This window comes from Streptomyces sp. NPDC039462 (assembly GCF_055639375.1).
The window spans coordinates 285,074-342,744 of the sequence record NZ_JBVKAO010000002.1 but is presented as its reverse complement, the minus strand read 5'-3'; the positions used below and the strand labels follow the sequence as shown (position 1 = coordinate 342,744).

At 71.2% G+C, this 57,671-nt stretch carries 43 protein-coding genes and 2 riboswitches (2 of these 45 running past the window's edge); of the genes, 23 read left to right on the top strand and 20 right to left on the bottom strand.

Annotation, left to right across the window (positions count from 1 at the left end; translation table 11 throughout):
* Together ACZ7LU_RS12270 and ACZ7LU_RS12265 are read left to right on the top strand one after the other, a co-directional pair.
* Positions 1–386: the end of an RHS repeat-associated core domain-containing protein gene (locus ACZ7LU_RS12270; RefSeq protein ID WP_471916656.1), read on the top strand. 4,096 nt of this gene lie to the left of the window's left edge; the window shows 386 of its 4,482 coding nt (coding positions 4,097–4,482); its start codon lies off the left edge, out of view; its stop codon occupies positions 384–386.
* 10 nt (positions 387–396) lie between these two features.
* Positions 397–951 carry a hypothetical protein gene (locus tag ACZ7LU_RS12265; RefSeq protein WP_471916655.1) on the top strand — a complete coding sequence of 185 codons (555 nt, stop codon included), beginning with the start codon at positions 397–399 and terminating at the stop codon, positions 949–951.
* A 73-nt stretch (positions 952–1,024) separates the two neighbouring features.
* Here ACZ7LU_RS12265 and ACZ7LU_RS12260 read toward each other — a convergent pair whose 3' ends face one another.
* From ACZ7LU_RS12260 to glgX, 7 genes are all read right to left on the bottom strand, one after another.
* A complete protein-coding gene (locus tag ACZ7LU_RS12260; protein WP_471916654.1) occupies positions 1,025–2,656 on the bottom strand; it encodes a M4 family metallopeptidase in 1,632 nt (543 codons plus the stop codon).
* A gap of 279 nt (positions 2,657–2,935) precedes the next feature.
* A complete protein-coding gene (locus tag ACZ7LU_RS12255) occupies positions 2,936–5,008 on the bottom strand; it encodes a M4 family metallopeptidase (protein ID WP_398308991.1) in 2,073 nt (690 codons plus the stop codon).
* Positions 5,009–5,495: 487 nt separating this feature from the next.
* Positions 5,496–7,382 (bottom strand): ABC transporter ATP-binding protein, encoded by a 1,887-nt coding sequence (locus tag ACZ7LU_RS12250; protein WP_471916653.1) that lies wholly within the window; start codon positions 7,380–7,382, stop codon positions 5,496–5,498.
* Positions 7,379–9,262, bottom strand: a complete 1,884-nt coding sequence (locus tag ACZ7LU_RS12245; RefSeq protein WP_471916652.1) for an ABC transporter ATP-binding protein — start codon at positions 9,260–9,262, stop codon at positions 7,379–7,381. The genes ACZ7LU_RS12250 and ACZ7LU_RS12245 overlap by 4 nt, the downstream gene beginning before the upstream one ends.
* A 142-nt stretch (positions 9,263–9,404) precedes the next feature.
* The gene (locus ACZ7LU_RS12240) at positions 9,405–10,766 is read right to left on the bottom strand and encodes a carbohydrate-binding protein (RefSeq protein WP_471916651.1); all 1,362 of its coding nucleotides are present in this window, start codon (positions 10,764–10,766) and stop codon (positions 9,405–9,407) included.
* Positions 10,767–10,918: 152 nt separating this feature from the next.
* Entirely contained in the window at positions 10,919–11,872 is a 954-nt protein-coding gene (locus ACZ7LU_RS12235) for a LysR family transcriptional regulator (protein WP_468313469.1), read from the bottom strand.
* 70 nt (positions 11,873–11,942) lie between these two features.
* Positions 11,943–14,261: a glycogen debranching protein GlgX gene (glgX, locus tag ACZ7LU_RS12230; RefSeq protein ID WP_471916650.1), complete on the bottom strand. Its 2,319-nt coding sequence runs from the start codon at positions 14,259–14,261 to the stop codon at positions 11,943–11,945.
* Between the two features lie 197 nt (positions 14,262–14,458).
* Between glgX and ACZ7LU_RS12225 the strand changes: the two genes are divergently transcribed.
* The 7 genes from ACZ7LU_RS12225 (at position 14,459) to ACZ7LU_RS12195 (ending at position 21,737) form a co-directional block, all read left to right on the top strand.
* Entirely contained in the window at positions 14,459–15,628 is a 1,170-nt protein-coding gene (locus tag ACZ7LU_RS12225) for a L,D-transpeptidase (protein WP_470985405.1), read from the top strand.
* Positions 15,629–15,849: 221 nt separating this feature from the next.
* The gene (locus tag ACZ7LU_RS12220; protein WP_398308970.1) at positions 15,850–17,088 is read left to right on the top strand and encodes a L,D-transpeptidase; all 1,239 of its coding nucleotides are present in this window, start codon (positions 15,850–15,852) and stop codon (positions 17,086–17,088) included.
* Positions 17,089–17,178: 90 nt separating this feature from the next.
* Positions 17,179–17,946 (top strand): enoyl-CoA hydratase/isomerase family protein, encoded by a 768-nt coding sequence (locus ACZ7LU_RS12215; protein WP_468337784.1) that lies wholly within the window; start codon positions 17,179–17,181, stop codon positions 17,944–17,946.
* 274 nt (positions 17,947–18,220) lie between these two features.
* On the top strand, positions 18,221–18,724 hold the full coding sequence (locus tag ACZ7LU_RS12210) for an ATP-binding protein (protein WP_398308964.1): 504 nt from the start codon (positions 18,221–18,223) through the stop codon (positions 18,722–18,724).
* 375 nt (positions 18,725–19,099) lie between these two features.
* Positions 19,100–19,867 (top strand): polysaccharide deacetylase family protein, encoded by a 768-nt coding sequence (locus tag ACZ7LU_RS12205; RefSeq protein ID WP_471916649.1) that lies wholly within the window; start codon positions 19,100–19,102, stop codon positions 19,865–19,867.
* Complete coding sequence (locus tag ACZ7LU_RS12200; RefSeq protein WP_471916648.1) at positions 19,867–21,090, top strand: YVTN family beta-propeller repeat protein; 1,224 nt, start codon at positions 19,867–19,869, stop codon at positions 21,088–21,090. The genes ACZ7LU_RS12205 and ACZ7LU_RS12200 overlap by 1 nt, the downstream gene beginning before the upstream one ends.
* A 92-nt stretch (positions 21,091–21,182) precedes the next feature.
* Positions 21,183–21,737, top strand: coding sequence for a glycoside hydrolase family 25 protein (locus ACZ7LU_RS12195; protein ID WP_468089558.1), 555 nt, complete (start codon positions 21,183–21,185; stop codon positions 21,735–21,737).
* Between the two features lie 32 nt (positions 21,738–21,769).
* On the opposite strand, the gene ACZ7LU_RS12190 is transcribed toward ACZ7LU_RS12195, so the two are convergent.
* From ACZ7LU_RS12190 to ACZ7LU_RS12180, 3 genes are all read right to left on the bottom strand, one after another.
* Entirely contained in the window at positions 21,770–22,429 is a 660-nt protein-coding gene (locus ACZ7LU_RS12190; protein WP_398308952.1) for an NADPH-dependent F420 reductase, read from the bottom strand.
* Positions 22,430–22,535: 106 nt separating this feature from the next.
* Entirely contained in the window at positions 22,536–22,742 is a 207-nt protein-coding gene (locus ACZ7LU_RS12185; protein ID WP_468717995.1) for a hypothetical protein, read from the bottom strand.
* Between the two features lie 88 nt (positions 22,743–22,830).
* Positions 22,831–23,520 (bottom strand): FadR/GntR family transcriptional regulator, encoded by a 690-nt coding sequence (locus ACZ7LU_RS12180; RefSeq protein WP_398308946.1) that lies wholly within the window; start codon positions 23,518–23,520, stop codon positions 22,831–22,833.
* Between the two features lie 296 nt (positions 23,521–23,816).
* Here ACZ7LU_RS12180 and leuA point away from each other — a divergent pair, with 296 nt between their 5' ends.
* Both leuA and ACZ7LU_RS12170 read left to right on the top strand, forming a co-directional pair.
* Positions 23,817–25,526 carry a 2-isopropylmalate synthase gene (leuA, locus tag ACZ7LU_RS12175; protein ID WP_471917062.1) on the top strand — a complete coding sequence of 570 codons (1,710 nt, stop codon included), beginning with the start codon at positions 23,817–23,819 and terminating at the stop codon, positions 25,524–25,526.
* A gap of 38 nt (positions 25,527–25,564) precedes the next feature.
* Positions 25,565–26,314 carry an ABC transporter ATP-binding protein gene (locus tag ACZ7LU_RS12170; RefSeq protein ID WP_471916647.1) on the top strand — a complete coding sequence of 250 codons (750 nt, stop codon included), beginning with the start codon at positions 25,565–25,567 and terminating at the stop codon, positions 26,312–26,314.
* Between the two features lie 73 nt (positions 26,315–26,387).
* Here the strand turns inward: ACZ7LU_RS12170 and ACZ7LU_RS12165 are convergent, their stop codons facing one another.
* Positions 26,388–26,603, bottom strand: a complete 216-nt coding sequence (locus tag ACZ7LU_RS12165) for an EF-hand domain-containing protein (protein ID WP_468089552.1) — start codon at positions 26,601–26,603, stop codon at positions 26,388–26,390.
* Positions 26,604–26,685: 82 nt separating this feature from the next.
* Here ACZ7LU_RS12165 and ACZ7LU_RS12160 point away from each other — a divergent pair, with 82 nt between their 5' ends.
* The gene (locus ACZ7LU_RS12160) at positions 26,686–27,345 is read left to right on the top strand and encodes a GNAT family protein (RefSeq protein ID WP_471916646.1); all 660 of its coding nucleotides are present in this window, start codon (positions 26,686–26,688) and stop codon (positions 27,343–27,345) included.
* 145 nt (positions 27,346–27,490) lie between these two features.
* Entirely contained in the window at positions 27,491–30,475 is a 2,985-nt protein-coding gene (locus ACZ7LU_RS12155) for a helix-turn-helix transcriptional regulator (protein WP_471916645.1), read from the top strand.
* On the opposite strand, the gene ACZ7LU_RS12150 is transcribed toward ACZ7LU_RS12155, so the two are convergent.
* Positions 30,457–32,742, bottom strand: coding sequence for a tetratricopeptide repeat protein (locus ACZ7LU_RS12150; RefSeq protein ID WP_471916644.1), 2,286 nt, complete (start codon positions 32,740–32,742; stop codon positions 30,457–30,459). The genes ACZ7LU_RS12155 and ACZ7LU_RS12150 overlap by 19 nt on opposite strands.
* A gap of 220 nt (positions 32,743–32,962) precedes the next feature.
* Here ACZ7LU_RS12150 and ACZ7LU_RS12145 point away from each other — a divergent pair, with 220 nt between their 5' ends.
* On the top strand, positions 32,963–34,573 hold the full coding sequence (locus tag ACZ7LU_RS12145; RefSeq protein ID WP_471916643.1) for an alpha/beta hydrolase: 1,611 nt from the start codon (positions 32,963–32,965) through the stop codon (positions 34,571–34,573).
* 21 nt (positions 34,574–34,594) lie between these two features.
* Here ACZ7LU_RS12145 and ACZ7LU_RS12140 read toward each other — a convergent pair whose 3' ends face one another.
* Genes ACZ7LU_RS12140 through ACZ7LU_RS12125 form a run of 4 tightly spaced genes read right to left on the bottom strand, consistent with a single transcriptional unit; the run spans position 34,595 to position 39,418 of the window.
* A complete protein-coding gene (locus tag ACZ7LU_RS12140) occupies positions 34,595–36,157 on the bottom strand; it encodes a glycoside hydrolase family 13 protein (protein WP_471916642.1) in 1,563 nt (520 codons plus the stop codon).
* A 37-nt stretch (positions 36,158–36,194) separates the two neighbouring features.
* Entirely contained in the window at positions 36,195–37,076 is an 882-nt protein-coding gene (locus ACZ7LU_RS12135; RefSeq protein WP_471149358.1) for a carbohydrate ABC transporter permease, read from the bottom strand.
* Between the two features lie 6 nt (positions 37,077–37,082).
* Positions 37,083–38,021: a carbohydrate ABC transporter permease gene (locus ACZ7LU_RS12130; RefSeq protein ID WP_470985400.1), complete on the bottom strand. Its 939-nt coding sequence runs from the start codon at positions 38,019–38,021 to the stop codon at positions 37,083–37,085.
* A 29-nt stretch (positions 38,022–38,050) separates the two neighbouring features.
* Positions 38,051–39,418 carry an ABC transporter substrate-binding protein gene (locus ACZ7LU_RS12125; RefSeq protein ID WP_471916641.1) on the bottom strand — a complete coding sequence of 456 codons (1,368 nt, stop codon included), beginning with the start codon at positions 39,416–39,418 and terminating at the stop codon, positions 38,051–38,053.
* A 267-nt stretch (positions 39,419–39,685) separates the two neighbouring features.
* Here ACZ7LU_RS12125 and ACZ7LU_RS12120 point away from each other — a divergent pair, with 267 nt between their 5' ends.
* Entirely contained in the window at positions 39,686–43,969 is a 4,284-nt protein-coding gene (locus ACZ7LU_RS12120) for a discoidin domain-containing protein (RefSeq protein WP_471916640.1), read from the top strand.
* Between the two features lie 112 nt (positions 43,970–44,081).
* The gene (locus ACZ7LU_RS12115; RefSeq protein WP_398308911.1) at positions 44,082–45,095 is read left to right on the top strand and encodes a LacI family DNA-binding transcriptional regulator; all 1,014 of its coding nucleotides are present in this window, start codon (positions 44,082–44,084) and stop codon (positions 45,093–45,095) included.
* On the opposite strand, the gene ACZ7LU_RS12110 is transcribed toward ACZ7LU_RS12115, so the two are convergent.
* From ACZ7LU_RS12110 to gcvT, 4 genes are all read right to left on the bottom strand, one after another.
* Positions 45,082–46,467 carry an L-serine ammonia-lyase gene (locus ACZ7LU_RS12110; RefSeq protein ID WP_468089533.1) on the bottom strand — a complete coding sequence of 462 codons (1,386 nt, stop codon included), beginning with the start codon at positions 46,465–46,467 and terminating at the stop codon, positions 45,082–45,084. The two genes, ACZ7LU_RS12115 and ACZ7LU_RS12110, sit on opposite strands and share 14 nt — an antisense overlap.
* A 159-nt stretch (positions 46,468–46,626) precedes the next feature.
* On the bottom strand, positions 46,627–47,886 hold the full coding sequence (gene glyA, locus ACZ7LU_RS12105) for a serine hydroxymethyltransferase (RefSeq protein WP_468089530.1): 1,260 nt from the start codon (positions 47,884–47,886) through the stop codon (positions 46,627–46,629).
* Between the two features lie 23 nt (positions 47,887–47,909).
* Positions 47,910–48,287, bottom strand: coding sequence for a glycine cleavage system protein GcvH (gene gcvH, locus ACZ7LU_RS12100; protein WP_398308904.1), 378 nt, complete (start codon positions 48,285–48,287; stop codon positions 47,910–47,912).
* Between the two features lie 58 nt (positions 48,288–48,345).
* Positions 48,346–49,470: a glycine cleavage system aminomethyltransferase GcvT gene (gene gcvT / locus ACZ7LU_RS12095; protein WP_398308902.1), complete on the bottom strand. Its 1,125-nt coding sequence runs from the start codon at positions 49,468–49,470 to the stop codon at positions 48,346–48,348.
* 35 nt (positions 49,471–49,505) lie between these two features.
* A riboswitch (glycine riboswitch) is annotated at positions 49,506–49,619 on the bottom strand.
* Positions 49,620–49,726, bottom strand: a riboswitch (glycine riboswitch). It lies immediately after the preceding riboswitch.
* A 161-nt stretch (positions 49,727–49,887) separates the two neighbouring features.
* On the opposite strand from gcvT, the gene ACZ7LU_RS12090 reads away from it, so the two are divergent.
* The 7 genes from ACZ7LU_RS12090 to ACZ7LU_RS12060 form a co-directional block, all read left to right on the top strand.
* A complete protein-coding gene (locus tag ACZ7LU_RS12090) occupies positions 49,888–50,565 on the top strand; it encodes an AAA family ATPase (protein ID WP_471917061.1) in 678 nt (225 codons plus the stop codon).
* 59 nt (positions 50,566–50,624) lie between these two features.
* A complete protein-coding gene (locus tag ACZ7LU_RS12085; RefSeq protein WP_468089524.1) occupies positions 50,625–51,407 on the top strand; it encodes an enhanced serine sensitivity protein SseB in 783 nt (260 codons plus the stop codon).
* 73 nt (positions 51,408–51,480) lie between these two features.
* A complete protein-coding gene (locus tag ACZ7LU_RS12080) occupies positions 51,481–52,248 on the top strand; it encodes an enhanced serine sensitivity protein SseB C-terminal domain-containing protein (protein WP_398308896.1) in 768 nt (255 codons plus the stop codon).
* Between the two features lie 352 nt (positions 52,249–52,600).
* Positions 52,601–53,605 (top strand): ABC transporter permease, encoded by a 1,005-nt coding sequence (locus ACZ7LU_RS12075; protein ID WP_365362329.1) that lies wholly within the window; start codon positions 52,601–52,603, stop codon positions 53,603–53,605.
* A 102-nt stretch (positions 53,606–53,707) separates the two neighbouring features.
* Positions 53,708–55,462, top strand: coding sequence for an ABC transporter substrate-binding protein (locus ACZ7LU_RS12070; protein WP_398308894.1), 1,755 nt, complete (start codon positions 53,708–53,710; stop codon positions 55,460–55,462).
* A gap of 132 nt (positions 55,463–55,594) precedes the next feature.
* Positions 55,595–56,596: an ABC transporter permease gene (locus ACZ7LU_RS12065; RefSeq protein WP_398309039.1), complete on the top strand. Its 1,002-nt coding sequence runs from the start codon at positions 55,595–55,597 to the stop codon at positions 56,594–56,596.
* A protein-coding gene (locus tag ACZ7LU_RS12060) for an ABC transporter ATP-binding protein (protein ID WP_398308892.1) crosses the window boundary here: on the top strand, positions 56,593–57,671 show its 5' portion. Its footprint extends 19 nt past the window's final position; the window shows 1,079 of its 1,098 coding nt (coding positions 1–1,079); the start codon lies at positions 56,593–56,595; the stop codon falls past the right edge of the window. The genes ACZ7LU_RS12065 and ACZ7LU_RS12060 overlap by 4 nt, the downstream gene beginning before the upstream one ends.

The window sequence follows — 57,671 nt, the reverse complement described above, 5'->3', positions numbered from 1 at the left end:
TCACGCCGGACCCGATCGGTCTCGCCGGTGGCTTCGGGCCGCACAGCTACGTCCCCAACCCGTTCATGTGGATCGACCCCCTCGGGCTTTCCCTCCTCGACGTCAGCAAGAACGGGGTGAAGATCGTCGTGCACGAGTACGACGTGGACAAGCCGGCGCACGCTCATGTCACCGGTGGCGGGGGCCGCGAGGTCAGAATCGGCGCGAACGGCAAACCCCTCCACAACCAGCCGGAGCTTTCGAGCAAGCAGCGACAGGCGGTGGAGCACTTCAAGCCGCAGATCAGGACCGCCGTCAGGAAGCTCGGCAGGCGGAGTCAGGCGGAGGAGCGGGCTGCGAAGGAGCAGCGCGAGGCCGCCGAGGCCGCCAAGAAACCCTGCAAGTAGGGAAGAAACGATGACATTGCATTCCGATGTGGCCGCGCTGCTGGCGGAGGCCGGCATCGAGGACGTGGACGTGGACGAGGCCGTCACGGACGATCACCTGCGCTCGTCCGCGTACCAACGCGTCGTCTCGGTGATCGCTGACTCGCCCGGCCGCGACCGGGACCGTGCGATCGTGGCCACGATCCTGCGCGACCCCGACGAGATGGCGGCCAAGACGGCGGTGGTCGCCCTCGTGGACGAGATCGCGATGCGGGCGGCCGGTCCTGCCGAGTTCCGGGAGTGGGCGGACGGACTGCTGCCGGAGGTCGACCGGTTCGAGGCAGAGGGGCACCGCGAGTTCGTCCGCCGCCGCGTCCACGACTGGCTGTTCCACCTGTCCGTCAAGGACGGTCACGTGCCGACAGCCGACGAGTTGGCGGAGGTCACGGACTGGATGCAGCGCCACATCGCCGAGTTCTCGAAATCGCCGGACGTACTCACCGTGGTCGCCGAGTCGGCCCGTACCAAGAAGACGCGGAACATCGCGAAGAACCGGGCCGGAAGCCGCGAGCTGAGAACGGAGTAGGCAAAAGGCGGCACCCGGAGGGAGAGAGAGTAACTTCCCTTCGGGTGCCGCCCGTCGAGCCGGTTGTGAGGGCCTACTTGACCGCGACACCCGTCCAGGCAGCGCCCACTGCCTTGACCTCGGCCGAGTCCGCCCCGTACAGGTCCGTGGCCGCCTTCAGCGTGCCCTCGCGGGCCGCCTTGTAGTCGGTCGTCGAGGTGAAGTACGCCGTCAGGGCCTTGAACCAGATCTTCTCGGCCTTGTCGCGTCCGATGCCCTCGACCTTGGAGCCGTCGGCGGTCGGCGAGTCGTACTTGACGCCGTTGATCTCCTTCGCGCCGCTGCCCTCGGACAGCAGGTAGAAGAAGTGGTTGGCGATGCCCGAGGAGTGGTGGACGTCGGCGTTGCCCGCGTCCGCGCTCCAGCTGTCCAGGGACGAGCCGTCCTTGCTGGGCTTGTCCATGTGGCGCAGCGGGGAGCCGTCGCCGTTGATGTCGATCTCCTCGCCGATGAGGTAGTCGCCGACGTCCTCGGGGTTCTTGGCGTTGAACTCGACGGCGGTGGCGAAGATGTCGGAGGTGGCTTCGTTGAGGCCGCCGGACTCGCCGCTGTACTCCATGTTGCCGGTCGCCGAGGTGACGCCGTGGGTCATCTCGTGGGCCGCGACGTCGATCGAGGTGAGGGGCTTCTTGTTGCCCTCGCCGTCGCCGTAGGTCATGCAGAAGCAGCTGTCGTCCCAGAACGCGTTGACGTAGTTGTTGCCGTAGTGGACCCGCGAGGTCGCGCCCTTGCCGTCGCCGTTGATGCCGCTGCGGCCGTGCACGGACTTGTAGTAGTCCCAGGTGAGCTGAGCGCCGTAGGCGGCGTCGACGGCGGCGGTCTGGACGTCGTCCGGCTTGCCCGTGCCCCATGTGTCGTCGTCGTCCGTGACGAGCTTGCCGTTGCCGCCCTGGGCGTGGTTCAGGTCGTACGTGCCGTGGCCGCCGCGCGAGTCGTCGGTCAGCTCGAACCCGCTGCCGCCCTTCTTCGTGCCGAGCTCGACCTTGCCGCTGTACTGGCTGTTGCCGGTGCCGTTCTCGATGGCCTGGTGCTGGTACAGCTTCTTGCCGGTCGCGGCGTCCGTGATGACGTGCAGTCTGCTGGGGGTGCCGTCCTTCTGCACGCCGGTGACGACGGTCTCGTACGCGAGGACGGGCTTGCCGGACGCGGCCCAGATGACCTTGCGCGGCGCCTGTGCGTCGGCCTCGGCGGTCTTCGCCTTGGCGGCGGTCGACTCGGCGGACTTCGCGACGGAGGACTTGGGGAGCTTCGCGTCGGTGGAGGCGACCTTCACGGTGGCCTTCGTTGCCTTCGTGACACCCTCCACCTTGCCGCTCTTGGCGGCGTGCACGACGAGGTCGCCGCCGAGGACGGGCAGGCCGTCGTAGGTGCGCTCGTAGCGGGTGTGGGTGGTGCCGTCGGCGTCCTTGACGACGTCGCGGACGACCAGCTTCTCCTTGGCGCCCAGGCCGATCTTGTCGGCGGTGGCGGCCTTGTCGGCGTTCGCGTCCTGGAGGAGGCCCGCGCGGGCCGTGGCCGACAGGCTGACGGGGGAGCCGGACGACGTGGCGTCCTTGGCCGGCTCGGCGGAGGCGCCGGTGGTCAGTCCGGCGGTGAGCAGCGCCCCGGCGGCGACGGCGGTGGCGATGGCGAGCGTCGAACGCTTACGGGATATGTGGGGGGTCACGCAGGCTCCTTCTGTGGGGGGAGAGAACCGGGTGGCGTGGGGGGCTACCCGGACGCGTGGGGAAGCGTGTCACCGGGAGCAGGTACATGTCAGGACCCCGGCTGGATGTTGGCCGGAATTCGTCCGTTGAGCGATGGTCAACATACGCAATGCGAACGGGCGGTGAAGGCAGAGGACCACAACGCGCGCGCCGCCCCGGGGAGTTGATCACCCGGAGCGGCGGCGTGTCTGTGCGGTACCGCGGAACTGTGGAGCTGTAGGACTACGGAACTGCCCGGCTTACGGGAAGGTGACCTTCCAGCTGTTGATGTAGCCGGTGTCCTGCCGGGCCACGTCCTGGACGCGCAGCTTCCAGGTGCCGTTGGCCACCTCGGAGGAGGCGTTGACCGTGTAGGTCTCCTTGACGTTGTCCGCCGAGTCCGAGGAGCTGGCGGGCTTCAGGGGGTAGACCGTCCCGTCGGGGGCGAGCAGGTCGACCTTCAGGTCACCGCGCCAGGTGTGCACGATGTCGACGCCGACCTTCAGGGCGCTGGGCGCGTTGCCGGTGCGGCCGGTGACGTTGACCGAGGAGGTGACCGCGGCGCCGTTGTCCGGAATGGCGACGTCCGTGGTGTTCTCGAAGTCGGTGCCGGGCGTCTCGCCACCGGGGCGGGCGCCGACGTTCACGGCGGCCCAGGCGTGGGCCACGGCCGCGTACTCGGCGCTGCTGGTGCCGTACAGCTCGCCGGCCACCGCGAGCGTCCCGGTGCGGGCCGCCGCGTAGTTGGTGGTCGTGGTGAACTTCGTGGTGAGCGCCTTGAACCAGATCAGCGACGCCTTGTCACGGCCGATGCCCGTGACCGGCAGGCCGTCGGAGGTCGGCGAGTCGTACTGGACGCCGTTGATCTCCTTCTTGCCGCTGCCCTCGCTCAGCAGGTAGTAGAAGTGGTTGGCGACACCCGACGAGTAGTGCACGTCGATGTTGCCGATGCCCGAGTACCACGAGTCCTTGGACGAGCCGTCCTTGCTCGGCTTGTCCATGTAGCGCAGCGGGGTGCCGTCGCCGTTGATGTCGATCTTCTCGCCGACGTAGTAGTCGCCCTTGTCCTGGGCGTTGTTGGCGTTGAACTCGACGGCGGCCGCGAAGATGTCGGAGGTGGCCTCGTTCAGGCCGCCGGACTCGCCGCTGTAGGTCATGTTGCCGGTCGCGGCCGTCACGCCGTGCGTCATCTCGTGCGCCGCGACGTCGATCGAGGTGAGCGGCTTGGCGTTGCCCGCACCGTCGCCGTACGTCATGCAGAAGCAGGCGTCCGACCAGAAGGCGTTGACGTAGTTGTTGCCGTAGTGGACGCGCGAGTACGCGCCGACGCCGTCGCCGCGGATGCCGCTGCGGCCGTGCACGTTCTTGTAGTAGTCCCAGGTGAGCGCCGCGCCGTAGTGCGCGTCGGCACCCGCGGTCTCCAGGTTGGAGGGCAGTCCGTTGCCCCACACGTCGTCGGGGCCCGAGAAGAGGGTGCCGGTGCCGGAGGTGCCGCGGTTCAGGTTGTACGTCTTGTGGCTGCCGCGGGCGGTGTCGGTCAGGGTGTAGTTGGACCCGGACTGCGCCGTTCCCAGCGTCACCTGCCCGCTGTACTGCGTGTTGCCGGTGCCGTTCTCGATGCCCTGCCACTGGAAGAGCTTCTTGCCGGTGGCGGCGTCCGTGATGACGTGCAGCTCGTTCGGCGTGCCGTCGTGCTGCAGGCCGCCGACCACGGTCTCGTACGCGAGGACCGGCTCGCCCTTGGCCAGCCACACGACCTTGCGCGGCGCACGGTCCGCATCGGTCTTCTTCGAGCCCTCGGCCTTCGCGGCGCCGAGCGCCTGCTTCTCCGCGGCCGACGCCTTGACCTCGGCGCTCATGTCGACGCCCTTGAGCTGCGCCTTCACGGCCTTGGTGACGCCCTCGGTCTTCCCGGACTTCGCGGTGTCGACCACCATGTCGCCGCCGAGGACGGGCAGGCCGTCGTAGGTGCGCTCGTAGCGGGTGTGGACGGTGCCGTCGCGGTCCTTCGTGACGTCGCGGACGACGAGCTTCTCCTTGGCGCCGAGGCCCAGGTCCTTGGCGGTGTCCGCCTTGGTGGCGTTGGCGTCACGTATGAGCTCGGCGCGCTGGGCGGGCGAGAGCTTGACGGCGAGCGCGCCCGGGTCGACCTTGCCGAGCTTCTGGGCCGCCGCGGGGCTCGCCTTGGCGGCCGGGTCATCGGCCGAGGCGGGGCCTGCCTGAACGGCGACGGCAAGGAGCGCGGCGACGGCGGAGAGGGCGCCGGCGGCGGTCGCACGCGTGCGGACGGAACGGGTGCGGGGGGTGTGTCTGTGGGAGGTGCTTCTCAACACGGACTCCTTCTGCGCGGCCGCGGCGGGTGCGCGGCCAGAGCTACCGGACGGCTGGGTCGCCGTCCGGGCAGAACAAGGCGGAACGCAGAACTGGGCGGTGCACAACGGGTGTTGCGTGAAGAGAAACCGTCGCCTTGTTGAAAGGCGTGCGACGGTCGAGGGAAGAGTGACACCGGAGCGCCATCCCTGTCAGGACCGCGTCAATAGTTGGCCGGAAATAGTCCGTTGGCCGGTTGGAGAGGTTCGGTATGCGGTGCGGCGCCCTGGCCTCCGACGCCGGCGACCGACTCGCCTACGCGCCCATCTCGGTCGCGGCGCGGGCGTCCGGACCGTCACCCGGCTCCACGAGCCAGTAGCGGTACTCCCCGCTCCCGGTAATCCGCGGGCAGGGTGACCCCCAGAGCGGTCTCCGCCGTGTCCCAGGCGGGGGCGGGACTCGTGGTGGCGGGCGTCGGCAGCAGCCGGGTGAGGCGACTCAGGTCGGGGGTCACGGGCTCACCACGCTCTCCCGCCACGCTCGATGGAGTTCCGCGAACGAGCCCGTGCCCGCGATGAGGTCGTCGGGGCTGCCGTCCTCCACCACCCGGCCGTGTTCCATGACCAGCACCCGGTCCGCGATCTCCACCGTGGAGAGGCGGTGGGCGATCACCACGGCCGTGCGGCCGCGCAGCACCGTGTGCATGGCGTGCTGCACGGCCCGCTCGCCCGGGATGTCGAGCGAGCTGGTCGCCTCGTCGAGGATCAGCACCGCGGGGTCGGCGAGGAGCGCTCGCGCGAAGGCGACCAGTTGGCGCTGGCCCGCCGAGATGCGGCCGCCCCGCTTGCGTACGTCCGTGTCGTAGCCGTCGGGGAGCGAGGTGATGAAGTCATGGGCGCCGATGGCCTTCGCGGCGCGTTCGATGTCCGCGCGGGTGGCGTCCGGGCGGCCGATCGCGATGTTCTCCGCGACCGTCCCGGAGAACAGGAACGCCTCCTGGGTCACCATCACCACCCCGCGCCGCAGCTCGACGCCCGACAGCTCCCGCAGGTCGACGCCGTCGAGAAGGACGCGGCCCTCCGTCGGGTCGTAGAAGCGGGCGAGCAGCTTCGCCAGCGTGGACTTGCCCGCGCCGGTGGTGCCGACCACCGCGACGGTCTGCCCGGCGGGCAGCGTCAGGTCGAAGCGCGGCAGCACCTCGCCGCCCGTGCGGTACGCGAACCGCACCCCGTCGAACCGGACTTCGCGGCCCGGCTGGTCCGACTCCAGGACGGGCAGGGGACAGGTCGCCGAGGCCTCCGGTTCGGGCACCGTCGGCGTCTGGGCGAGCAGCCCCGCGATCTTCTCCAGGGAGGCGGCCGCCGACTGGTAGGAGTTCAGGAACATGCCGAGCCGGTCGATCGGGTCGTACAGGCGCCGCAGGTACAGTACGGCGGCTGCCAGCACGCCGAGCGCGAGCCCGCCGTCCGCGACGCGTTGGGCGCCCCACAGGACGATGCCGGCCACGGCCGTGTTCGCGACCAGCCGGGAGCCGACCACATAGCGGGCCATCTCCAGGATCGCGGCGCCGTTGGTCCGCTCGTGCCGCTGGTTGAGCACGGCGAACTCCGCGTCGTTGGCCCGCTCCCTGCGGAAGGCCCGCACCGGCCGGATGCCGTTCATCGTCTCCGCGAACTTCACGATGACGGCGGCGATGGCCGTCGAACGGTCGCGGAACAGTACCGCTGCACGCCGCTGGTACAGGCGTATGAGGAGGTACAGCGGCACGAACGACGCCACGGCCACCGCGCCGAGACCGAGATCCAGCCAGAGCAGCATCGCCGAGATGTAGACGAAGGACAGCAGGACCGTGAGCAGCTCCTGGAGGCCCTCGCTGAGCAGCTCGCGCAGTGACTCGACGTCGGTGGTGGAGCGGGAGATGAGCCTGCCCGAGGTGTACCGCTCGTGGAAGTCGACGCTGAGCGCCTGCGCGTGCCGGAAGATGCGGCCGCGCAGGTCGAGCAGTACGTCCTGGTTCACGCGCGCGGAGGCGACGATGAACGCGTACTGGAGGGCGCCGGAGGCGGCCGCGCAGCACAGATAGCCGACGCCCACCGCGATCAGCGGGCCGTAGTCGTCGGCACGCACGGCGGGCACGCCCCGGTCGATGGCGTACGCGACGAGCAGCGGCCCCGCCTGCACCACGGCCTGCTGGACGAGGAGCAGCACGGCGGCCAGCGTGACGCGGGCGCGCAGCGGTGACAGCAGGGAGAGGAGCAGGGTGCGGGTGGCGCCCGGCGGTGCGGGCAGCTCGTCCTTGTCGAAGGGGTCGTCCGCTCCGGCCGGGCCCGTCGCGAGATCCGGCTCCTCGGGGTCGGGACCCGCGGCCTTCTCCCGGACGGGCGTCGACGAGGTCATCGGGAAGCCTCCTGGGAGGGGTGGGGAGCGGTGGGGGTGGAGCAGGGGCCGGCGGTGGAGTCGGGGGCTTCGGCAATGGGGTCGGGGGCGTCGGCTCCCGACATCAGCCACGCGTACTCCGCGCTCTCCCGCAGCAGCTCCTGGTGCGTGCCGACGGCGGCGACGCGGCCGCCCGACAGCAGGGCGACCCGGTCGGCGAGCAGCACCGTGGAAGGGCGGTGGGCGACGATCAGCGCGGTCGTGTCCGCGAGGACCCGCCGCAGCGCCGCCTCCACCAGCGCCTCGGTGTGGACGTCGAGGGCGGAGAGCGGGTCGTCGAGGACCAGGAAGCGGGGGCGGCCCACCACCGCGCGGGCCAGGGCGAGGCGTTGGCGTTGGCCGCCGGAGAGGCTCAGGCCCTGCTCGCCGACCTGCGTGTCGGTGCCGTGCGGCAGCGCGTACGCGAAGTCGGCCTGCGCCACGTCCAGCGCGCGGACCAACTCGGCCTCACCGGCGGTCTTTTCGGCGCCCATGAGGACGTTCTCGCCGACCGTCGCGGAGAACAGTGTGGGCTCCTCGAAGGCGACGGCGACGAGCGTACGAAGGCGTTCGCGGTCCATCGCCGTGATGTCCTCGCCGTCCAGGGTGATGCGGCCGCCGGTCACCTCGTGCAGCCGGGGCACCAGCGCGGTCAGCGTCGTCTTGCCGCTGCCGGTCGCGCCGACGAGCGCCATCGTCTCGCCGGAGCGGATGTGCAGGTCGATACGGGCGAGGACGGGGGGCGCGTCCGGCGCCGCGTCGGGATAACGGAACTCCACACCGTGGAACCGCAGACCGTCTCCGTCCGCGGCAAGCACGTCGTGACCACCGTCGCCCGGCCCCAACGCCCCCTGAGGGGCCCCCGCCCCCTCCGGCTCCGCGTCCAGCACCTCGAAGTACCGCTGCGTGGCCGTCGCCGACTCCTGGCTCATCGCGAGCAGGAAACCGATCGACTCCACCGGCCACCGCAGCGCCAGCGCCGTCGACAGGAACGCGACCAGCGTGCCCGCCGACAGGCCGCCGTCCGCGACCCGCACCGTGCCGATCACCAGCGCCGCCCCGATCGCGACCTCCGGCAGCGTCATGATCACCGCGTAGATCGCGGCGAGGATCCGCGCCTTGGCCAGCTCCGTGCCGCGCAGCGTGTGCGAGAGCTCGCGGAACGCCCGCGCCTGGCTGCGGTGGCGGCCGAAGCCCTTGATGATGCGGATGCCGAGCACGCTCTCCTCGACGACCGTCGTCAGGTCACCGACCTGGTCCTGCGCGCGCCGCGCCACGGCGGTGTACCGCCCCTCGTAGTACGCGAGGGCGATCACCATCGGGGCCACGGGCGCGAGCAGCACAAGCCCGAGCGTGAAGTCCTGCCCGAGCAGGATGATCACGCCGACCACAATGGTCGCGCCGTTGACCAGCAGGAACGTCAGCGGGAAGGCGAGGAACATGCGCAGCAGCATCAGATCCGTCGTCCCGCGCGACAGGAGCTGGCCGGACGCCCACCGGTCGTGGAAGGCCACCGGCAGCCGCTGCAGATGGCGGTAGAGGTCGGCCCGCATGGCCGCCTCGACGCCCGCGAGGGGCCGGGCCACCAGCCACCTCCGCAGGCCGAACAGCAGCGCCTCCGTGACACCGAGCAGCAGGAGCAGCAGCGCCCCGAGCCACACCCCCGCCGAGTCCCGGTCGGCCACCGGACCGTCCACCATCCACTTCAGTACGAGGGGGAACACGAGCCCCGTACAGGAGGCGACGATCGCGACGACCGCCGCGACGGCGAGGCGAGTTCGCACCGGTCGCACGTACGGCCAGAGGCGCAACAGTGTCCGTACGGTGGACCGATCCTTGGCAGGGGCAGCTGATTTCGGCATCAGGAGCGAGCCTACGGATCGCCACTGACACAGCCCACCGAGTTTCGGACCGCGAAGGTGGACACACCGAGGCCATGGCCCCGGACGCACCGATGCCGCCGAACCCCTCAGGGCCCGGCGGCATCCTCTGTGGAGCAGGGGCCTACGCCTGCTGCCAGAGCGCCGGGGTGTTCGGCGGCTCCCAGCCGGGCTGGGCCTGGTGCGGCTGGAGGCAGCGGTACGTCGACCCGCCGTAGGTGACCGTGTCACCCGCCGCGTACACCTTGCCCGCGGCCCACGTGCCGCCCGGCTCGGGGTCGCCCGGGCCCGGGTCGCCGCCGCCGGTGGTCTTCAGCGTCAGGCCGAACTGCTGCAGCAGCGGGTTGATCGGCTGGTGGTACGTCGTGCCGCCGCTGCGGCAGTTGCCCGAGCCGCCCGAAGTGACCCCCTGCGCCTGGCTTCCCGATATGTAGGAGCCGCCCGAGTCGCCGGGCTCCGCGCAGACCGTCGTCCTGGTCACACCGCTGATGGTGCCCTCGGGGTAGGTGACACTGGTGTTGTGCTGCGAGATCGTGCCGCAGTGCCACCCCGTAGTGGAGCCGGACCGGCAGATCGACGCACCCACCGGGGACTGTGTGGAGCCCCCGACGCCGACCCGCTGGCCGCCTTGGCCCTTCACGTACGGGGTGGCGGTCCACTGGGCGTTCGTGGCGACCCAGGCCATGTCCCTGCCGGGGAAGATGGACGCCTGGAACGTGCCCTGGGCCACCCGGTTGTAGCCGGTGGTCGCCGTGCCCGCGCGCCCGCAGTGGCCCGCCGTGGCGAAGCCCTGCTGGGTGCCCTTGGTGATGGAGAAGCCGATGGAGCAGCGGCCGCCCATGTAGTACGGGTCGCCGCCCACGAGGTCGTACAGCGGCCGCGGCCGCTCCGCCGTCCTCGTCGTGCGTACGAGGGAGGGGTCGACGTCCGCGGCGGAGACGAGGGCCTTCGCGGCACGGGTCTTCACGGCACCCACCACGACGGCGTTGGACCGCACGTCGACGTACCAGACGGGGGCGTCGCGCGTCGCGACCTTCTTCGCCGCGCGGTCCAGCCTGGCCTTCGCCGCGTCCAGTTGGGCCAGCGAGTGCTCGACGACGCGGGCCTGCGCGCCCCGGGCCTCGATCACGGGGACGTCGGCGGCGTCCGTGGTGGCCACGGTGAGCTTCGCGGAGGTGGCGCCGTGCACCCAGGCGCCCGCGAAGTCACGGCCGAGCGCGTTCCGCAGACGTCCCGCGTCGGCGCCGGCCTCGGCCTCGTTGACCAGACGGGCTTCGGCCTGCGCCGACGTGAGGCCGAGGTCGCGCTGCATGGCCTTCAAGACTCCGGGAGAGGTCTTGTCGACGGCGGCGCTCTCGGCGGGGGAGAGCGTGGGGGCGGCGGGGGAGGCGGCCGCGGCGCCGGGCAGGCCGGCGAAGACGAGCGCACCGGCCGCGGTGACCGCGGCACAGGCGGCGGCGAGACGTCTGTGAGGGGTGGGGAGCATGCGGGGGACTCCTCGGTGTGCGAGGGATGAGCGGGGATCGCCCACACCGTAGAAGCCTCAACAGCCCGCCAATAGCTGTCACTCGACCCCCGTACCCGACGTTATGGAAGCGGCACGGACGGCCCTGGCCTCGGCGGCAGCGGCTCGGCGCGTCACTGCTGCGGCGGCGAAGGGGCCGCGAGCCACGCCGTGTAGCTGTCGCTGCGGGCGGCGGCCTCCGCGTGGGCCGCGCGGGCCAGGGCGAACACCGCCGCCGCCGTGTCGTGGGCCGGGGCCGCGGGGTGCCAGCCGAGCAGATGGCGCCAGTACAGCGGCGCCCCCGACAGCGGCCTCGTCACCAGCCCCGGGGTGGGCGGGAACGTCGCCCGGCACAGCCCCACCGCCCGCCCCACCTGCACCAGATGGACGCAGGACGCGACATCCGTCTCGTACACCCGCGACGGCGTGAACCCCGCCCGCGCGCACGCCGCGGAGAAGCAGTCCGCGAAACAGCCGTCGCCCGGCACGTCCGTCCACGCCTCGTCGGCGAGCCGCGCCAGGTCGATCTCCTGGTGGCCGGCCAGCGGGTGGCCGGTCGGCAGCATGACGAAGACCGGGTCGCGGGCCACCTCGCGCCACACAAGGAGGTCGCTCTGTGGCGGGGCGCTCGCCCCGCACGTGCCGACCAGCGCGAAGTCGAGTCGTCCTGCCGCCGTGCGCGACGCGATCTCGCGCTCCGACCAGGAGGTGTGGGTGGTCACCCGCACCCCCGGATACGCGGCGGCGAGCCGGTCCACCAGCGCGCCGAGCAGCGGCCCGTGGATGCCGCCGAGCCGGAACCCCGCCCCGCCCTCCCAGTCCCGCGCGAACCGCTGCGCCTCCTCCCGCAGCCCGGTCACCGCGGGCAGCACCACCCGGGCCCGCGCCAGCACGAACTCGCCGAGCGCGGTGGCCCGCACCCCGTGCCGCCCCCTCTCGAAGAGCTCACCGCCGAGGGCGCGCTCGATCCGCTTCAGCTGCGCGCTCAGAGCGGGCTGCGCGAGCCCCAGCGCGGTGGCGGCCTTGGTCAGGCTGCCCGCGTCGGCGATCGCCCGGATCGTCTTCAGGTGCCGCAACTCCAGGTCCATAAGCCGAGCTTGGGGTCCCCCGTGGGCCGGGGCAATACTCAGGTACGGACCAGAACTGACCATGTGCCCGTCAGCTGTCGGACACCCTCAGGAGCACCACCGACCGCTCCGCCACCGTCATCGCGTCCCCCGCCCGGTGCACGGTCCCGGGCGCGGCGGCCTGGTCCTCCAGGGACGTGTCCACCACGACCTCGTACGCCTCGGCCCACGGCGGCCCCGGCAGCACGAAGGGCGCCGGCTCCTGCGCCGCGTGCAGGACCGCGAGGAAACTGTCGTCGACGACCGGCGCGCCCCGGGCGTCGCGGCCGGGGATGTCGCGCCCCGACAGATACATGCCGAGCGTCGCCGTCGGCGCGTACCAGTCGGCCTCCGTCATCTCCGTGCCGCCCGCCGTGAACCACGCCAGGTCCCGCAGCCCGTCCGCCGAGTGGGCGCGCCCCGAGAAGAACGACCTGCGCCGCAGCACCGGATGGCGCAGCCGCAACTCGATCAGGCGCGCCGTCAGCGCGCACAGCTCCCGCCACCCCGGCTCCTCCCTCAGCCCCCAGTCGACCCAGCTGACCTCGTTGTCCTGGCAGTACGCGTTGTTCGAGCCGCGCTGCGTACGCCCCATCTCGTCCCCCGCGACCAGCATCGGCACCCCGGTCGAAAGGAGCAGCGTCGTCATCAGGTTGCGCAGCTGGCGCCGCCGCAGCGCCGTGATGTCCGCGTCGTCCGTCTCGCCCTCGGTGCCGCAGTTCCAGGAGCGGTTGTCGTCGGAGCCGTCCCGGTTCCCCTCGCCGTTGGCCTCGTTGTGCTTCCTCTCGTACGTCACGAGGTCCCGCAGCGTGAAACCGTCGTGCGCCGTCACGAAGTTCACCGACGCGTACGGCCTGCGCCCGCCCCACGCGTACAGATCGCTCGACCCCGATAGCCGGTACCCCAGATCGCGTACGTCCGGCAGCGCGCCCCGCCAGAAGTCCCGCACCGCGCCCCGGTAGCGGTCGTTCCACTCCGTCCACAGCGGGGGGAACGCCCCCACCTGATAGCCGCCCGAGCCCACGTCCCACGGCTCGGCGATCAGCTTCACGCGCCGGAGCACCGGATCCTGCGCGATCACCGCGAGGAACGGCGACAGCATGTCGACGTCGTGGAAGGAGCGCGCGAGCGCCGCCGCCAGATCGAAGCGGAAGCCGTCCACGCCCATCTCCGTCACCCAGTACCGCAGCGAGTCCGTGATGAGGCGCAGCACGTGCGGCTGGACGACCTGCAGCGTGTTCCCGCAGCCCGTGTAGTCCGCGTACCGCCGCGCGTCGCCCGGCTGCAGCCGGTAGTAGCCGCGGTTGTCGATGCCCTTCAGGGACAGCATCGGACCGAGCTCGCCCGCCTCCGCCGTGTGGTTGTAGACCACGTCCAGGATCACCTCGATCCCGGCCTCGTGCAGCGCCCGCACCATCCGCTTGAACTCGCCGACCTGCTGACCCGTCGTCCCCGACGCCGCGTACGCCGCGTGCGGGGCGAAGTAGCCGATCGAGTTGTAGCCCCAGTAGTTGCGAAGGCCCCGCCGCAGCAGATGGTCCTCGTGCGCGAACTGGTGCACCGGAAGGAGCTCGACGGCCGTCACCCCGAGACGTACGAGATGGTCGAGCGCGGCGGGGTGCGCGAGGCCCGCGTACGTACCCCGCAGCTCCTGCGGAACCCCCGGGTGCAGCTTCGTGAAGCCGCGCACGTGCAGTTCATAGATGACCGAGTCCGCCCACGGCGTCTTCGGGCGCCGGTCGTCCGCCCACTCGTCGTCCGGCGCGTCGTCGTGCACGACCACCCCCTTCGGGACGTACGGCGCCGAGTCCCTGTCGTCGCGGACCGTGTCCGCCACATGCTGCTGGGGCCAGTCCCGCACATGCCCGTACACCTCGGCGGGCAGCCGGCCGTAGTCGTTGCCCGGGCCGCCGTCCACCGCACGCGCGTACGGATCGAGAAGCAGCTTCGCCGGGTTCCAGCGGGCGCCCGTCCAGGGGTCCCAGCGGCCGTGCACGCGGTACCCGTACCGCTGACCGGGGCGTACGCCCGGCACGAAACCGTGCCAGATCTCGTGCGTCAGCTCGGTCAGCGGGCAGCGCGTCTCGACGGCCCTGCCGCCCTCCGAGTCGAACAGACACAGCTCCACCGCCTCCGCCCCGCCCGCCCACAGCGCGAAGTTGGTGCCCGCGACCCCGTCGGGGCCGACCCGGAAGCGGGCCCCGAGCGGCGTCGGCGCCCCCGGCCACACCGGCCGTGTGGGTGCGGCACGCGGCGTCGCCCGGCTGCTCCCGTTCACCGAGGGGGCGGGCCGCCCGGTCGTGCCGCGCCCCGTCGCCCGCCCCGCCCGCACTGCCTCCTGCACTGCCTCTTGCTCGGCTGCGCTCGACACCTGTCGGCCTCCCGGCGGCTCCGTCGGTCGACGCGCGAAGAAGGGCGTGCGGCGTCCCGGCCGCGGCTCCCCCCGCGTCGTCCCTTCCATGGTTCTGCCCACCGTGCGCGTCGCACTCACGTTTCCCCGGCAGGGGGACGGTCGTTGGGACCCACGTGAGACAGGATGCGAGGCGCGCACGGCGCGCAGGGGCCGTGCTGGCCGCGGTACTGACATGGGCGGGCCTGCTGGCCGGGGCGACGGGCTGCGCCACCGGGGGAGCCGACGGATTCATGGGGAAGCCGCGCTCGCCCGCGGACGCGATCCGGGTGTCACCGGGCGACAACAGCAAGGGGATCAAGCCGGACGAACGCATCGAGGTCACGGTGCCCAGCGGCCGCCTGGAGTCGGTGAAGGTGGTCCGGACGCAGGACGCGCAGAAGTTCGACGTGCCGGGCCGCATCGACGAGGACGGCATGACCTGGCGCCCCCTCGACGACGGCCCGCTCGCGCTCGCCGCCACGTACCAGGTCGACGCCGTCGCCCTGGACGGCCACGGCCGCCGCTCCGCCCGGCACACCACCTTCAGGACGTACGTCCCCGACGAGCGCTTCACCGGATACGTCGCGCCGGAGAACCGCTCCACCGTCGGCACCGGAATGATCGTCTCCCTGGAGTTCAACCGGGAGATCGAGAACCGCGCGGCCGTCCAGCGCGCCATCCACGTCACCGCGCGGCCGGCCGTCGAGATCCGCCCGCACTGGTTCGGCAAGACCCGCGTGGACTTCCGCCCCGAGAAGTACTGGAAGCCCGGCACCAAGGTCACCGTCGGCCTGCACCTGCGGGACGTCGAGGCCGCCCCCGGCGTCTACGGCCTCCAGGACAAGACCTTCACCTTCACGGTCGGCCGCCACCAGGTGTCCCTCGTCGACGCCCGCGAACACACCATGGAGGTACGCCGCGACGGCGAGCTGCTCTCCACCGTGCCGATCACCGCGGGCGCCCCCAAGACCACCACGTACAACGGAAAGATGGTGGTGACGGAGATGCTGGAGGTGACCCGCATGAACAGCCGCACCGTCGGCTTCGGCGGCGAGTACGACATCCCCGACGTGCCGCACGCCATCCGTCTGACGACCTCCGGCACCTTCCTGCACGGCAACTACTGGGCGCCGGACGCCCCCGGCAACACGAACGTGAGCCACGGCTGCGTCGGCCTGCGCGACGTGAAGGGCGGCAGCTCCAGCACCCCCGCCGGCTGGTTCTTCGACCGGACCCTCATCGGTGACGTCGTCGAGGTGGTCAACAGCGATGACAAGAAAGTCGCTCCCGACAACGGCCTCGGTGGCTGGAACATGGAGTGGAAGGACTGGGTGAAGAACAGCTGATCCCCCGGCCGGTCGCCCAGGTGACCGCCGGGTGACCGGCGGACGACCACCAGGTGATCATGGACCGCCCGCACCCCACGGGCAGTTGGAACGGAACGGTGACATTGGCGGGGAGTCATCGCCCGGAACCGTGTGGTTATCTATCGCTGGCGCGTGTCTGAAACGCGCAGGTGCACTGGGGTGCGGGCCTGGATCCAGGCCGTGCGAGGGGAGACGACATCTTGAACGGGCGACCGATATCGGGGACGTCGGTTGGCGCGCGGCTGCGCGCGCGGCGGCGGGGCGCCAGGGGACTGACGGCGGTGGTGTCGGGGGCGGCACTGCTGTTCGTCGCGGCATGCGGCGGGGGCGGCTCGGACTCGGGCGGCGACGGCAAGGACGAGGCGGACAAGAACGCCCCCTCGGCGGCCGTCGTGACGATAGCCCCGAAGAACGGTGCGAAGGCGGTCGCCACCAGCGGTGCCCTGAAGATAGGCGCCGAAAAGGGCAAGCTGTCCGAGGTCGAGGTCGAGGACAGCAAGGGCAATCCGGTGCCGGGCAAGATAACCGGGGGCGGCACCAGCTGGACGCCCGCGCACCACCTCGCGGCCGCCACGAAGTACAAGGTCCACGCCGTGGCGAAGGACTCCGAGGGCCGCGCCTCCGCCAAGGACACCTCCTTCACGACGCTGACCCCGAAGAACACCTTCATCGGCCAGTTCACTCCGGAGGACGGCTCGAAGGTCGGCGTCGGAATGCCGTTCTCGGTCAACTTCACGCGGGGCATCACCGACCCGGAGGCCGTCGAGAAGGCCATCGAGATCAAGACCGAGCCGTCCGTGCCGGTCGAGGGCCACTGGTTCGGCAACGACCGTCTCGACTTCCGCCCGGAGAAATACTGGAAGCCCGGCACGAAGGTCACCGTCAAGCTCAACCTCGACGGCGTCGAGGGCCGCCCGGGCGTCTACGGCAAGCAGGCCAAGACGCTGAGCTTCACCATCGGCCGCAGCCAGGTCTCCACCGTCGACGCCAAGACGCACCAGATGAAGGTCGTCCGCGACGGCAAGCAGATCAAGAAGATCCCGATCACCGCGGGCGCCCCCGGCACCACCACGTACAACGGCGAAATGGTCATCAGCGAGAAGCTCAAGGTGACCCGGATGAACGGCGAGACCGTCGGCTTCGGCGGCGAGTACGACATCAAGGACGTCCCGCACGCCATGCGCCTGTCGACCTCCGGCACGTTCATCCACGGCAACTACTGGGCGGGCGGCGTCTTCGGCAACACCAACGCCAGCCACGGCTGCATAGGCCTGAGCGACGTGCGCGGCGGCTACAGCAAGAAGACACCCGCCGGCTGGTTCTTCGAGAACTCGATGATCGGCGACGTCGTCGTCGTGAAGAACTCCGCCGACAAGAAGATCCAGCCGGAGAACGGCTACAACGGCTGGAACATGTCCTGGGAGAAGTGGAAGGCCTAGGCCCCCCGCTCCCGCTGAACACGAGGGCCCGGCGCACTGTGACCAAGTGCACCGGGCCCCTCGGCGTTAACCCCCGCTAACGTGCCTGTCATGACTGCACACCTCGAAGTCGCCGAAGGCGTCGGCACGATCCGGCTCGACCGCCCCCCGATGAACGCCCTGGACATCGCCACCCAGGACCGCCTCAAGGAGCTCGCCGAGGAGGCCACGCGGCGCGACGACGTACGCGCCGTGGTGATCTACGGCGGCGAGAAGGTCTTCGCGGCGGGCGCGGACATCAAGGAGATGCAGGCCATGGACCACGCGGCCATGGTCGTGCGCTCCGGCGCCCTCCAGGACTCCTTCACCGCCGTGGCCCGCATCCCCAAGCCCGTCGTCGCCGCCGTCACCGGCTACGCGCTGGGCGGCGGCTGCGAGCTGGCACTCTGCGCCGACTTCCGCATCGCCGCCGACAACGCGAAGCTCGGCCAGCCGGAGATCCTCCTCGGCCTCATCCCCGGCGCGGGCGGCACCCAGCGCCTGTCCCGCCTGGTCGGCCCGTCCAAGGCCAAGGACCTCATCTTCACCGGCCGCCACGTGAAGGCGGAGGAGGCGCTCACCATCGGCCTGGTGGACCGCGTCGTACCCGCCGCCGAGGTGTACGAGCAGGCGCACGCCTGGGCCGCGCGCCTCGCGCAGGGCCCGGCCATCGCGCTGCGCGCCGCCAAGGAGTCCATCGACGCGGGCCTGCAGACCGACATCGACACCGGCCTGGCCATCGAACGCACGTGGTTCGCGGCCCTATTCGCCACCGAGGACCGCGAGCGGGGCATGCGGAGCTTCGTCGAGGAGGGCCCTGGCAAGGCCAAGTTCGTCTGAACTCGGCCTCGTCATCGTTCAGTTGAACGTACGTCAGCGGCGGGGTCCCTCGAAGGAGCGGATTATGGACGGCTTAACGGAGCCTTAACCGCGAACACCCCGAAGCGGTAAGTGATCATGCGTAAGCGGGAAGTCATCGCAGGTCACAGTGGATTCGCAGCCACTTAACTGCCACTGGCATATGACAATCGGTCCCCCCGGAATGGATGGTTCCGGGGGGCTTATTCCGCCGGAACGGCCCCGCGGAGCGCTCTGGGCGGCCATGATGGGGGGCATGGCGGGGCTGGAGGGTGACGAACGGCCGCGGCGGCAGGGCAGTGCGACCGCGGCACGCTGGTCGCCGGCGGTAGAGGACGAACACGCGCTGAAAGCGCTCGAGTTGTTCGGTAATCCGACGGATGCGGAGGTCCCGCTGCCGTCGCGCCCGGAGTCCGCCGCCATCGCGCGCCGTCTCGCCCAGGTCGTCGTCCTGCGCCACTGGGGGCTCTCCCCGAAGCTCACCGAGGACGTCGTCCTCCTCGTCTCGGAACTCGTCGGGAACGCCGTGCGGCATACCGGCGCCCGCGTCTTCGGTCTCCGCATGCAGCGGCGGCGCGGCTGGATCCGCGTCGAGGTCCGCGACCCCTCGCGCGGGCTGCCCTGTCTGCTGCCCGTGCATGAGATGGACCTGAGCGGCCGCGGCCTCTTCCTCGTCGACAAGCTCTCCGACCGGTGGGGCGTGGATCTGCTGCCGCGCGGCAAGACGACGTGGTTCGAGATGCGGGCCGCCGACCGCTGATACGCGAAAGCCCCCGGTGGCCGTGGTCGGCGTGCTGGGGGCCTTCGTGAAGGGCCGTGGATGTATGGGGTGGGATCCACGACCGCTGATGACGACCTGAGCCCGGGTCAATGGGGGTCGTGTCTCCGACTATGGCAGATGGGCGCCAGTGAGCCAAAAGCCCTTACCGTCACTTATCGGGGCAAACCATGACAGTTTAGAGGTGAATCCTTGGTGAGATGGGACACCTGCCTGGTAAACGCTGGTTAAGCGGACGCTGTGACAGGCGATACGCAAGGCCCGGGGAAGTGCGGCCGGGCGGCGGACCCCCGACCCGTAACAGCCCCAAAGCGGCCAATCAGCATCTTTTCCCCGCTTTCCCCATTAAATGGTCGCGTGATCGAGACCGACCGCCGCAGCGTCCTGCGCGCGGGCACCCGCCTGGCCGCCGTGGGCGCGCTCACCGCCGGGTGCGCCGCGCCCGACCGCCCGCCCGCAGCCGACACCCCCCGCCCGGCCCGCCCCGCCCCGGCCGCCGCGCCCGCACCCCGCCGCCTCCCCGGCCTGCCCGCGCAGATCACCCACGGCCCCCGCACCCGCCCCCGGGTCGCCCTCACCTTCCACGGTCAGGGCGACCCCGCCATCGCGAAGACGCTGCTCGGCCAGGCGGAGGAGGCCGGCGCCAAGGTCACCGTGCTGGCCGTCGGCAGCTGGCTCGACGAGCACCCCGGCCTGGCCCGCCGCATCCTCGACGGCGGCCACGACCTGGGCAACCACACCCTCCGCCACCTGGACATCAACGCCATGTCCGAGGCCGACGCCTATGCCGAGATCACCGGCTGCGCGGACCGGCTGCGCCGCCTCACCGGCTCCATCGGCACCTGGTTCCGCCCCTCGCGCACCCGCACGGCGACCCCCCTCGTGGAGCGTCTCGCCCGCCGCGCGGGCTACCCGCACGTCCTGTCGTACGACGTCGACTCCCTCGACTTCACGTCGCCGGGCGCCCCGGCCGTCACCCGCGCGATCGCCGGGGAGGTCCGTGCGGGATCCGTCGTGAGCCTGCACTTCGGGTACGCGGACACGGTCGCCGCGCTGCCCGCCGTCCTGAAAGAACTGGAACGCCGCGGCCTGCGCGCGGTCACGACCACGGAGCTGCTGACCTGATGCCCCACAAGAACGCGACGCCCCAGAGGCACGCGACGCCCCACAAGAAGCTGAACCTGACCAAGCGCACCGCGGCCGTGCTCGCCGCCGGCGCCGTGTTCGCCGCCCTCGCGGGCTGCGGCAGCGACAAGCGGTCGGACGAAGCCATCGGTACCGACGGCGTCCGCAAGCCCGCGAAGCTCAAGGCCGCCCCCGGGCTGCCCGGCATGCCCCCGGTCCTCGACCCCAAGGACGCCTACGCCGCGGACCGGCCGAACGCCCTCCAGCCCGTCGCCAAGAAGTTCCTGGACCACGTCTACGTGCCGAACACCGAGTCCAACACGGTGTCGGTCATCGACCCCAAGAAGTACGAGGTCATCGAGACCATCGAGGTCGGCAACCAGCCGCAGCACGTCGTCCCCTCCTGGGACATGAAGACGCTCTGGGTCAACAACGACCTCGGCGACACCCTCACCGCCATCGACCCGGTGACGGGCAAGACGGGCCGCACGGTCGAGGTCTCGGACCCCTACAACCTCTACTTCACGCCGAACGGCAAGTACGCCGTCGTCATGGCCTCCATGGACCGCGAACTCGTCTTCCGCGACCCCGAGACCATGAAACGCGTCAAGACCGTCCCCGTCACCTGCGCCGGCGTCAACCACGCAGACTTCTCCATGGACGGCCGCTACTTCATCGTGTCCTGCGAGTTCTCCGGCGAACTCCTCAAGGTCGACACGGAGAAGATGAAGATCGTCGGCCAGCAGAAGATCCCCTTCAAGGGCGCCATGCCGCAGGACGTGAAGATGTCCCCCGACGGCAAGACCTTCTACATCGCCGACATGATGGCGCACGGCATGTGGGTCCTGGACGGCAAGAAGTTCACGACACCGAAGCTGCTGCGCACCGGCAAGGGCTGCCACGGCCTGTACGTCAGCCGCGACTCCAAGGAGATGTACATCTCCAACCGGGGCGAGGGCACGGTCTCCGTCTTCGACTTCCCGAAGAACAGGCTCACCAAGAAGTGGAAGCTCCCGGACGGCGGCAGCCCCGACATGGGCGGCGTCTCAGCGGACGGCAACACCCTCTGGCTGTCCGGGCGTTACGACTCCGAGGTGTACGCCATCGACACCCGCACCGGAGTCCAGGTGGCCCGCATCCCGGTCGGCGACGGCCCGCACGGGCTCGCGGTCTACCCGCAGCCCGGCCGGTACTCGCTCGGGCACACGGGGATCTTCCGTTGAACGATTGATGGTTGACGGTTGGCCGTAGCCGACAACGGGCACCAAACGGGCAGTTCGGAAATCTGCCTTCCCCCCACCGCCTGGAGGCGCCCGTGATCCGTGGCATCGATGTCAGCTCGCACCAGACGACCTTCAGTACGGACGGCCTCTCCTTCGTCATCATAAAGGCGACAGAGGGCCGTTCGTACGTCAATCCGAAGCTCTCCGCCCAGACGAAGCGCGCCCGCGACGCCGGCTGCGTCGTCGGCTACTACCACTTCCTGTGGCCGGGGAACATCAAGGCCCAGGCGGAGTATTTCGTGAGCAAGGCCCCTGAGGAAGCAGGGGATTTGCTGGCGGCGGACTGGGAGTGGACGGGCGACCGCACGCGTGCGACCAACGGGGAGAAGGACCGCTTCATCCGCGAGGTGAAGCGGCTCCGCCCGGACCACCGGGTGCTTCTCTACTGCAACCGCGACTTCTGGCTGAACCACGACACCACGTCCTACGCGGGCGACGGCCTGTGGATAGCCGACTACGTGAGGGCGGGCAAGCCCCGCATCCAGGCGAAGTGGAAGATCCACCAGTACACGTCGTCGCCGATAGACAAGAACGTGGCCGCCTTCGACACCGAGGACGAGCTGCGCGAGTGGGCCATGCCCCAGTAGGGGCAGGCCACGACTCCAGGTAAAGGCAGGCCCTAGGCGCGCCAGTCCGCCCCGCGCTCCGGCGACGCCGCGTCCAGGGCCTTGCGGATCTCGTCCACGCCACCGGTGTTGCCGTACACGGGAGTTCCGGGCTGCTGGCGCCACGACTCGTCCTGGCCGCCGTTGTCGACGGTGTCGAAGCCGAGTTCGTCGATGAGGTCGCGTACGACCTTCTTGGCGGCCTCGTCGTCGCCGGACACCGGCAGCGCGACCCGGCCGGGCGCGCCCTTCGGCAGGGGCTTGTCGAGGATGTCCTGGGCGTACGTGCCGTTGAACGCCTTGATGACGGGGTGGCCGATCTGCCGCTCCGTCCAGCGGCTCTCGGTGAGGCCGTCCTCGATCTCGGCGATCTTCCCGTCCCGCTGCTGCGGGTAGTAGTTGCCGGTGTCGATGACGGCCACGTGCTCGGCCGCGCCGTCGAGGAAGCCGGCGGGCAGATCGGGCACGGCCTTGAGCGGGACCGTCACGACGACGACCTCCGCGCCGAGCGCGGCCTCCTCGACGGTGACGGGCTTGGCCCCGGTCTCGTCGGCGAGAGCGGTCAGGGTGTGCGGGCCGCGGGAGTTCGCGACGGAGACGTCGTGGCCGAGGGCGGTGAGGCGGCGGGTGAGGTTGCCGCCGATGTTGCCCGCGCCGATGATGCCGATCTTCATGACTGCGCCTTCCGGAGATCCACTGTCGTAACGGAGGTAACCTCCGGATAGGCCGGGGTATTCCGCCCGCCGCCACGATTTCCCGACCGCGCCGCCCCCCCTGCTGCTACCTGCCGAGAGCGCGGAGCACGTCCTGCGTCTGCTTCTCGACGACAGGGACGAGGCCGGCGACGACGTCGGCCCCGTCATTGGTCACGTCGCCGACCGGTACGGGAGAGGAAGGGTTGGACTCCTGCGCCTGGGCGGCGCCGGAGAAGGACAGGGCGGCGCCGGTGAGGGCGACCGCGGCTAGTACGCGCTTGGTGTTGGTCATGGCCTGCCAACGATCTCCGTGGTCGCGGGTCACGCGGGGCGATCCACGGCGGCCGGCCGGATCGGTTTCCGTGAGCGGCGGACGGCCTCTAGCCGGCGCGCAGCAGGTCGAGTGTCGACTGGAGTTCCTGCTCGGCCACCAGGGCCGCCCCATCGGCGTCCCCCGACTCGACCGCGCGGACGAGCGCCGCGTGCGCGGCTTCGCCGTGGTTCTGCTCCTCGGCCCGTACGTCGGTGAGTTCGAGCAAGTCGATCAGGCCCTGGCGGAGTGCGGGGGTGAACTCCGCGAAGAGGTCCGTCAGGACGGGGTTGTGCGCCGCCGCCACGACCGCCGCGTGCAGGGCGATGTCGGCGTCCACGAACTCCGGGTCGGCCGCGGCGGCCGCCGCCTTGCGGCCGGCGAGCGCGGCCGACATCGCCGCGATGTCCTCGTCGGTGCGGCGCAGCGCCGCGATCCTGGCCGCCTGCACCTCCATCAGCATCCGCACCTCGTACACGTCCGTGACCGCCGCACGCCGCAGCCGGGTGGGCCAGTCCGCGACCGGTTCCGTCGCGATCACGAAGACTCCGGCGCCCTGGCGCGGCTGTACGAGACCGGCGCCGGCGAGGGCGCGCAGGGCCTCGCGGAGGGTGGAGCGGCCCACGCCCAGCTCCTTCGCGAGGGTCGTCTCGCCGGGGAGCCTGGTGCCGACGGGCCAGGCGCCGCCGGTGATCTGTGCGCGCAGCCGGGCGGCGGCCTGCTCTACGAGGGGGCTGGGGCGTACGGAGCCGAGCGGCATGGGGGGCCGGGTGCCTTTCTGCGGGCCGGGAGACCGGGACAGGTACTTGTCTGAGGAGTACTTGTCTGAGGAGCTGACGTGTGGCTAGTGTAGCGCCGTGATCTTCCGCGGGCTCCTTCTTCTCGGCTGCCGCGGCGGGGCCTGAAGCGACCGGCACCCCGCCGCGGGGTGCCGTGCTGCCGGTCTTCCCACGACCGAGCCCAGGAGCAGACTCCGTGACCACGCCCACGTACGCCACCCACTCCGCGTACGGCACCCACCCCACGTACGACTGGAATCCGCAGCGCCCCAGTCCCATGCCGCACCACCGCTACCGGCCCCACCAGCGGCGCGTCGACGTCCCCGCCCTGGAGCGGAGCTGGCCGAGTGCCCGGATCGAGCGGGCGCCGCTGTGGGTGCCCGTCGACCTGCGGGACGGGAACCAGGCGCTCGCCGAGCCCATGGACACCGACCGCAAACGGCGCTTCTTCGACCTGCTGGTGTCGATGGGGTTCAAGGAGATCGAGGTCGGCTACCCGTCGGCCAGCAGGACGGACTTCGAGTTCGTCCGGCACCTCGCCGAGCTGAGCGCGCGCGGCGGTGGCGAGCTGCCCGACGACGTGACCGTCGTCGTGTTCACGCCCGCCAGGCCCGAGCTGATCGACCGCACCTTCGAGTCGATCGAGGGGCTGCCGCGCGCCGTCGTGCACCTGTACATCCCCACCTCGCCCGTCTGGCGCGACGTCGTCCTCGGGCGGTCGCGCGACGAGGTGTACGGCGTCGTGAAGGAGGCCGCCGCGCACATGGCGCGGCTCGCCGACGCGCGGCCGCACGCCGACATCCGCTTCCAGTTCGCGCCGGAGACCTTCAACCTCACCGAGCCCGATTTCGTCCTCGAGGTCTGCGACGGCCTCACCGAGCTGTGGGACGCGAGCCCCGACCGGCCTGTCACGCACAACCTGCCGGCGACCGTGGAGATCGCGACCCCGAACGTGTACGCCGACCAGATCGAGTACATGCACCGGCACCTGGCGCGCCGCGACTCCGTCATCCTCTCCGTCCACCCGCACAACGACCGCGGCACCGGCGTCGCCTGCGCCGAGCTCGCCGTCCTCGCCGGGGCCCAGCGCGTCGAGGGCTGCCTCTTCGGCAACGGGGAGCGGACCGGCAACGTCGACCTGGTCACCCTCGCCCTGAACCTCTACGCCCAGGGCGTCGACCCCATGGTCGACTTCTCCGACATCGACGCCGTCCGCGACGTCGTCGAGCACTGCAACCGGCTGCCCGTGCACCCCCGCCACCCCTACGCGGGCGACCTCGTGCACACCGCGTTCTCCGGCACCCACCAGGACGCCATCAGCAAGGGGTTCGCCGAACACGCCCGGCGGGCCGCCGAGTTGGGCGTGCCGGAGCGCGAGGCGCCGTGGGACGTCCCGTATCTGCCCATCGACCCCGCCGACATCGGCCGCACCTACGAGGCCGTCATCCGCGTCAACTCCCAGTCGGGGAAGGGCGGCATGGCGTATCTGCTGCAGACCCGGCACGGCCTCGACCTGCCGCAGGCCATGCGGCCCGACTTCTCGCGCGTCGTGCAGGAGGCCACCGACGACAGCGGGCAGGAGGCGACGGCGAAGGAGCTGTACGAGCTGTTCCGCGCGACCTATGTCGCGCCGGGCCTCGACGGCGAGGTGGCGCTGAGCTCGTGGACCACCGACCGGGCACCGGACGGCGCGCACCGTTTCGTCTGCACCCTCCAAGTGGGGGATCGGGCCGGTGACTTCGAGGGCGTGGGCAACGGTCCGCTGTCCGCCTTCGTCGACGCGCTGGCCGCCGCCGGGATCACCGTCGGCATCCTCGACTACGCCGAGCACGCCGTCACGGAGGGCGGGGGCAGCGAGGCCGTCGCGTATGTGCGGTGCCGGATCGGGGGCGTCGAGTGCTGGGGCGCGGGCCTGGACACGTCGGTCCTGACCGCTTCCGTGCAGGCCGTGCTCGCCGCCGTGAACCGGGCGGGGGCGGCGCGGTGACCGCACCGGTTCCTGTCCTGTGTGCGGATCACGTCACCGTGGTCCGTGAAGGGCGGCCCATCCTCGACGGGGTCGGCCTCACCGTCCGCCCCGGCGAGCACTGGGCGCTGCTCGGCCCCAACGGCGCGGGCAAGTCGACCCTGCTCAGTCTCTGCGGCGCCGTCACCCACCCCACGCACGGCACGGTCGAGGTGCTCGGCCGCCGCCTCGGCAGCGTCGACCTGCGCGAGCTGCGGGCGTACGTCGGTCATGTGAACCCGCGCCACCCGCTGCGCTCACCGCTGCCGGTGCGCGACGTCGTCCTGACCGGGCTCACCAACAGCATCGAGCCCGTGCCCCGCCGCCGCCCCACACCGGAGCAGGAGGAACAGGCCGACCACCTGATCGAGCTGCTGGGTCTCGCCCACCGTGCGGACGCGCGCTGGCCCACGCTGTCCCAGGGGGAGCGCGGCCGCACGCTGATCGCGCGCTCCCTGATGCCGAGGCCCCGCCTCGTCCTGCTCGACGAGCCGGCCACGGGCCTCGACCTCGCCGGGCGCGAGCGTCTCCTCGGCAGCCTGGACACCCTGCGCGAGGCCCACCCGGAACTGGCGACCGTGCTGGTCACGCACCACCTGGAGGAGCTGCCCGCCGGGACGACGCACGCGCTGCTCCTGCGCGACGGGCGCGCGCTCGCCTCCGGCACAGTCGACGACGTACTCACGAGCGACCAGGTCGGCAAGTGCTTCGACCATCCGGTGCGGCTGGAGCGCACGGACGGCCGCTGGAGCGTGCGCACGCGCCGCTGAGGACGGGAGGACGTGAGGGGGCCCGGCGCATCAGATGCGCCGGGCCCCCTCCGCTGCCCTGCTTCTTCGGGCTCTACTGCTTGTTCAGGCTCGCCCAGAACTCGTCGAACGAGAGACGCTTGTCCGCGTTGGTGTCCTTCGTGCCGATCACGGCCTCGGCCACCGTCTCGGTCACGTAGAAGTCGCCCATCTTGGCCATGGCGCTCTTCCACTCGGCCGCCGTTATGAAGCCGTCGCCGTCCGCGTCGAACTGCTCGAACGTCTTGCGCGCTTCCTCGATGTCCGCCACCGGATCCACCCCTTCTTGGTGCACTACTGACGGGGGTCAGGGTAACGGCCGCCCCTGGGACCGGATGACAAGGAGTACCTTCATGGCCAGCGCTTCCGACGCCCTCGGGGACATCCTCGACGCGGCGGCCCGCGGCAGCTTCCCGCCACCGGACGGCACCGTCACCGTCGTGCCGCAGCCGGGCCACCGCGACGCGGGCGTGATCGCCTTCACGGCGCACTCCGTCGTCTTCACGGACGAGGACCCGCGGTGGGTGCGGGACACACTCGCCTCGCTCGACTGCGACCCGCTGGCCGTCACCATGAGCGCCCGGTTCCACAGCGCTCTCCTCGACCGCACGGGACGCCTGACGGACACCATCGACCTGCTGACCGTCGCCGCCGCCCTGCCCGGCGCCCCCGACCCGCGCCTGGGGCTGCGCGAGCTCGACGACCGGGACCACCCCCGTGTCGCCCGGGCCCGCAAGCGCCGCGACGACGTGCGGGTGTGGTCGGCCGCGGCCGGCGGTGTGCTGGTCATCGGGCGGGGCGTCGCGGGGCGGTGGGAGACGGCGGTCGAGGTCGAGGAGGGCGCACGCCACCGGGGGCTCGGCCGCGCCCTCGCGGGTGCGGCCCGGCATCTCGTACCGGAAGGGGACGTGGTGTGGGCACAGCAGACACCGGGCAACGCCCGGAGCGTGCGGGCCTTCCAGGCGGCGGGGTACCGGCCTGTGGGATCGGAGGCGCTGTTCTTCGCGGGGTGAGCCGCCGTCGTTCTCGAAATGAGACCTTTGCTCGTTTCTTGTTCACGAACTGAGATCCGTGTCCGCGTCCTGCGCGGGACGGGTGAGGTAGAACGTCACCGAGGGGGCCGTGTGTCCCCGTGAGGGGGACGTGGTGGAGAAGTTCGTGGGCAGGGCCCCTGACCTGGGCCGCCTCGAAGCGCTTCTGGACAGCAAGGGCGCGGTCGTCGATGTGGTGGGGGAGCCGGGGATCGGCAAGAGCAGGCTGCTGATCGAGTTCGCGGCGCGGGCCCGCGCCCGGGGCGTGACCGTGCTGCGGGGGCGGGCGTCGGAGCGGGCGCGGACACGCCCCCTGCGGCCCTTCACCGATGCCTTCGCCGAACTCGACCCGCGGGCCCTGCGGGCGTTCCCCTCGCTGGCGGGACTGCCCGCGGCCGTGCGGGGCGACGAGCCCCTGGACGCGGACGGCGGGGACCTCTTCGGCCTGTGCCGGGCCACCGCCGAGGCCCTCGGCGGACTGACCGGGCCCGGGCTCGTCGTCGTCCTCGACGACATGCACTGGGCGGACGAGGCGTCCCTCGAACTCCTCGACCATCTCGTACGCCACCCCGTCCGCGCCCCCTTCCTGCTCGCCGTCGCCCGGCGCGAGCGGCAGTCGCCCGCCGCGCTCGGCGCCGCGCTCACCCGTGGGCTCGACACCGGCGCCGTGTTGCGGATCGCCCTCGGCCCGCTCGGCATGCGGGAGCTGACCGAGGGGCTCACCGCTGCCGCCGGTCTGCCGCGCGAGCGGGTCCAGGAGATGTACGCGGCGAGCGAAGGCAACCCCCTGTACTTCCTCGCCCTCCTCCGAGGGCGCCCCGCCCCGCTGCCGCTCGACGAACTGGCCGCGCTGGCCCCGCTGGAACGTGCCGCCGCCGAGGCCGTCGCGGTGCTCGGCGACCACGCGACCACGGACCTCGTCGGCGCCGTCACCGGCACCGACCGCCCCGAACTCGTCGCGGCCCTGAGCCGGCTGTTACGACGCGACCTGCTCAGACCGCACCCCGACGGATGCCGCCTCGTGTTCCGCCACCCGCTCCTGCGGGCCCGGACGCGGGAGACCGTCGACCCCTGGCGGCGCCACGAGCTGCACCGCGCGGCCGCCGCCGAACTCACCCGGGCCGGCGCGCCCCTCGCCGACCGCGCCCACCACATCGAACAGTCCCTCACCGGCTGGGACCCCGAGGCGGCCGCGGTCCTGACGGAGGCCGCGGAGAAGGCGGCCGCCACCGCCCCCGCGGCCTGCGCCCAGCTCCTCGGAGCCGTCCTGCGCGTCCTGCCCGACGGCACCGAACACCTGGACATGCGCCGAGAGTTGACGCTCAGGCGCGCGACCGCGCTCGGCATGACCGGCGCGGTGAAAGACAGCAGGGACCTGCTGCACCGGCTGGTCGGCATGTGCGGCCCGGACCCTTCGGCCGGGGACCCGCTGCGTACGGCCGCGGCACAGGACGCACGGCGTACGTCCGAGGCCACGGACGCGCTGCGCGCGGCCGCCGTGGTGCAGTGCGCCTTCATGGAGCGCCACCTGGGGCGGTACGCGGCGGCAGGCGCGCTCCTCCGGCGCGAACTGGACCGGCGTCCAGGACCCCCGCCGGCCCAGCGCACCGGCCTCGTCGTCGAGTGGGGCATCAGCGCCCTGTTCGCCACCCGCTACCCCGAAGTGCGCGACGAGCTCACGAGGACCCTCGCCGACGCCCGGGCGCGCGGCGACGAACTCGGCGCCGTGGAGGCCCTCACGGTGGCCGCGCTCGGGGAGGTGTACGAGGGGAACACCGCGACGGCCCGCCACCACGCCGCCGAGGCCGCCGCCATCGCCGACGTGACCACCGACGCCGACCTCGCCGGACGGTGCGAGTCGCTGGTGCGGCTCGCCTGGAGCGAGGTGTTCCTCGACGACTGCGCCGCCGCGCTGCGCCACGCGGAACGCGGCGTCGACATCGCCCGGCGCACCGGACTCCCCTTCGCGCTGGCGCAGCTGCTGCTCTGCGGGGCGTACGTCCGCTGCACGGCGGGCCGGGTGACCGAGGCGCTGGAGTGGGCCGACGAGTCCGTGGCGGTCGCCCGGGCCCTCGGCGGCACCGAACTCCTCGGCTTCGGCCGCGCCCTCCGCGCCCTGATCCTCATGCAGACGCGCCCGGCGGGCGACCCGGAGGTGCTGGCCGCGGCCGAGGAGGCGGCCGCCACGGTGGGCACGGTGGACGGCTGGTCGGCGACGGTGTCCCGGTGCCTGCTCGCGTACGCCGCGCTGGGCGCGGGCGACCCGTACCGCGTGCGGGACGTCCTGCTGGACGCCGGCGGCGGCCGCGACCTGCCCCGCCTCCAGCCCTCCATCCGCCCCGCCTTCCTCGAACTGCTCGTCATTTCGGCGCTGGACACGGGAGACGCCGCCGACGCGGAGCGCTGGGCGGCACGCGCGCTCCAGGAGGCGGACCGCCTCGGCCTGCCCGTCCAGCGGGGCGCCGCGCTGCGGAGCGCCGGGCTCGTCGCGGCCCGGCGCGGTGAACAGGACGCCGCGGCACGGGCGTTCACCGAGGCGGCGCGGGAGAGCGCGCGGGCCGGGGCGGCGCTCGCCGAGGCGCGGAGCCTGCTGCTCGGCGCGCCCTTCGTGGCGGCGGCGGGCGAAGGGTCCCGGGCCGCCGCGATGGCACGCCGGGGGCGGCGCCTCGCGGAGGAGGGCGGCGCGCTGCTGCTCCTCGACGGGGCGGAGCTCGCGGGGCAGCGGCCCGCTTGCGTACGGCCGGTCTGCGGGCGGGCCCCGGGTCTGCCTGACGCCCCCCGGCCACCGAGGAACTCACCGTCTCCGGAGGCCCCCCAGGCGCTGAGGACCACGCAGTCACCGAAGGCGCCCCAGCCCCCGGCGGCCCCCACGCCGCACCCCGCGCCGTCCGAACCGTTCGCCGCCCTGACCCCGCGCGAGCGGGAGATCTCCGCGCTGGTCGCCGAGGGGCTCACCAACCAGGCCGTCGCCGCCAGGCTCTGCCTCAGCACGCGCACCGTCGAGAGCCACGTCGGCCGCATCTACCGCAAGACGGGCGTGGCCTCACGCGCGGCCCTGGCCTCCCTGGTGGCCCGTGGCTCCGGCGGCCGCGCTCAGTTCTCGCGCGGGTAGGGGACCGGGCCGCCGCCCGCACCGGCCAGCAGGTCGCACTCCTGCGCGAGGGTGGCCAGCGTGCCGTCGGGGTCGGGGCGTTCGCGTACGGCGGCGCTCACGCGCTGGGCGCGGTCCGCCGCCGCTCCCTGCCTGCCGAGCACGAACTCCAGGCGAGCGGCGAGGAGTTCGGTAGGGTGCAGGTCGGCGAGTCCTGGCCCGCCGCAGGCGCGCAGCGCCTCGACCGCCAGTTCCGCATGGCCGAGGGCCGTTTCGAAGGCGCGTACGTTGGCGGCGTACCGCTCGGGAGCTCCCTGGCCTGCGAGCGGCGGTCCGTCGGCGTGCTCCAGGGCGAGGCGACCCAACTGTGCGTGGGTGCGGCCGAGTTCGACGAGCAGTTCGGTGCGCTCCGGGTCCTGGTCCGCCTGCTCCGCGCAGTGCCGGTTGGTCTCCAGGGCCTCGGTCATGACGGCCTCGGCCTCGGCGGGGCCCTGTGCGGCCAGCGTCTCCCAGGCGCGGGCCCGCATCGCGCGCACCAGGGCGCCGTGCTCCCCGAGGGAGCGCCACAGCTCCTCGGCGCGCCGGTAGGCCCGCCCGGCCTCCGCGCGCAGACCGGCCCGGCCCAGCGCCTGTGCGGCCTGCTGGGCCAGGGACGCCTCGTGGTGCCCGTCGGACCCGTCCCGCGCGGAGTCGGCGGCGAGGATGAACTGCTCGCCGGCCAGGCGGTGTTCGCCGGTGCCGAGATAGCTGCGGGCGAGCCAGGTGTGGGCCTGCGTACGGTCGTGCGTGGCGTGGCCGTCGCCGAGGTCGGGCAGCACCGCTTCCAGAACGGCCGCCGCCTCCTCGTGGCGGCCCGCCTCGCAGTAGAGCCCGCCGAGCCGCAGCCGGGCCTGCGCACCGATGCGGGTGCTCTCCCCGGCCAGGTCGGCGAAGTGCGCGGCGTCGATCAGGAGCCGTTCCGCCTGCGCGCCGAGCCCGGTTCCGGCTCCGTCATCGGGGTGCGGCAGGTTCTGCGCGAGGGTGAGACAGAGACGGGCCCGGTCGCGCGGGGCCAGGCGTCCGGAGTGCGGGGACCCGGGAAGAGCGCTCTCAGAGGCCGCGGGCGGGAGCCCGCTCGGGGGGTCCTTCGGCCGCAGTCCGAGCGGTAGAGCGGCGTCGAGCAGGGGGCGGGCGGCCATGCGGGACCGTGCGCGTTCGGAGACCGCCGTGGTGCCGTTGCGCCGGTCGAAGCGGTCCGCGAGGTCCAGAGCCGTGTCCCGGGCGTGGTCGAGGAGGGACGCCGCGGTCCACGTGCCGCCGAGCGGCCCCGGCACCGGCCGGTCGCCCTGGCCGAGCTCCACCAGGCGGCGCAGCAGCAGGGCGGCGCCCACCAGCCACTCCACGTGGGCCGACGGATCGCCCGTCTCCGCCCAGCGCCGGCTCTGCTCGGCGAGGATGCGCAGGCCGCGCGGCTCGTTGCCGGTGAGAGCGCAGAACTCCACGTGCAGGCCGACGACGGGACCGCACGCCTCGTCGGAGCGCACCATCCGATAGCCGCGCAGATGGTGGGCGCGCGCCTGGTCCGTGCGGCCGACGCGCACCAGGGGGAGCAGCGACCGGGCGAGGGTCTCGTGCGGCTCGCGGTGACAGCTGTGCGTGCCGCCCAGGACGGGTTCCCAGCACTCCAGAGCCGCCCGGTCGTCGCCGCGGTCCAGCTGCCGGAGGCCCTCCGTGGCGTACTCGCAGGCGAGACAGTCGGCCATGGCGTCGCGTGCGGCCGCGGTCCACGCCGCGTACGCGCGGGTGGCGCGCGCCGTGTCGCCCAGGTGCCGGGCGAGCCTGAACTCGGCGCCGTGCACCGGCCGTTCGGAGTACCCGGCGGTGCGGTAGCGGTGCCGCATCCGGTCGAGCCATCCCTCGACCTCGGCGAGCGGCACGTCGGGCCGCTGCCGCGCGTCGGTCACCACCCACTTGAACATCCAGTGCAACCGGTGGACGTCGTCCTCGCCGAAGTCCGCCGGGCCCTCGTCGTACATCCGCAGCAGCCGCGTGAACGGCGCGGCCGTCCGGTCGCACGCGCCGCCGAAGCTGTACGAGTGGACGAGGAGAGACAGGGCCGCCACGAGCAGCGGCCGGTCGCCGGTGGCTTCCGCTTCCTCTGCGAGCGCCTCGGCGCGGGCGTCGCGCGCTCTGCCGTACGGCTCGGCGTCGAGCCGGCGGATGTCGGCCAGGATCTCGCGGCGGGGGCGGGCGGGTGCCGGGGCTCCCCGGGAGACGGAGCGGTTCCTGGTCGCGTCCAGCGGGCCCATGTGTGTTCCTAGGTCGGGGTGCGGTCGAGGTGCGGTCGGCGCGAGGGCGGAAGCGGCGTGGCGGCTCGGGGGCCGGTGCTTCATGGATGCGCGTACATCGTGACCGAGCCTGTCAAAACACCCCGGCCCCCGGCATCCGTAGAACTACGCAATCCGCTACGCAAACCGCCGCCCGAACCCCGTGCCGGAACCCTGCGCCCGATCCCCACACCCGAACCCCGTGCGTGAGCCGCCGCGCCGACCGGGCAAGCTGGTGGGAGCCGATCTGGGGAGTATTCCGTTGCACCGCGCCGACCCGCACCGACGCCGGTCCGTCCGCCTGGCCATCGCCGCCCTCGCCGCGTTCTCGATCGCCGGGTGTACGGCGGTGGGCGAGGCGGGCGGCGACAAGCCCGGCGACGGGCCCGGCGGGCGGGCCGGGCTCGCGCGGTTCTACGCGCAGGAGCTGAAGTGGAAGGCGTGCGGTGAGCTCAGCTGCGCGCGGCTCACCGTGCCGATGGACTACGCGCGGCCGGGGAACGGCAAGACGTTCGTCCTGCCGGTGGCCAAGGCGGCGACCGCCGATCCGGACCGGCGCCTCGGCTCGCTCGTCTACAACCCCGGCGGTCCCGGCGCCTCCGGCGTGAGCGACATGAAGGCGGACGGCAGCGACTCCTTCAGCGCCCGGGTGCGGGCGCGTTTCGACATCGTCTCCTTCGACCCGAGGGGCGTCGGGGGCAGCGATCCGGCGGTGAAGTGCGCGGCGACGGACGAGGCGGAGGACGACCTTCCGGAACCGGTCGCTCCGCGCAGCGGCGCCGACCGGGCCCGGGCCCTCGCGGGCGCCGACGAGCAGGCCGCCGCGTGCGCGAAGGGCAGCCGCGGCATCCTGTCCCGCGTCGGCACCGCGGACGCGGCCCGCGACCTGGACGTCCTGCGGGCCGCCCTCGGCGACCGGAAGCTGACCTACCTCGGCTGGTCGTACGGCACGAGCCTCGGCACGTCGTACGCCGAACAGTTCCCGGAGCGCGTGCGCGCCCTGGCGCTCGACGGCGCCGTGGACCCGGCGCTGGACTGGCGGCAGCGTGCGCTCAGCCAGGGGAAGGGGTTCCGCAGGGCCGTCGACGACTACGCCGAGTACTGCGCCGGCATCGTGGGCGACAGCTGCCCCGGCTCGTCACCGGAGGAGATAGGGGAGCTGATCGACGGGTTGTACGAGCGGGCGGCGCGCGAGCCGCTGCCGGTCACCGACGAGGACGCGTATGACGTTGACGCGAGGACGCTGCTCGACGTGGTCACGGCCGCGATGTACAGCCCGGAGGACGACTGGGAGGGCCTGTCGGACGCGCTGAGCGCGGCGGATGAGGGGGACGCGACCGCGCTCGCCGAACTGGCCGATGCCGAGGAGCCGGCCGCGGGGAGCCGCCGTGCCCGCGGCACGGAGAACGACGACGATGCCATCGTCGCCGTCAGCTGCCTCGACGTGCCGCACCCGCACACCCCGGGCCCCTACTGGAGCGCCCTCGACGCCGCCGAGAAGGCCGCGGGTGTCTACGGCACGTCCAGCGTCGTCGACGAACTCACCTGCAAGGACTGGCCCGCGGGCACCCAGCGCCCCCACCGCGTCGAGGCCGACGGCGTGCCCCCGGTCCTGGTGGTCGGCACGACGGGCGACCCCGCCACGCCGTACGAGGAGGCCGAGAGCCTCGCCGGACAGTTCCCCGGCGGCATGCTCCTGACGTACGAGGGCGTGGGCCACACCGCGTACGGCCGCAGCAACTCCTGCGTCACGGACGCCGTCGACGACTACCTCATCGGCCTCGAACCGGTCCGCTCGGGCACGACCTGCTGACCGTCGGCCCGCGAGCCGGCCTCACGCCCGCGACCAGACCGCCGTGTCCCGCGGCAACCGCCCCCTCGGGGACAAGGGGCCGCTGGCCAGCACCAGTTCGGAGTCCGCGGGCAGCTCCACGTCGTCCGGGCCGAAGTTGACCAGACAGATCCAGGTCGTGCCGTCCCGCTCGCAGGTGCGCGCGAAGGACAGCACCCCGGGTTCGTCGGCGCGCAGCCGGCGCAGCGGGCCCGCGTCGCCGAAGGAACGGCGCAGGCGCAGGGCCGTGCGGTAGAGGGAGAGCATCGAGTCCGGGTCGGCGGCCTGCCGCTCGGCCGCGTACCCGGCCCAGTCCGGCGGCACCGGCAGCCAGCTCCGGCGCGGGGCGTCCTCCCAGGGGAGCGGGACCCGGCAGCCGTCCCTGCCCGGATCGAGGCCGCCCGAGCGGGCGTGCATCGGATCCTGGATGCGGTCCCGGGGGATGTCCGCCTCCGGCAGCCCCAGCTCCTCGCCCTGGTAGAGGTAGACCGAGCCGGGCAGGGCCAGGGTGAGCAGGGCGGCGGCGCGGGCCCGGCGGGTGCCGAGTGCCAGGTCGGTGGGGACGCCGAAGCGTTTGCGGGCGAAGGCGAAGCCGGTGTCGCCGGACCGGCCGTAGCGGGTGACCGTGCGGGTCACGTCGTGGTTGGCGAGGACCCAGGTGGCGGGCGCGCCGACCGGGGCGTGGGTGGTCAGGGTGAGGCCGATCGACTCCCACAGCTGCGCCGGGTCCCAGGGCCGGGACAGGAAGTCGAAGTTGAACGCGGTGTGCAGCTCGTCCGGGCGCAGGTAGCGGGCGAACCGCTCCGGGTCCGGCAGCCAGAGCTCGCCGATCAGCGCCGCGCCGTACTCGTCGGCGATGCGCCGCCAGGAGCGGTAGATGTCGTGCAGTTCCGGCTGGTCGTGGAAGGGGTGCGGGCGGGCGGGGTCCATCGGGGGCAGCCCGTCGGCCTTGGCGAGCAGCGCCGCCGAGTCGATGCGCACGCCCGCCGCGCCGCGCTCGAACCAGAAGCGCAGCACGTCCTCGTGTTCCCCGCGGACCTCCGGGTGGGCCCAGTTGAGGTCGGGCTGTTCGGGGGCGAAGAGGTGGAGGTACCACTCGCCGTCCTCCGTCCGGGACCAGGGCACCCCGCCGAACTCGCCCACCCAGTCGTTGGGCGGCTCCGGCGAGTGGGGGCGGAAGTGGAACCGTTCCCGCTCCGGCGAGCCGGGCCCCGCCGCCAGCGCCGCCTTGAACCACTCGTGCTGGTCGGAGACGTGGTTCGGCACGATGTCCACGATGCAGCGCAGCCCGAGGTCACCGGCCTCGGCGATCAGCCGCTCGGCCTCCCGGAGGCTGCCGAACGCCGGGTCGATGGTGCGGTAGTCGGCGACGTCGTAGCCGCCGTCGGCGAGCGGCGAGAGGTACCACGGGGTGAACCAGAGGGCGTCCACGCCGAGGTCGGCCAAGTAGGGCAGCCGGGCCCGGACACCGGCCAGATCGCCGGTGCCGTCGCCGTTCCCGTCCGCGAAGGACCGGACGTACACCTGATAGATGGCAGCGCTGCGCCACCACTCCGTGCTGGGCAAGAGGGGGTCCTTTCGTTCAAAGGCGGGCTCTGCGGGCTCAGCCCTTGAGACCGCCCGCGCCGAGCCCGGCGACGATGTGGCGCTGGAAGACCAGGAACAGGGCGATGAGCGGGAGGGAGGCCATGACGAGCCCGGCGACCAGGCTGTTGAGCGGGGTGTCCTGGGCGACGCGCTGGAGGAACACGCTCAGCGGCTGCCGCGCCGGGTCGGGCAGGACGAGCAGCGGCCAGAGGAAGTCCTTCCAGGCCGTGACGACGGAGAGGATGGAGACCACGGCGAGGATCGGCCGGGCCAGCGGCAGCACCACACGCCACAGGGTCGTCAGCGGCCCGGCGCCGTCCATCTTCGCCGCGTCGAGGAGTTCGTCGGGGATCCGGTCGAAGAAGTTCTTCAGGATGTAGATGTTGAAGGCGTTGGCGGCGGCCGGCAGCCAGACCGCGCTGGGGCTGTTGATCAGGTTGCGGTTGACGAGGGGGACGTCGACGACGGTGAGGTAGACCGGCACGAGCAGGGCGGTGGCGGGCATCATCAAGGTCACGAGCATCAGGGCGAGCACCACGTTCCCGAACCGCGGGCGCAGTTTCGACAGGGCGTACGCGGCGGGCACCTGCACGGCGAGCTGCACCAGCCAGGCTCCGCCGGCCAGGACGACCGTGTTCAGGAAGTACCGGGCCAGGTCCATCTCCCGCCACGCCTTCCCGTAGTTCTCGGGGTGCCAGGTCTCCGGTACGTACGTGGGCGGACTCTGCGCCAGCTCCGCGGAGGACTTCATGGCGCCGGTCGCCGCCCAGTACAGCGGCACGACGAAGGCCACCGTGAACAGCGCCAGTGCGACGGCGAGCGCCGACCAGTAGATCACTCTTCCCTTGCGGGTCCTGAGGGCGGCGGGGCGCACGAGGGTGCGCGTCGAGGCGGACAATCCTTCTCACTCCTTGCCGGCGCGGGTGACCCGCAGGTAGAGGGCGGAGAAGGCGCCCAGGACGATGAGGAGCAGCAGGCTCAGCGCGCCGGCGGTGCCGAAGTCGTTGTAGACGAAGGCATAGCGGTAGACGAGGAACATGACGGTGACCGTGGAGTCCTCGGGGCCGCCGCCGGTCATCACGTACGGCTCCGTGAACACCTGCATGGTGGCGACGATCTGGAGGAGCAGCAGGACGAGCAGCACGAACCGGGTCTGGGGGACGGTGACGTGGCGCAGCCGCTGCCACACGCCCGCGCCGTCCAGCTCCGCGGCCTCGTAGAGCTCGCCGGGGATCGTCTGGAGCGCGGCCAGGTAGATCAGGGTCGTGGTGCCCATGTTGGCCCAGGTGGACACGATGACCAGGGAGACCAGTGAGGTGGCGGAGGAGTCGAGCCAGGCGGAGGTCGGCAGGTGCAGCGTGCGGAGGATCTCGTTGAACAGGCCGGGGCCCGGGTCGTAGAACCACTTCCACATCAGCGCCACGACCACGGGCGGCAGCATCACCGGCAGGTAGACCAGGATGCGGAAGTACGCCCGCGCGTGCCGGAACTCGTTGAGGAGGACCGCGGTCAGGAACGGCACCGTGAACCCGAGCAGCAGCGCGTACAGGGTGAACAGGCCGGTGTTCCGCCAGGCGGTGAGGAACAGCGGGTCGGCGAAGAGCCTCTCGAAGTTGTCGAGGCCGACCCAGGTGTTGCCGGTGGCGAAGTTGACCTGCTGGAAGCCGAGGATCACAGTGCGGACGATCGGCCACCACGAGAACAGCGCGAAGATCACGACCGCGGCGCAGAGGAACCCGTACGCCGTCAGGTGCTCGCGCAGTGCGCGGCGGCGGGCTGGCCGCCGCCGTGGGGCGGGCGGGAGCGGCGGCGCGGCCGTGCGCCGGGGCGGCGTCGTCTTCAGGGACACGCTCATCTTCGGGGACACGCTCATCAGGAGGCGCGGTAGATCGCGTTGACCTTCTTCTCGGCGTCGTCGAGAAGGGCGTCGATGTCGGTGTCCTTCTCGGTGAGGACGGCCTGCATCGCCGAGTCGAGGACCGAGTAGACCTCCTGGGCCCTGGGCGGCTCGATCACGCCGGGGATCTTCGGCGCGGAGTCCATGAACGCCTGGTAGTTGCGGGTGGGCAGGGTGGCGTTCTCCTGCTTGACCTTCTCGATCCGGTCGCGGACCGGGCCCTCGAAGACGTCGGGGACGGTCGGCATGGGGATGCCGACGGGGAGCTCGGCCGCGGCGTAGTCGGCGACGTTCTTCTCGATGAGGCCGGGGTTGAGGTGGCGCCACTGGATCCATTTGACGCCGGCCTCGACCGTCGCGGGGGACGCCTTGGGGTTGATCATGTAGCCCTCGCCGCCGAGCAGCGTGGACTTGGCGTCCGGCATCGGGGCGAGGGCGTAGTCCTCGTACTTCCCGCCGAACTGCTTGGCGATGACGGTGATGTTGTCGGCGGCCGCGATGTACATGCCGAGCTTGCCCGAGCCCATCATCCGCTGCACGTCCTCGACCTGGAGCAGCTGCTTGCTCCCCATGGAGCCGTCCTTCCAGCGCATGTCGTACAGGTCCTGGAAGGTGGCCCTGCCCTCGGCGGTGTTGAAGGCCGCCTTCCACTCACCGTCGCTCTCCGCCGCGATCCGGCCGCCGCGGGAGTACAGCTCCGCGGTGTAGTGCCAGCCGCCCTGGTTGTTCTTGGAGAAGTCGGCGTAGCCCACCGTGTCGTCTCCGAGCGCGGCGATCTTCCTGGCGGCCTCGCGGACGTCCGCCCAGGTCTTCGGCGGCCGGTCGGGGTCGAGTCCGGCCTTCTCGAACAGGGCGCGGTTGTAGAGCAGGCCCATCGAGTAGTTGGACGTCGGCAGGCCGTACTGGCGGCCCCGCTCGTCCTGGAAGATCTTCATCAGCGGGTCCTGGATGTCGCCGCGGTGCGGCATGTCCTGGACGGCGTCCGTGATGTCCGCGGCCTGCTTCTTCTCGATCAGGGACCGGGTGTCGGTGAAGTAGACGTAGAAGACGTCCTCCAGCTTGCCGCCGGCCAGCTTCGCGTTGAAGGTCTTCGGGTCCATGAAGCCCTCGTGGGGCACGATGTCGATGTCCGGGTTGGCCTTCTCGAACTGCCGCACGTGCTTGTCGAAGAGCTTGCGCTCGAAGGCCTGCGTCCTGGGCGGCTGCCCGTTGACGTCGAGCTTCACCGTGCCGCCGGAATCCGGGTCGGCTCCGTCGCTGCTGGTGCCGCAAGCGGCCAGCGGGACCAGCGCGAGAACGGTCGCGGCGGCGAGCGTGAGTGGTCGTCGGCTCGTGACGGACATCGGGAGACCCCCTCCGGGTCGTGCTGCGGCGCCCTGTGGGCCGCCGGGTGCGGCGCACACATAACCACCGGTGCAACCGGTGCGCAATAACTCGCGCAGAGATTGCAAGAAGCCGACCACAGACTGCGAAGAGTCGCTGCACGGCCGTGACGACTTCCGCCCTGCCTGTAGTCAACTCGACACTTCTCTGCAACTCTCCAACTTCTGAACGCGAAATCCTGCGCGTCGCGAGAGTGACGTCACGACTGTGAGGGAGTCGCACGAGCCATGAGACGCATCAGAGACGCCCACGGCGCGTCCCGGAGATCCCGCTGGTGGTGGCGGCCCTGCGCCGCCGCCCTCACGGCGACCCTGCTCCTGCTCGGCCTGCCCGCCCTGTCCGCCTCCGCGGCCGGCGGCCCCGACCTGGCCGCGGGCAAGCCGGCCAGGGCGAGCAGCGCCAAGTCGGCCCACACCGCCGCACAGGTCACCGACGGCGACCCGGGTTCGTACTGGGAGAGTGCGTCGTCCGACCTGCCGCAGTGGGTGCAGGTCGACCTCGGCCGCGCCACCCGGGTCGACGAGGTGGTCCTCAGGCTGCCGTCGGCCTGGGAGGCCCGCGAGCAGACCCTGTCCGTGCAGGGCAGCCCGGACGGCGACGGCTTCAGCACCCTCGCCGCGTCGGCCCCGCACACCTTCGCACCCGGCGCGGGCAACACGGTGACCGTCCGCTTCCCGGCCGCGCAGGCCCGCCACATACGGGTGCACATCACCGCCAACACCGGCTGGCCCGCCGCCCAGCTCGCCGAACTGCGGGTGCACGCGGCCGCCGACGCCTCCGTGAACCTCGCCCTGGGCAAGACCCTGAAGGCCGCGTCCCACACCCAGACCTACACCGCGGCCAACGCCAACGACGGCAACCGGTCCACCTACTGGGAGAGCGACAACGGCAGACTGCCCCAGTGGATCCAGGCCGACCTCGGCGCGTCCGTGAAGGTCGACGAGGTCGTGCTGCGGCTGCCCGACGGCTGGGGCGGCCGCAGTCAGACCCTGAAGATCCAGGGCAGCACGGACGGCACGGACTTCACCGACCTCACCGCGTCGAAGGAGTACGCCTTCACCGCGGCCTCGGAGCACTCCGCGACACTCACCCTCGACACCGTCACCACCCGCCACGTCCGCGTCCTGATCACCGCCAACACCGCGCAGCCCGCGGGCCAGCTGGCCGAGCTGGAGATCTACGGCCCTGCGGGCGGCGACACGAAGCCACCCACCGCGCCCACGAACCTCGCCCTCACCGAACCGGAGCCGGGCCGGATCAAGCTGACCTGGGACGCGGCCGACGACGACAAGAGCGTCACCGCGTACGACGTCTACGCGAACGGAGAGCTCCGCACCAGCGTCTCCGGTGACGTGCGGACGTACACGGACACGCAGCCGGCGAGCGCCACCGTCACCTACCACGTGCGCGCCCGCGACGCGGCGGGCAACACCTCCGCCAACAGCAACTCCGTCACCCGGAAAGGTGATTCGGGGGACACGCAGGCCCCGACCGCGCCCACGAACCTCACCCTCACCCAGCCCTCCAGCGGCGAGATCAAGCTGACCTGGGGCGCCTCGACCGACAACGTGAAGGTGACGGCGTACGACGTGTACGCCGACGGCAAGCTCCTGAAGTCCGTGGCCGGCGACGTGACCACGTACACCGACTCCCGGTCCGCGAGCGCCACGGTCACCTACTCGGTGCGGGCCCGCGACGCGGCGGGCAACGTCTCGGCGCACAGCGACACCGTCACCCGGCCGGGCGGCGGCAACACCGACCTGGCGCGGGGCAAGCCGATCACGGCGTCCTCAGTGATCCACACGTACGTCGCCGAGAACGCCAACGACGGGCAGACCTCCACCTACTGGGAGGGCGCCGCGGGCAGCTACCCCAACACGCTGACGGTGAAGCTCGGCGCCAATGCCGACGTCGACGCGGTGGTCGTCAAGCTGAACCCGGACGCCGCGTGGAGCCCGCGCACCCAGAAGATGCAGGTGCTCGGCCGCGAGCAGAAGGCCGCCGACTTCACCTCGCTGGTGGCGGAGAAGGAGTACTCCTTCAGCCCGTCCGGCAACCAGAACACGGTCACCGTGCCGGTCTCCGCCAAGGTCGCCGACGTGCGGCTGCGGTTCACCGCGAACAGCGGCGCCACGGCCGGACAGGTCGCCGAGTTCCAGGTCATGGGCACACCCGCGGCCAACCCGGACCTGGAGATCACCAAACTGTCGTACGCGCCCGAGGCGCCGACCGAGACCGACGGGCTGCGGCTGACCGCGACCGTGCGCAACCGCGGCAGCGAGGCCTCGACGGCCACCGACGCCACGTTCCGCCTCGGCGGCGACAAGGCGGGCACCGCCGCTGTGGGCGCGCTCGGCGCGGGCGAGTCGGTGACGGTGAGCGCCGACGCCGGAGTCCGGTCGGCGGGCTCCTACCCGTTCACCGCGGAGGTCGACACGAAGAACGAGGTGATCGAGCAGGACGAGGGCAACAACACCTCCACGAGCCCGAATCCGCTGGTGGTCAAGCCCGTCGACTCCTCGGACCTGGTGGCGTCACCCGTGAGCTGGACGCCGTCCGCGCCCGCCAAGGGCAAGGAGGTCACGTTCAGCGTCGCGATCAAGAACCAGGGCAGCAAGGCGTCCGCGCCCGGCGCACACGGCATCAAGCTGCTCGTGCAGGACGACAAGGGCACCACGGTGAAGACCCTGACCGGCGAGCACAACGGCACGATCGGCGCGGGCGACACCACGGCACCGGTCGAGCTCGGCACCTGGACGGCCGCCGAAGGCCGCCACACCATCAGGACGGTCATCGCCGACGACGCCAACGAACTGCCGGTCAAGCGCGAGAACAACACCAGTACCCGTCCGCTGTTCGTCGGCCGCGGCGCCGACATGCCCTACGACACCTACGAGGCCGAGGACGGCGTGCTCGCCGGCGGCGCGAAGACCGTCGGACCGAACCGCACCGTCGGCGACCTCGCGGGCGAGGCCTCCGGCCGCAGGGCCGTCACCCTGAACTCGACCGGCGAATCCGTGGAGTTCACCGCCAAGCAGGACACCAACACCCTGGTCACCCGCTTCTCCATCCCGGACGCACCGGGCGGTGGAGGCACCGAGGCGACCCTGAACCTCTACGTCGACGGCGTCTTCCGCAAGGCGATCGACCTCACCTCCAAGTACGCCTGGCTGTACGGCGACGAAGCCGCACCCGGCAACTCACCCGGCGCGGGCCCGGCCCGGCACATCTACGACGAGGCACACGTCATGCTCGGCGGGACGGTCAAGGCGGGCAGCAGGATCAAGCTGCAGAAGGACAACGCCAACACCTCCCGCTACGCCATCGACTTCGTCGACCTGGAACAGGTGGCGCCGAAGGCCAACCCCGACCCGGCCGCCTACGCCGTACCCGCCGGATTCACCCACCAGGACGTACAGAACGCCCTGGACAAGGTCCGCATGGACACCGGCGGAAAGCTGACGGGCGTCTATCTGCCACCCGGCGACTACGAGACCGGCAGCAAGTTCCAGGTCTACGGAAAGGCCGTGAAGGTGGTCGGCGCCGGGCCCTGGTACACCCGTTTCCACGCACCGAGGAACCAGGAGAACACCGACATCGGATTCCGTGCCGAGGCGAGCGCCAAGGGCTCATCCTTCGCGGGCTTCGCCTACTTCGGCAACTACACGACCCGCATCGACGGCCCCGGAAAGGTCTTCGACTTCCAGAACGTATCCGACATCACCATCGACGACATCTGGAACGAACACATGGTGTGCCTCTACTGGGGCGCCAACACGGACCGCATGACCATCAGGAACTCACGGATCCGCAATATGTTCGCCGACGGGATCAACATGACCAACGGCAGCACGGACAATCTGGTCGCGAACAACGAGGCACGGGCCACCGGTGACGACAGCTTCGCCCTCTTCTCGGCGATCGACGCCGGGGGAGCGGACATGAAGAACAACGTCTATGAGAACCTCACCTCGCTCCTGACCTGGCGCGCGGCGGGCGTCGCCGTCTACGGCGGCTACCACAACACCTTCCGGAACATCCGGATCGCCGACACCCTGGTCTACTCCGGAATCACCATCAGCTCCCTGGACTTCGGCTACCCGATGAACGGCTTCGGCACCGATCCGACCACCTTCGAGAACATCACCGTCGAGCGGGCGGGCGGCACCTTCTGGAAGGGACAGAACTTCCCCGCCATCTGGGCGTTCTCCGCGTCCAAGGTCTTCCAGGGAATCCGCGTGAACAACGTCGACATCATCGACCCGACGTACCACGGAGTGATGTTCCAGACGAAGTACTCCGGAGGGAAGCCCGAATTCCCGGTGAAGGACACCGTTTTCACGGACGTGTCCATCAAGGACGCACCGATCGGCATCTACGTCAACGAGATGCCGGAGCCCGGGCAGGGACCCGCCGTCGGTGAAGCCACCTTCGTCCGGCCCGAGTTCAGCGGCAACGGACAGAACGTCAAGAACGACACGTCGACGTTCACACTCACGCTGCAACCCTGACGTTCCCGAGGAGGCACACGCGTTGCACGGCTGTCCGGATTCCGGGCGGCCGTGCACGTTACCCGTTCTGAATACGTAACTGGCTTGCAGGCCTTGCGCTATTCTTGCGGCCATGACGCGACGACTTGCTCAAGTTGCGAAGAAGGTGGGGGTCAGCGAGGCGACGGTCAGCCGCGTCCTCAACGGCAAGCCCGGCGTCTCCGCCGCAACACGGCAGTCCGTGCTGACAGCGCTGGACGTCCTCGGCTACGAGCGGCCCACACAGCTGCGCGGCGAGCGCGCCCGGCTCGTCGGCCTCGTCCTGCCCGAGCTGCAGAACCCGATCTTCCCCGCGTTCGCCGAGGTCATCGGCGGCGCCCTCGCCCAGCAGGGGCTCACGCCCGTGCTGTGCACGCAGACCAGGGGCGGCGTCTCCGAGGCCGACTACGTGGAACTCCTGCTCCAGCAGCACGTCTCCGGCGTGGTCTTCGCCGGCGGTCTCTTCTCCGAGGCCGACGCGCCGCACGACCACTACCACCGGCTTGCGGAGCGGAACATCCCGGTCGTGCTCATCAACGCGTCGATCGACGGCCTCGACTTCCCCTGCGTCGCGTGCGACGACGCCATCGCCGTCGAACAGGCGTGGCGCCACCTCGCCTCGCTCGGACACGAGCGGATCGGCCTGGTGCTCGGCCCCGCCGACCACATGCCCTCGCGCCGCAAGCTCGAAGCCGCCCGTGGCGTGGCGGCGGCCGCGGGCACGGAGTTCGTCGAGGAGTTCGTCGAGCGGTCGATCTTCTCGCTGGAGGGCGGCCAGGCCGCGACCGCGCGCCTCCTGGAGCGGGGCGTCACCGGCATCGTGTGCGGCAGCGACCCGCTCGCCCTCGGCGCCATCAGGGCCGCCCGCCGACGGGGCCTCGCCGTCCCCGCCGACGTCTCCGTCGTCGGCTACGACGACTCGGCCTTCATGACCTGCACGGAGCCGCCCCTGTCGACCGTGCGCCAGCCCATCGAGGCGATGGGCCGCGCGGCGGTCGACCTGCTGTGCGCCCAGATCCGCGGGACCCAGACGCACCCCGGCGAGCTCCTCTTCGAGCCGGAACTCGTCGTGCGCGGCTCGACCGCGCAGCGCGTCAGCACTCGATGATGTTGACCGCCAGGCCGCCGCGGGCCGTCTCCTTGTACTTGACGGACATGTCGGCGCCCGTCTCCTTCATGGTCTTGATGACCTTGTCGAGGGAGACCTTGTGGGAGCCGTCGCCGCGCATCGCCATCTTCGCGGCGGTGACGGCCTTGACCGCCGCCATGCCGTTGCGCTCGATGCACGGGATCTGGACGAGGCCGCCGACCGGGTCGCAGGTCAGGCCGAGGTTGTGCTCCATGCCGATCTCGGCCGCGTTCTCGACCTTCTCCGGGGAGCCGCCGAGGACCTCGGCGAGCGCGCCCGCCGCCATCGAGCAGGCGGAGCCGACCTCACCCTGGCAGCCGACCTCGGCGCCGGAGATCGAGGCGTTCTCCTTGAAGAGCATGCCGATGGCGCCCGCGGCGAGCAGGAAGCGCACCACGCCGTCCTCGTCGGCTCCGGGGATGAAGTTCATGTAGTAGTGCAGGACGGCCGGGATGATGCCCGCGGCGCCGTTGGTGGGGGCGGTGACCACGCGGCCGCCCGCCGCGTTCTCCTCGTTCACCGCCATCGCGTAGAGCGTGATCCACTCCATGGCGCGGGCCTGCGGGTCGCCCTCGGCGCGCAGCTGACGGGCGGAGTTCGCGGCCCGGCGGCGGACCTTGAGGCCGCCCGGCAGGATGCCCTCGCGGGACATGCCGCGGGAGACGCAGGCCTGCATGACCCGCCAGATGTCGAGGAGCCCCTCGCGGATCTCCTCCTCCGTGCGCCAGGCCTTCTCGTTCTCCAGCATCATCGCGGAGATGGACAGGCCGGTCTCCTCGGCGAGCCGGAGCAGCTCGTCACCGGTGCGGAAGGGGTACTTCAAGACGGTGTCGTCCGGCACGATCGGGTTTTCGCCGGCGGCGCCCTCTTGATTGAGCACGGTCTCGTCGACGACGAAGCCGCCACCCACCGAGTAGTACGTCTTCTCCAGGACGAGGGCGCCCTCACGGTCGTACGCGAAGACCGTCATGCCGTTGGCGTGGTACGGCAGCGCCTTGCGGCGGTGCAGGATCAGGTCGTCGTCGAAGGTGAAGTCGATCTCGTGCATGCCGAGCAGGTTGAGGCGGCCGCTGCTCTTGATCTTCTCCACGCGGTCATCGGCCGTCTCCACGTCGACCGTGCGGGGCGACTCGCCCTCCAGGCCGAGCAGGACGGCCTTCGGGGTGCCGTGCCCGTGGCCGGTGGCGCCGAGCGAGCCGTACAGCTCCGCCCGTATCGCGGCGGTGTGGGCCATCAGGCCCTCGTTCTTGAGGCGGCTCGCGAACATGCGGGCGGCGCGCATCGGACCGACCGTGTGGGAGCTGGACGGGCCGATGCCGATCGAGAACAGGTCGAAGACCGAGATGGCCACGAGAACTCCAAAGGGTGGTTGGTAGACGCCGTTGTCTGCCGGGGTGGTGCAGAGAGCGGGGCGTGCGCCGGACATGAGCCGGGGCACCGCACTCACTGTGTTCACTTCCAGTGTGCGCGGTGCCCCGTCGTTTCGTACGAAGGAAAGCGTACGAAAATGCTACAGGTTGGGGTACAGCGGGTGCTTGTCGGCCAGAGCGGTCACCCGGGCCTTGAGGGCGTCCGCGTCGAAGCCGGGCTTGAGGGCCTCGGCGATGATGTCGGCGACCTCGCGGAAGTCCTCCTCCTGGAAGCCGCGCGTGGCGAGCGCCGGGGTGCCGATCCTGAGGCCCGAGGTGACCATCGGGGGCCGCGGGTCGTTCGGGACCGCGTTGCGGTTGACCGTGATGCCGACCTCGTGGAGGCGGTCCTCGGCCTGCTGGCCGTCGAGCTCGCTGTTGCGCAGGTCGACGAGGACCAGGTGCACGTCAGTGCCGCCGGACAGGACGTCGACGCCGACGGCCTTCGCGTCGTCCTGGACCAGGCGCTCGGCCAGGATGCGGGCGCCGTCCAGGGTGCGCTGCTGGCGCTCCTTGAACTCCTCCGAGGCGGCGACCTTGAAGGAGACGGCCTTGGCCGCGATCACGTGCTCCAGCGGGCCGCCCTGGAAGCCGGGGAAGACCGCGGAGTTCAGCTTCTTCGCGAAGTCCTTGTTGCGGGCCAGGATGATGCCGCCGCGCGGGCCGCCGAGCGTCTTGTGCGTGGTGGAGGTCACCACGTCCGCGTACGGCACCGGGTTCGGGTGCAGACCGGCGGCGACGAGCCCGGCGAAGTGCGCCATGTCGACCCACAGCTTCGCGCCGACCTCGTCGGCGATCCGGCGGAACTCGGCGAAGTCCAGGTGGCGCGGGTAGGCCGACCAGCCCGCGATGATCACCTTCGGGTTGTTCTCCTTGGCCAGGCGCTCGACCTCGGCCATGTCGATCAGACCGGCCTCGTCGACGTGGTAGGGGACCACGTTGAACTGCTTGCCGGAGAAGTTCAGGCGCATGCCGTGGGTGAGGTGGCCGCCGTGCGCCAGGTCGAGACCGAGGATCGTGTCGCCGGGCTGGGCGATCGCGAAGAGGGCGGCCTGGTTCGCGGAGGCGCCGGAGTGCGGCTGGACGTTGGCGTACTCGGCGCCGAACAGCTCCTTGAGCCGGTCGATCGCGATCTGCTCGGCGACGTCGACGTGCTCACAGCCGCCGTAGTAGCGGCGGCCGGGGTAGCCCTCGGCGTACTTGTTGGTGAGGACGGTGCCCTGGGCCTCCATGACGGCGACCGGAGCGAAGTTCTCCGAGGCGATCATTTCCAGGGTGGACTGCTGGCGGTGGAGCTCGGCGTCGACGGCGGCGGCGACGTCCGGGTCCAGCTCGTGGAGAGGGGTGTTCAGAAGCGACATCACACGATCCCTATCGGTATGGGTCAGCCGGCGGTGAAGGCGGTGTACTCATCGGCGGAGAGCAGGTCGTCCGGCTCGTCCGTGATGCGCACCTTGAACAGCCAACCGCCCTCGAACGGGGCGGAGTTGACCAGCGAGGGGTCGTCGACGACGTCCTGGTTGGCGGCGACGACCTCGCCGTTCACCGGGGAGTAGAGGTCGCTGACCGACTTGGTCGACTCCAGCTCGCCGCAGGACTCGCCCGCGACCACCGTGTCGCCGACCGCGGGGAGCTGGGCGAAGACGACGTCACCGAGCGCGTTCGCCGCGTGCTCCGTGATGCCGACCGTCGCCACGCCGTCCTCGGCGGCCGACAGCCACTCGTGCTCCTTGCTGTAACGCAGCTGCTGGGGGTTGCTCATGAGTCGAATTCTCCTGTACGCGGGTGGGTGCTGCGGAACGGGGACGATGTGCGGGGGGTCACTTCTGGCGCTTGTAGAACGGCAGGGCCACGACCTCGTACGGCTCATGCGTACCGCGGATGTCGACGCCGACACCCTGCGTGCCCGGGGCCGCGTGCTCGGCGTCGACGTACGCCATCGCGATCGGCTTGCCCAGCGTCGGGGACGGGGCGCCCGAGGTGACCTCGCCGATGACCTTGCCGTCGGCGACCACGGAGAAGCCCGCGCGCGGGACCCGGCGGCCCTCGGCGACCAGGCCGACCAGCTTGCGCGGCGGGGCGGTCTCGGCGCGCTCGGCGGCGGCGGCCAGGGCCGCGCGGCCCACGAAGGAGTCCGACTGCGACGTCTTCTCGAACTTGACCACCCGGCCGAGCCCGGCGTCGAACGGCGTCAGCTCGGCGGTCAGCTCGTGCCCGTACAGCGGCATGCCCGCCTCCAGGCGCAGCGTGTCGCGGCAGGAGAGGCCGGCGGGGACCATGCCGACGGGCGTGCCCGCCTCCATGAGCGCGTTCCACAGCTTCTCGGCGTCACCGGGGGAGACGAAGAGCTCGAAGCCGTCCTCGCCGGTGTAGCCCGTGCGGGCGATCAGCGCGGAGACGCCCGCGACGGTGCCCGGCAGACCCGCGTAGTACTTCAGGTTGTCCAGGTCGGCATCCGTGAGTGACTTCAGGATGCCGGGGGACTCGGGACCCTGGACGGCGAGGAGCGCGTACGCCTCGCGGTCGTCGCGTACCTCGGCGTCGAAGCCGTCGGCGCGGGCGGTCAGCGCGTCGAGCACGGTCTGCGCGTTGGAAGCGTTGGCGACGACCATGTACTCGGTCTCGCCGAGGCGGTAGACGATCAGGTCGTCCAGGATCCCGCCGTCCTCGGCGACGATCATCGTGTAGCGGGCACGGCCGACACCGACGGAGCCGATGTTGCCGACCAGCGCGAAGTTCAGGAAGTCCACGGCCGCCGGTCCTGTGACCGTGATCTCACCCATGTGGGAGAGGTCGAAGAGACCGGCCTTGGTGCGCACGGCGTTGTGCTCGTCGCGCTCGCTGGCGTACCGCAGCGGCATGTCCCAGCCCGCGAAGTCGGTCATGGTCGCGCCGAGCGCACGATGCACGGCATCGAGGGCGGTGAGACGGGGGGCAGTGCTCATGAAGGGAACTCCCAGGGCATGACGGGCGAGGTCGATCCTCCCCATCTGTCATCGGAACCTGAGAGGTTCGCCGAGCGTGTCCCGATATGTGAGACGCCCGGCTTGCACCTTGGGTGGGGCCACCGGGGCGGCCCGCTTTTCAGATGTGCCTCGCCCGCGCGGTACGGGGCCTGAGAGATTCAAGGGAGGGACTTGCTCCTTCGGCGCCCCGGGCACGCGTGCGTGCTGGCTCCGGGAACTCTCCCGCGCGGATTCAAACGGCCGGTATGGAGTTGGCGGGCACATCATTGCACGCGACCCCGGCCACGGGGAGCCGTGGCAGGACACGGATCGCACTGCCCGGAATGCTCTTGTGCCGCATTACCTTCTCTTTACACTTGCTGGGGAAAGCAGTACGTGACCGCTACGGGGAGGCCGATCACGGTGCGCAGCAGGACCAGTGTCTTTGCCACTACCACGGGAGTGGCGCTGCCGAAGCAGGCCGCCACCCCCGCCGCGGAGAGCTGCGGCCCGCTCCCCGTGGCCGTCGTCCGGGACCTGCGGCAGCGGGCCGGCCACAGCCCCCGCCGCCTCACCTTCGGCGAGGGCGACCTCGTCGTCGTCTCCGGGCTGCCCGGTGGCGGAAAGTCGACGCTGATGCGGCAGGCCGTCACGGGCCCGCGCATCGACTCCCAGGACACCCGCGACCGCTGGGCCCGCCGCATGCCCCGCCTGCTGCCGTACGCGGTCTACCGCCCCCTGGTCCGCCTCGCGCACTACGCGGGCCTGCGCCGCACCCTGCGCACCGGCGCCGGCGTCGTCGTGCACGACTGCGGGACCCAGGCCTGGGTGCGCCGCTGGCTCGCCCGCGAGGCCGCCCGCCGCGGCTCCGCCCTGCACCTGCTGCTGCTCGACGTCCCGGTGGACACGGCGCTCCAGGGCCAGCGCGAGCGCGGCAGAGGCGTCTCGCGGTACGCGTTCACGCGGCACCGCAGGACGGTCGGCCGCCTCGTCGGCGCCACCGAGCGCGGCGACCTGCCGCGCGGCTGCCACTCCGCGGTGCTGCTCGACCGGGATGCGGCGCAGGCGCTGCGGGCGATCGCCTTCGACCGGTGAGCCCACCGGCGCTAGGGTTCGAGCCGCAGGCAGAGCGGTCGCGAGCAGGGGTTGGACAGATGGACTTTCCGGCGCAGGCACATGCCCATCCGTACGGCGGATGGCCGGGCAACGAACTGGAGGAGGTCCTCGCCGCCTCCCTCGGCGCCGACGCGTCGGCGGGCGGCCGGATCGTCGAGGTGCTCGGCCGCAGCCAGATCTGGATCCCGCTGCCGAACGGCGGGGGCCCCGACAGCGGCACCCTGGACCTGCCGACCCTGGAGATCGACGGCCAGGCGTACGTCCCCGTCTTCAGCTCCGAACAGCAGTTCCGGCAGGCCCTCGGCGACGCGGCCGACCGGATGGGCCGCACCGTGGCGCCCGCCGTGGAGTTCGCCCGCGGCCTCCCGCCGCAGCTGGGCATCGCGCTGAACCCGGACGGCACCGTCGGCGTCCCGCTGCCGCCGCCCGCCGTGGCCGAGCTCTGCCGGGCCGGCCGCACCCCGCTGGACGGGCCCACGACCGGCGGCCGGGTGCGTCTCTACGAACCGGACTGGCAGCACGACCCGGTGGACTTCCTCGCCGCGGCGGGCCGCGAGTTCGAGGCGACCGGCGTGGTGCTCACCGCGCGCCGCTGCCTGGCCGACATCGAGACGGACGCCCCGGTCCTCTTCGTCGGCGTCGAGCTGTCCACCTGGGACGGCAACGCCCGCGAGCTCCCCATGGAGGCCCTCGGCCGTGCCCTCGGCCAGGTGCCGGCCCCGTGGCCGGTGAACCTCGTGCTGCTCGACGTGGCGCAGGACCCGGTGGGCGACTGGCTGCGTGCGCAGGTGCGGCCGTTCTACCACCGCATCGCCGCTTAAGCTGGTTGCATTCTCTGGGTCTTCCCGGCTCTTCCTTGGGGCCACCGAGTTCGTCACGAAGGAGCGGTTACGGGTGAGTGCGTCGGGCACGGCCGGGCAGTTGGAGCAGTTGCTGCGCCAGGTGACGCCGGGGCGTTACGACGCGTACGAGGCACTGCTGCGCGCCCTCGCCGCCGACCAGGTGTGGATGCTGCTCTGGCACGGCCAGGCCGGCTCCCCCGACGCCCAGTACGGGAACATGGAGGTGGAGGGGATCGGCTATGCCCCCTGTGTGACCTCCGCCCAGGAGCTCTCCGCCAGTGGCTGGAACCGCAGCTATGAAGTGGTGCGCGGCACCGACATCGCCCGCACCCTCTATCCCGACCACTACGGCCTCTGGCTCAACCCGCACGCGCCCGGCGGCGGCGTCGGCGTCCCCTGGCTCGACCTGCGCCGCATCGCCACCGGCCTCGACCTGCTGCCCGCGGGACCGCTCCGGCTCACCGAGCCGAGCATCGAGATCCCCCAGTTCTACGCTTTGTTGACGCAGAACGCGCACCGCACCCCGGCGGTGCGCTCGCTGCGCCGCGCCTGGGTGCAGCCCGCGCTGGGGGCGCCCTATCTGGCCATCGGCCTGGACGTGTACGACACGTCGCCGCCGTCGGTCGACGCGGTGCGGGCGATGATGCAGCAGTCCATCCCCGCCGTCCCCGAGGGCCTGCCCGTCTCGACCGTCGCGATGTCCGACGACTACGACCCGGTCGCGATGTGGCTGCGCGCCAACGCCCGCCCGTTCTACGACCGCGAGGCGCAGGCGGCCCCGGCCCAGGCCGGCGGTTACGGCTACCCCGCGCAGTACTGAGCGGCGTGAACCGGCCACCGGGCAGCCCCTGAGCAGTCCCGGCGCGGCCACCGAGCAGCCACGACCGGCGCGATGTCCGTTCTGGTGCCGGTGGGAGCCTATGGGCTCCCGTGGTGCCTTGCACCCCAACTGCCCCGTGTTCGCCCCTCGTTCACCCGCGTCCGGATAACGGAACACCCCGATCAGCATCACGGTTGCGCATCCTTTCCCCGTCAAGTCTGGTAACAGATCGCGACGTGGATGAAGACTCCCGCTCCAGGGGCCTTCGCCCCCTGTGTACGACGGACTGATCACGTCGCTACAGCGGCAAGTGCGGGCCGGTCACCACCGGTTGAGAGGGGTCCCTGCCACGATGACGGCACCATTGCATGACACACCTGCGGACGCGGACCCGACCGAGGACGTCGCCCCCGCAGTTGATGCAGGGGTGAAAAAGGTCGAGGGTCGGTCCCTCAAGCAGATCGCCTGGAACCGCCTGAAGCGGGACAAGGTCGCCCTGGCCGGCGGCATCACGGTGCTGTTCCTGGTGCTCGTCGCCATCTTCGCGCCCCTGATCGTGAGCCTGCTGGGCCATCCGCCCAACGACTTCCACCAGGAGGAGCTCGACGAGCTGACCAACCTCCCCAAGGGCGCGCTCGGCGGTGTCAGCGGCGACTTCCTCTTCGGCGTCGAGCCCAACAAGGGCCGCGACATCTTCAGCCGGATCGTCTACGGAGCACGCATCTCGCTGCTCGTGGCCTTCCTGGCGGCCGTGGTCGCCGTCGCCCTCGGCACCCTCTTCGGCATCATCGCCGGCTACTTCGGCGGCTGGGTCGACGCCCTGATCAGCCGCGTGATGGACGTACTGCTCTCGTTCCCGCAGCTGCTCTTCATCATCTCGCTGGTCTCGGTCCTGCCGGACGACCTGCTCGGTCTCACCGGCAGCGGGGTGCGCGTCGGCATCCTCGTGCTGGTCATCGGCTTCTTCGGCTGGCCCTACGTCGGCCGGATCGTGCGCGGTCAGACGCTCTCGCTCCGTGAGCGCGAGTACGTGGAGGCGGCCCGCAGCCTCGGCGGCGGACGGCGCCACATCCTGTTCCGCGAACTGCTGCCCAACCTGGTCGCCCCCATCACCGTCTACGCGACGCTGATGATCCCGACCAACATCCTCACGGAGGCGGCCCTGAGCTTCCTCGGCGCCGGTGTGAAGCCGCCGACGGCCTCCTGGGGCGGCATGCTGCGGGACGCGCTCGAGACGTACGAGCACGACCCGATGTTCATGGTCTTCCCGGGCGTCACGATCTTCATCACCGTGCTGGCCTTCAACCTCTTCGGCGACGGGCTGCGGGACGCGCTCGACCCGAAGGGGACGCGCTAGCAGCGCCCAACCGGCTTGCCCCTGCCGCATGTCAGGTGGCTCTAACCATGGTTCTCCGGCAGCACATGGCCAGGGACCGCGAATCTCGGAGGTTACGAGAAAATGCCCACAGTTTCCTCGAAACGACGGCTCACCAGCGGTGCGGCCCTCGTCGTCGCGGCGCTGGTGACCACCACGGCGTGCGGCGGCGGTGACGGTGGCGACGGCGACTCGAAGGGTGCCGGCTACAACGCCGCGCTCGACAAGGTCGCCAACCCGTCCAAGAAGAAGGGGGGGACGCTGAAGATGGTCGGCAAGCAGGACCTCGACTCGGCCGACCCCCAGCGCGCCTACTACGGCATGTCGTGGGACTTCATGCGCTTCTACACCCGGCAGCTGGTGTCCTACGACACCAAGCCGGGCAAGGCGGGCACGAAGCTGGTCCCGGACCTCGCCACCTCCACCGCGAAGATCTCGGACGACGGCAAGACCTACACGTACAAGCTGCGTGACGGTGTGACCTGGGAGGACGGCTCCAAGCTGACCTCCAAGGACGTCAAGTACGGCATCGAGCGCTCCTGGGCGACGGACACCATCACCGGTGGCCCGGGGTACATCCGGCACGCGCTGGACCCCGACAAGAAGTACAAGGGCCCCTACAAGGACAAGGGCGGTCTGAAGGCGATCGAGACGCCCGACGACCAGACCATCGTCTTCAAGCTCCCCAAGCGCAACGGTGACTTCGAGCAGTTCCTCGCGATGCCCACCGGTTCGCCGGTGAAGGAGTCCAAGGACACCAAGGCGAAGTACACCGCGCGCCCGTTCTCCTCGGGCCCGTACAAGTTCGAGACGTACAAGTCCGGCAAGAAGATCGTCCTGGTCCGCAACACGGCCTGGAAGAAGTCCTCGGACCCGATCCGCGCCGCGCTGCCCGACAAGATCGACGTGACGATCTCCGCCAACCTGGAGGAGAACGACAAGAAGCTGATGGAGGGCGACTACGACGTCGACCTCAACGGCACGGGCATGACCCAGTCCGGCCGCGTCACCGCCGTCTCGGACCACCGCGACAACGTCGACAACATGCACACGTCCTTCGTGCGCTACGTCGCGCTGATCCACACGGCCGAGCCCTTCGACAACGTCCACTGCCGCAAGGCCGTCTTCTACGGCACGGACTTCGCGAGCCTGCAGCAGACCCGCGGCGGCAAGGTCGCGGCCGGTGACATCGCCAACAGCACGTTCCCCAAGGCGATCCCCGGTCACAGCGACTACGACCCGTACGGCGTCCTCGCGCGCAAGGGCAAGCCGGACGCGGCCAAGGCCAAGGAAGAGCTGAAGAAGTGCGGCGAGCCGAACGGCTTCAAGGCCAAGCTCACCGCCCGCAACAACAACCCGGGTGAGGTCGACGCCGCCGAGGCGCTCCAGGCCCAGCTGAAGAAGGTCGGCATCGACGTCAGCGTCGAGTCCCTCGACGGCGCCGACTCCGCCAGCATCACCGGCTCGCCGTCCGTCGTGAAGAAGCGCGGCTACAGCATGCAGATGAGCGGCTGGGGCCCGGACTTCCCGTCCGGCCAGGGCTACGCGCAGCCGCTGTTCGACAGCCGCTTCCTGATCGAGAACGGCAACTACAACGAGTCGCAGATCAAGGACAAGAAGATCGACGCGCTCTTCGACAAGGCGATCGCGGAGACCGACCCGGCCAAGGCCGGCGAGATCTACAAGCAACTCGACAAGCGGATCCTCGACCAGGCCGACTGGATGCCCTTCCTCTACGAGAAGAACATCACCTGGCGCGGATCGCGGCTGACCAACGCCTACATGTCCGACGCCTACAACGGCCGGTACGACTACGTCTCGCTCGGCGTCGTCAAGTAACAGGCGCCGCACGAACCGCAGTTGACCGTTCCACCGCCGCCGAATCCCGCCAGTCCGAAGGGCAGGTGATGGCCCCGGGCGGTGGCCGGGACCCCTCACGAGGGGGTCCCGGCCACCGCCGGGCCGCGCACAGTGCTTGCTTATCTCATCCGGCGCCTGATCGCCGTCATCATCATGGTGCTGGTCGTACTGCTCGCGACCTTCACCATCTTCTTCATGCTGCCCAAGTGGGCGGGACAGGACATCGCCGTCCTCTTCGCCGGCAAGGCGTCGGGTGCCGAGCAGCTCGAAGGCATCCGCGTCAAACTGGGCCTCAACGATCCCTTGCTGGTCCAGTTCTGGGACTTCATCAAGGGCATCCCGATGGGCCGCGACTACGTCAACGGCAGTGACGTCACGCACTGCCCGGCCCCCTGCTTCGGCTACTCCTTCCGCACCGAGGCGCCGGTGTGGGAGACCCTCAAGGACGCCCTGCCCGTCACCGGTGCGCTCGCCGCGGGCGCCTGTGTGCTGTGGCTGGCCGGCGGCGTCATCACCGGCGTGATCTCCGCGCTGCGCCGGGGCACCATCTGGGACCGCGCCGCGATGACCACCGCCCTCGGCGGCGTCTCGCTCCCCGTCTTCTTCACCGGCATGATCGCGATGGGCATCTTCGTCCACGAACTCGGCTGGGTGAAGATCGCGGACAGTCTCAGCACCGACGACTCGATCGACGTCTGGCTCCAGACGATGATCCTGCCGTGGATCGTGCTCGCCTTCCTCAACGCCGCGATGTACGCCCGCCTCACCCGCGCCACGATGCTCGAAGTGCTCGGCGAGGACTACATCCGCACCGCCCGCGCCAAGGGCCTCGGCGAACCCACCGTCATCCGCAAGCACGCGCTGCGCTCCGCGATGACCCCGATCCTCACCGTCTTCGGACTCGACCTCGGCGTCCTGATGGGCGGCGCGGTGCTCACCGAGTCCACGTTCAACCTGCCGGGGCTCGGCCTCGAAGCGGTCAAGGCCATCAGCAGCAAGGACTTGCCCGTCATCCTGGGCGTCACCCTGTGCGCGGCGCTCGCGATCGCCGTGGCCAACCTCGTCGTCGACCTTCTGTACGCCGTCATCGACCCGCGAGTGAGGCTGGGATGACCGAACTGTCCAAGAGCGGAGCCGCGGTGGGTGAGCCCGTCACCGGCTCGCCCGCCCCCTCCGCCTTCCTCGAGGTGCGCGACCTCAAGGTGCACTTCCCGACCGACGACGGCCTCGTCAGGTCCGTCGACGGGCTCAGCTTCCAGCTGGAGAAGGGCAAGACCCTCGGCATCGTGGGCGAGTCCGGCTCCGGCAAGTCGGTCACCTCGCTCGGCATCCTCGGCCTGCACACCGCGGGCCAGTACGGCGCCCGCCGGGCGCAGATCTCCGGCGAGATCTGGCTGGACGGCAAGGAGCTGCTGTCGGCCCCGCCGGACGAGGTGCGCAAGCTGCGCGGCCGCGAGATGGCGATGATCTTCCAGGACCCGCTCTCCGCGCTGCACCCGTACTACTCCATCGGCAAGCAGATCACCGAGGCGTACCGGGTCCACAACGACGTCGACAAGAAGACCGCCCGCAAGCGGGCGATCGAGATGCTCGACCGGGTCGGGATCCCGCAGCCGGACAAGCGCGTCGACTCCTATCCGCACGAGTTCTCCGGCGGCATGCGCCAGCGCGCGATGATCGCGATGGCGCTGGTCAATAACCCCGAGCTGCTCATCGCCGACGAGCCGACCACCGCCCTCGACGTGACCGTCCAGGCGCAGATCCTCGACCTCATCAGGGATCTGCAGAAGGAGTTCGGCTCCGCCGTCATCATGATCACGCACGACCTGGGCGTGGTCGCCGAGATGGCGGACGAGCTCCTGGTCATGTACGGCGGCCGGTGCGTCGAGCGCGGCACCGCGGAGAAGGTCTTCTACGAACCCCAGCACCCCTATACCTGGGGCCTGTTGGGCTCGATGCCCCGCATCGACCGCGAGCAGACCGAGCGGCTCATCCCGGTCAAGGGCTCCCCGCCCAGCCTGATCAACCTGCCGGGCGGCTGCGCCTTCAACCCGCGCTGCCCCTACGCGGACATCCCCAAGGATCAGATCACCCGCCGCGAGCGTCCCGAACTGCGCGAGGTGGCCGCCGGGCACTACTCCGCCTGCCACATGTCGCAGGACGAGCGCACCCGGATCTGGACCGAAGA

What these genes read in the sequence shown, in the direction of transcription:
- ACZ7LU_RS12190 (WP_398308952.1), bottom strand. Translation starts at nt 22,429, where the DNA reads ATGAAGATCGGCATCATCGGCGCGGGCAACATCGGCGGCAACCTCACC.
- ACZ7LU_RS12200 (WP_471916648.1), top strand. Translation starts at nt 19,867, where the DNA reads ATGCCCCACAAGAACGCGACGCCCCAGAGGCACGCGACGCCCCACAAG.
- gcvH (WP_398308904.1), bottom strand. Translation starts at nt 48,287, where the DNA reads ATGAGCAACCCCCAGCAGCTGCGTTACAGCAAGGAGCACGAGTGGCTG.
- ACZ7LU_RS12240 (WP_471916651.1), bottom strand. Translation starts at nt 10,766, where the DNA reads ATGCTCCCCACCCCTCACAGACGTCTCGCCGCCGCCTGTGCCGCGGTC.
- ACZ7LU_RS12075 (WP_365362329.1), top strand. Translation starts at nt 52,601, where the DNA reads ATGACGGCACCATTGCATGACACACCTGCGGACGCGGACCCGACCGAG.
- ACZ7LU_RS12120 (WP_471916640.1), top strand. Translation starts at nt 39,686, where the DNA reads ATGAGACGCATCAGAGACGCCCACGGCGCGTCCCGGAGATCCCGCTGG.
- ACZ7LU_RS12235 (WP_468313469.1), bottom strand. Translation starts at nt 11,872, where the DNA reads ATGGACCTGGAGTTGCGGCACCTGAAGACGATCCGGGCGATCGCCGAC.
- ACZ7LU_RS12245 (WP_471916652.1), bottom strand. Translation starts at nt 9,262, where the DNA reads ATGCCGAAATCAGCTGCCCCTGCCAAGGATCGGTCCACCGTACGGACA.
- ACZ7LU_RS12265 (WP_471916655.1), top strand. Translation starts at nt 397, where the DNA reads ATGACATTGCATTCCGATGTGGCCGCGCTGCTGGCGGAGGCCGGCATC.
- ACZ7LU_RS12185 (WP_468717995.1), bottom strand. Translation starts at nt 22,742, where the DNA reads ATGACCAACACCAAGCGCGTACTAGCCGCGGTCGCCCTCACCGGCGCC.
- ACZ7LU_RS12070 (WP_398308894.1), top strand. Translation starts at nt 53,708, where the DNA reads ATGCCCACAGTTTCCTCGAAACGACGGCTCACCAGCGGTGCGGCCCTC.
- gcvT (WP_398308902.1), bottom strand. Translation starts at nt 49,470, where the DNA reads ATGAGCACTGCCCCCCGTCTCACCGCCCTCGATGCCGTGCATCGTGCG.
- ACZ7LU_RS12250 (WP_471916653.1), bottom strand. Translation starts at nt 7,382, where the DNA reads ATGACCTCGTCGACGCCCGTCCGGGAGAAGGCCGCGGGTCCCGACCCC.
- ACZ7LU_RS12180 (WP_398308946.1), bottom strand. Translation starts at nt 23,520, where the DNA reads ATGCCGCTCGGCTCCGTACGCCCCAGCCCCCTCGTAGAGCAGGCCGCC.
- ACZ7LU_RS12215 (WP_468337784.1), top strand. Translation starts at nt 17,179, where the DNA reads ATGACTGCACACCTCGAAGTCGCCGAAGGCGTCGGCACGATCCGGCTC.
- ACZ7LU_RS12160 (WP_471916646.1), top strand. Translation starts at nt 26,686, where the DNA reads ATGGCCAGCGCTTCCGACGCCCTCGGGGACATCCTCGACGCGGCGGCC.
- ACZ7LU_RS12085 (WP_468089524.1), top strand. Translation starts at nt 50,625, where the DNA reads ATGGACTTTCCGGCGCAGGCACATGCCCATCCGTACGGCGGATGGCCG.
- ACZ7LU_RS12125 (WP_471916641.1), bottom strand. Translation starts at nt 39,418, where the DNA reads ATGTCCGTCACGAGCCGACGACCACTCACGCTCGCCGCCGCGACCGTT.
- ACZ7LU_RS12115 (WP_398308911.1), top strand. Translation starts at nt 44,082, where the DNA reads ATGACGCGACGACTTGCTCAAGTTGCGAAGAAGGTGGGGGTCAGCGAG.
- glyA (WP_468089530.1), bottom strand. Translation starts at nt 47,886, where the DNA reads ATGTCGCTTCTGAACACCCCTCTCCACGAGCTGGACCCGGACGTCGCC.
- leuA (WP_471917062.1), top strand. Translation starts at nt 23,817, where the DNA reads ATGCCGCACCACCGCTACCGGCCCCACCAGCGGCGCGTCGACGTCCCC.
- ACZ7LU_RS12210 (WP_398308964.1), top strand. Translation starts at nt 18,221, where the DNA reads ATGGCGGGGCTGGAGGGTGACGAACGGCCGCGGCGGCAGGGCAGTGCG.
- ACZ7LU_RS12150 (WP_471916644.1), bottom strand. Translation starts at nt 32,742, where the DNA reads ATGGGCCCGCTGGACGCGACCAGGAACCGCTCCGTCTCCCGGGGAGCC.